47 protein-coding genes and 1 other RNA gene are annotated in these 54,756 nt (G+C 71.0%); 18 read left to right on the top strand and 30 right to left on the bottom strand.

Annotated features, from left to right (window positions below):
* The first annotated feature begins 76 nt into the window (after window positions 1–76).
* From rnpB to ACNFOC_RS08740, 3 genes are all read left to right on the top strand, one after another.
* Window positions 77–492: RNase P RNA component class A (gene rnpB, locus ACNFOC_RS08750), an RNA gene on the top strand.
* A gap of 1,085 nt (window positions 493–1,577) precedes the next feature.
* Window positions 1,578–1,952 (top strand): hypothetical protein, encoded by a 375-nt coding sequence (locus ACNFOC_RS08745; RefSeq protein ID WP_416958396.1) that lies wholly within the window; start codon window positions 1,578–1,580, stop codon window positions 1,950–1,952.
* A 28-nt stretch (window positions 1,953–1,980) separates the two neighbouring features.
* A complete protein-coding gene (locus ACNFOC_RS08740; RefSeq protein ID WP_416958394.1) occupies window positions 1,981–2,823 on the top strand; it encodes a hypothetical protein in 843 nt (280 codons plus the stop codon).
* A gap of 443 nt (window positions 2,824–3,266) precedes the next feature.
* Here the strand turns inward: ACNFOC_RS08740 and ACNFOC_RS08735 are convergent, their stop codons facing one another.
* On the bottom strand, window positions 3,267–3,689 hold the full coding sequence (locus ACNFOC_RS08735) for a hypothetical protein (protein WP_416958392.1): 423 nt from the start codon (window positions 3,687–3,689) through the stop codon (window positions 3,267–3,269).
* A 304-nt stretch (window positions 3,690–3,993) separates the two neighbouring features.
* Here ACNFOC_RS08735 and ACNFOC_RS08730 point away from each other — a divergent pair, with 304 nt between their 5' ends.
* The gene (locus tag ACNFOC_RS08730) at window positions 3,994–5,370 is read left to right on the top strand and encodes a DUF3500 domain-containing protein (RefSeq protein ID WP_416958390.1); all 1,377 of its coding nucleotides are present in this window, start codon (window positions 3,994–3,996) and stop codon (window positions 5,368–5,370) included.
* Here ACNFOC_RS08730 and ACNFOC_RS08725 read toward each other — a convergent pair.
* The 3 genes from ACNFOC_RS08725 to ACNFOC_RS08715 all read right to left on the bottom strand — a co-directional run bounded on the left by ACNFOC_RS08725 (window position 5,300) and on the right by ACNFOC_RS08715 (window position 7,867).
* Entirely contained in the window at window positions 5,300–6,025 is a 726-nt protein-coding gene (locus ACNFOC_RS08725; protein ID WP_416958389.1) for an SbtR family transcriptional regulator, read from the bottom strand. The genes ACNFOC_RS08730 and ACNFOC_RS08725 overlap by 71 nt on opposite strands.
* Window positions 6,026–6,173: 148 nt before the next feature.
* Window positions 6,174–7,145: an NAD(P)-dependent alcohol dehydrogenase gene (locus tag ACNFOC_RS08720; protein WP_416958386.1), complete on the bottom strand. Its 972-nt coding sequence runs from the start codon at window positions 7,143–7,145 to the stop codon at window positions 6,174–6,176.
* Between the two features lie 95 nt (window positions 7,146–7,240).
* Window positions 7,241–7,867 carry a TetR/AcrR family transcriptional regulator gene (locus ACNFOC_RS08715; protein WP_416958384.1) on the bottom strand — a complete coding sequence of 209 codons (627 nt, stop codon included), beginning with the start codon at window positions 7,865–7,867 and terminating at the stop codon, window positions 7,241–7,243.
* Between the two features lie 90 nt (window positions 7,868–7,957).
* Between ACNFOC_RS08715 and ACNFOC_RS08710 the strand changes: the two genes are divergently transcribed.
* Both ACNFOC_RS08710 and ACNFOC_RS08705 read left to right on the top strand, forming a co-directional pair.
* Window positions 7,958–8,623, top strand: a complete 666-nt coding sequence (locus tag ACNFOC_RS08710) for a class I SAM-dependent methyltransferase (protein WP_416958382.1) — start codon at window positions 7,958–7,960, stop codon at window positions 8,621–8,623.
* Between the two features lie 172 nt (window positions 8,624–8,795).
* Window positions 8,796–9,281 (top strand): hypothetical protein, encoded by a 486-nt coding sequence (locus ACNFOC_RS08705; protein ID WP_416958380.1) that lies wholly within the window; start codon window positions 8,796–8,798, stop codon window positions 9,279–9,281.
* Between the two features lie 1,181 nt (window positions 9,282–10,462).
* On the opposite strand, the gene ACNFOC_RS08700 is transcribed toward ACNFOC_RS08705, so the two are convergent.
* The 7 genes from ACNFOC_RS08700 to ACNFOC_RS08670 form a co-directional block, all read right to left on the bottom strand.
* Window positions 10,463–11,209 carry a DUF1775 domain-containing protein gene (locus tag ACNFOC_RS08700; RefSeq protein WP_416958378.1) on the bottom strand — a complete coding sequence of 249 codons (747 nt, stop codon included), beginning with the start codon at window positions 11,207–11,209 and terminating at the stop codon, window positions 10,463–10,465.
* Window positions 11,210–11,253: 44 nt separating this feature from the next.
* Complete coding sequence (locus ACNFOC_RS08695) at window positions 11,254–11,907, bottom strand: hypothetical protein (RefSeq protein ID WP_416958376.1); 654 nt, start codon at window positions 11,905–11,907, stop codon at window positions 11,254–11,256.
* Window positions 11,908–12,546: 639 nt separating this feature from the next.
* Window positions 12,547–13,623 carry an ABC transporter substrate-binding protein gene (locus ACNFOC_RS08690; RefSeq protein ID WP_416958374.1) on the bottom strand — a complete coding sequence of 359 codons (1,077 nt, stop codon included), beginning with the start codon at window positions 13,621–13,623 and terminating at the stop codon, window positions 12,547–12,549.
* Between the two features lie 454 nt (window positions 13,624–14,077).
* The gene (locus ACNFOC_RS08685; protein ID WP_416958372.1) at window positions 14,078–14,983 is read right to left on the bottom strand and encodes a bifunctional 5,10-methylenetetrahydrofolate dehydrogenase/5,10-methenyltetrahydrofolate cyclohydrolase; all 906 of its coding nucleotides are present in this window, start codon (window positions 14,981–14,983) and stop codon (window positions 14,078–14,080) included.
* Between the two features lie 80 nt (window positions 14,984–15,063).
* Window positions 15,064–15,972, bottom strand: coding sequence for a formyltetrahydrofolate deformylase (gene purU / locus ACNFOC_RS08680; RefSeq protein ID WP_416958370.1), 909 nt, complete (start codon window positions 15,970–15,972; stop codon window positions 15,064–15,066).
* Window positions 15,969–16,841: a methylenetetrahydrofolate reductase gene (locus tag ACNFOC_RS08675; RefSeq protein ID WP_416958368.1), complete on the bottom strand. Its 873-nt coding sequence runs from the start codon at window positions 16,839–16,841 to the stop codon at window positions 15,969–15,971. Before ACNFOC_RS08675 ends, purU begins: the two co-directional genes overlap by 4 nt.
* Before the next feature lie 70 nt (window positions 16,842–16,911).
* The gene (locus ACNFOC_RS08670) at window positions 16,912–18,297 is read right to left on the bottom strand and encodes an aminomethyl transferase family protein (protein WP_416958366.1); all 1,386 of its coding nucleotides are present in this window, start codon (window positions 18,295–18,297) and stop codon (window positions 16,912–16,914) included.
* 329 nt (window positions 18,298–18,626) lie between these two features.
* Here ACNFOC_RS08670 and ACNFOC_RS08665 point away from each other — a divergent pair, with 329 nt between their 5' ends.
* Both ACNFOC_RS08665 and ACNFOC_RS08660 read left to right on the top strand, forming a co-directional pair.
* The gene (locus ACNFOC_RS08665; RefSeq protein WP_416958364.1) at window positions 18,627–19,934 is read left to right on the top strand and encodes a PucR family transcriptional regulator; all 1,308 of its coding nucleotides are present in this window, start codon (window positions 18,627–18,629) and stop codon (window positions 19,932–19,934) included.
* Entirely contained in the window at window positions 19,931–20,821 is an 891-nt protein-coding gene (locus ACNFOC_RS08660; RefSeq protein ID WP_416958362.1) for a methylenetetrahydrofolate reductase, read from the top strand. Before ACNFOC_RS08665 ends, ACNFOC_RS08660 begins: the two co-directional genes overlap by 4 nt.
* Before the next feature lie 59 nt (window positions 20,822–20,880).
* Here ACNFOC_RS08660 and ACNFOC_RS08655 read toward each other — a convergent pair whose 3' ends face one another.
* From ACNFOC_RS08655 to ACNFOC_RS08590, 14 genes are all read right to left on the bottom strand, one after another.
* Complete coding sequence (locus tag ACNFOC_RS08655; RefSeq protein ID WP_416958360.1) at window positions 20,881–21,744, bottom strand: ABC transporter permease; 864 nt, start codon at window positions 21,742–21,744, stop codon at window positions 20,881–20,883.
* Window positions 21,745–21,787: 43 nt separating this feature from the next.
* Entirely contained in the window at window positions 21,788–22,885 is a 1,098-nt protein-coding gene (locus ACNFOC_RS08650; RefSeq protein ID WP_416958358.1) for an ABC transporter substrate-binding protein, read from the bottom strand.
* Between the two features lie 13 nt (window positions 22,886–22,898).
* Window positions 22,899–24,491: a carboxylesterase/lipase family protein gene (locus ACNFOC_RS08645; RefSeq protein WP_416958356.1), complete on the bottom strand. Its 1,593-nt coding sequence runs from the start codon at window positions 24,489–24,491 to the stop codon at window positions 22,899–22,901.
* Between the two features lie 89 nt (window positions 24,492–24,580).
* Window positions 24,581–25,288: a GntR family transcriptional regulator gene (locus tag ACNFOC_RS08640; RefSeq protein WP_416958354.1), complete on the bottom strand. Its 708-nt coding sequence runs from the start codon at window positions 25,286–25,288 to the stop codon at window positions 24,581–24,583.
* 100 nt (window positions 25,289–25,388) lie between these two features.
* On the bottom strand, window positions 25,389–26,243 hold the full coding sequence (locus ACNFOC_RS08635; protein WP_416958352.1) for an amidohydrolase family protein: 855 nt from the start codon (window positions 26,241–26,243) through the stop codon (window positions 25,389–25,391).
* Between the two features lie 36 nt (window positions 26,244–26,279).
* A complete protein-coding gene (locus tag ACNFOC_RS08630) occupies window positions 26,280–27,263 on the bottom strand; it encodes an ABC transporter substrate-binding protein (RefSeq protein WP_416958350.1) in 984 nt (327 codons plus the stop codon).
* 39 nt (window positions 27,264–27,302) lie between these two features.
* The gene (locus ACNFOC_RS08625; RefSeq protein WP_416958348.1) at window positions 27,303–28,181 is read right to left on the bottom strand and encodes a hypothetical protein; all 879 of its coding nucleotides are present in this window, start codon (window positions 28,179–28,181) and stop codon (window positions 27,303–27,305) included.
* A complete protein-coding gene (locus ACNFOC_RS08620; RefSeq protein ID WP_416958346.1) occupies window positions 28,178–29,350 on the bottom strand; it encodes a DUF3500 domain-containing protein in 1,173 nt (390 codons plus the stop codon). Before ACNFOC_RS08620 ends, ACNFOC_RS08625 begins: the two co-directional genes overlap by 4 nt.
* A 94-nt stretch (window positions 29,351–29,444) precedes the next feature.
* Window positions 29,445–30,356 carry a substrate-binding domain-containing protein gene (locus tag ACNFOC_RS08615; protein WP_416958344.1) on the bottom strand — a complete coding sequence of 304 codons (912 nt, stop codon included), beginning with the start codon at window positions 30,354–30,356 and terminating at the stop codon, window positions 29,445–29,447.
* A gap of 5 nt (window positions 30,357–30,361) precedes the next feature.
* Window positions 30,362–32,014: a thiamine pyrophosphate-binding protein gene (locus ACNFOC_RS08610; protein WP_416958342.1), complete on the bottom strand. Its 1,653-nt coding sequence runs from the start codon at window positions 32,012–32,014 to the stop codon at window positions 30,362–30,364.
* Window positions 32,011–33,081, bottom strand: a complete 1,071-nt coding sequence (locus ACNFOC_RS08605; protein ID WP_416958399.1) for an amidohydrolase family protein — start codon at window positions 33,079–33,081, stop codon at window positions 32,011–32,013. Before ACNFOC_RS08605 ends, ACNFOC_RS08610 begins: the two co-directional genes overlap by 4 nt.
* A 63-nt stretch (window positions 33,082–33,144) precedes the next feature.
* Complete coding sequence (locus tag ACNFOC_RS08600) at window positions 33,145–34,005, bottom strand: HpcH/HpaI aldolase family protein (protein ID WP_416958340.1); 861 nt, start codon at window positions 34,003–34,005, stop codon at window positions 33,145–33,147.
* Window positions 34,002–34,742, bottom strand: a complete 741-nt coding sequence (locus ACNFOC_RS08595) for an SRPBCC domain-containing protein (protein WP_416958339.1) — start codon at window positions 34,740–34,742, stop codon at window positions 34,002–34,004. Before ACNFOC_RS08595 ends, ACNFOC_RS08600 begins: the two co-directional genes overlap by 4 nt.
* Before the next feature lie 163 nt (window positions 34,743–34,905).
* Window positions 34,906–35,700, bottom strand: coding sequence for an ABC transporter ATP-binding protein (locus tag ACNFOC_RS08590; RefSeq protein WP_416958337.1), 795 nt, complete (start codon window positions 35,698–35,700; stop codon window positions 34,906–34,908).
* A gap of 617 nt (window positions 35,701–36,317) precedes the next feature.
* Here ACNFOC_RS08590 and ACNFOC_RS08585 point away from each other — a divergent pair.
* Window positions 36,318–37,133, top strand: coding sequence for an SAM-dependent methyltransferase (locus ACNFOC_RS08585; RefSeq protein WP_416958335.1), 816 nt, complete (start codon window positions 36,318–36,320; stop codon window positions 37,131–37,133).
* Between the two features lie 145 nt (window positions 37,134–37,278).
* Window positions 37,279–37,818 carry an AMIN-like domain-containing (lipo)protein gene (locus ACNFOC_RS08580; RefSeq protein WP_416958333.1) on the top strand — a complete coding sequence of 180 codons (540 nt, stop codon included), beginning with the start codon at window positions 37,279–37,281 and terminating at the stop codon, window positions 37,816–37,818.
* Between the two features lie 99 nt (window positions 37,819–37,917).
* Here the strand turns inward: ACNFOC_RS08580 and ACNFOC_RS08575 are convergent, their stop codons facing one another.
* The 5 genes from ACNFOC_RS08575 to ACNFOC_RS08555 form a co-directional block, all read right to left on the bottom strand.
* A complete protein-coding gene (locus tag ACNFOC_RS08575; RefSeq protein WP_416958331.1) occupies window positions 37,918–39,054 on the bottom strand; it encodes a C40 family peptidase in 1,137 nt (378 codons plus the stop codon).
* A 123-nt stretch (window positions 39,055–39,177) separates the two neighbouring features.
* Window positions 39,178–39,714: an RNA polymerase sigma factor gene (locus ACNFOC_RS08570; protein ID WP_416958329.1), complete on the bottom strand. Its 537-nt coding sequence runs from the start codon at window positions 39,712–39,714 to the stop codon at window positions 39,178–39,180.
* A 109-nt stretch (window positions 39,715–39,823) separates the two neighbouring features.
* Complete coding sequence (locus tag ACNFOC_RS08565; protein ID WP_416958327.1) at window positions 39,824–40,489, bottom strand: M15 family metallopeptidase; 666 nt, start codon at window positions 40,487–40,489, stop codon at window positions 39,824–39,826.
* Window positions 40,490–40,625: 136 nt separating this feature from the next.
* Entirely contained in the window at window positions 40,626–41,462 is an 837-nt protein-coding gene (locus ACNFOC_RS08560; protein WP_416958325.1) for a leucine-rich repeat domain-containing protein, read from the bottom strand.
* A gap of 112 nt (window positions 41,463–41,574) precedes the next feature.
* A complete protein-coding gene (locus ACNFOC_RS08555; RefSeq protein ID WP_416958323.1) occupies window positions 41,575–44,676 on the bottom strand; it encodes an AfsR/SARP family transcriptional regulator in 3,102 nt (1,033 codons plus the stop codon).
* A gap of 413 nt (window positions 44,677–45,089) precedes the next feature.
* Between ACNFOC_RS08555 and ACNFOC_RS08550 the strand changes: the two genes are divergently transcribed.
* The 8 genes from ACNFOC_RS08550 to ACNFOC_RS08515 form a co-directional block, all read left to right on the top strand.
* Window positions 45,090–45,977: a hypothetical protein gene (locus ACNFOC_RS08550; protein ID WP_416958321.1), complete on the top strand. Its 888-nt coding sequence runs from the start codon at window positions 45,090–45,092 to the stop codon at window positions 45,975–45,977.
* A 121-nt stretch (window positions 45,978–46,098) separates the two neighbouring features.
* Window positions 46,099–46,554, top strand: a complete 456-nt coding sequence (locus tag ACNFOC_RS08545; protein WP_416958319.1) for a hypothetical protein — start codon at window positions 46,099–46,101, stop codon at window positions 46,552–46,554.
* A gap of 407 nt (window positions 46,555–46,961) precedes the next feature.
* Entirely contained in the window at window positions 46,962–48,317 is a 1,356-nt protein-coding gene (locus ACNFOC_RS08540; protein WP_416958317.1) for a class I SAM-dependent methyltransferase, read from the top strand.
* On the top strand, window positions 48,314–49,504 hold the full coding sequence (locus ACNFOC_RS08535) for an FAD-dependent oxidoreductase (protein ID WP_416958316.1): 1,191 nt from the start codon (window positions 48,314–48,316) through the stop codon (window positions 49,502–49,504). The genes ACNFOC_RS08540 and ACNFOC_RS08535 overlap by 4 nt, the downstream gene beginning before the upstream one ends.
* A complete protein-coding gene (locus tag ACNFOC_RS08530; protein WP_416958315.1) occupies window positions 49,494–50,747 on the top strand; it encodes an NAD(P)/FAD-dependent oxidoreductase in 1,254 nt (417 codons plus the stop codon). Before ACNFOC_RS08535 ends, ACNFOC_RS08530 begins: the two co-directional genes overlap by 11 nt.
* The gene (locus tag ACNFOC_RS08525; protein WP_416958313.1) at window positions 50,741–51,463 is read left to right on the top strand and encodes a DUF1365 domain-containing protein; all 723 of its coding nucleotides are present in this window, start codon (window positions 50,741–50,743) and stop codon (window positions 51,461–51,463) included. The genes ACNFOC_RS08530 and ACNFOC_RS08525 overlap by 7 nt, the downstream gene beginning before the upstream one ends.
* On the top strand, window positions 51,460–52,665 hold the full coding sequence (locus tag ACNFOC_RS08520; RefSeq protein WP_416958312.1) for a class I SAM-dependent methyltransferase: 1,206 nt from the start codon (window positions 51,460–51,462) through the stop codon (window positions 52,663–52,665). Before ACNFOC_RS08525 ends, ACNFOC_RS08520 begins: the two co-directional genes overlap by 4 nt.
* A gap of 334 nt (window positions 52,666–52,999) precedes the next feature.
* Window positions 53,000–54,756: helix-turn-helix domain-containing protein (locus ACNFOC_RS08515; protein WP_416958309.1), on the top strand; the 1,757-nt coding region annotated here is incomplete at its 3' end.

Below are 54,756 nucleotides of genomic sequence, written 5' to 3'. Positions count from 1 at the left end.
GATCCGACGGGGGCGGCGGGTCTGGCCGTCGGTCCGAGGGGCGGCGCCCGCCCGGTAGCATGGTCGACACGGCAGACGAGCCGGGCGGACGGCCGCGTGGAGTGCCCCTAGGGGGACTTCCCGAGGAACGTCCGGGCTCCACAGGGCAGGGTGATGGCTAACGGCCACCCGGGGTGACCCGCGGGACAGTGCCACAGAAAACAGACCGCCTGGCGCTTCGGCGCCGGGTAAGGGTGAAACGGTGGTGTAAGAGACCACCAGTGCCCAGGGTGACCTGGGCAGCTAGGTAAACCCCACCCGGAGCAAGGTCAAAAGGAGCCGCCTCTTCGTAAGAAGGGTGGCTCTGCGCGGACGTTCGAGGGCTGCCCGCCCGAGTCCGCGGGTAGACCGCACGAGGCCGGTGGCAACACCGGTCCTAGATGGATGGCCGTCGCCGGGAGGATCGTGAGGTCCTCCCGGACACAGAACCCGGCGTACGGCCCGGCTCGTCTGCCGCTGGGGCTCTGACCTGGTCTTATGGGCCGGTCGGAGCCCTTTCCTGTGTCTGGGGGCTTCCCGCTTCTACCTGGGAGTTCCCGGGAGTTTCCGTGGAAGTGTGCACGCGTTGTGCACTGGGATGGCGTTCCGGCGGTGGGTCTGATGAGTGATGTCACCGACTCCCGGGAGGGAACGACGAGGAGCCGAGGCGTCGATCTCGATGCGTGGATCCGTCCTCTGTGTGCCCTGGTGGTTGCCGGGGTCGCGGCCTACGCCTCGTATGTTCATCAGCGGGAGTTCGCGTTGCAGGGTGGGGCGGCCACGGTCGGTCTGCTGAAGCCTTCTGGGACCCACACTCGCAGTGCCCGAGGCGCGGTGTGGTCCGCGTTCCTTCTGGGCATCGCGGTCTCCCTCGCGGCGAACGTTGCGGCGGGAGGGCGAAAGGGGCAGGCGAAGAGCGAGCAACTGCACGATGACGACGACCCGTTGGTGGTGCGGGCTCGGCTGCTTGATGCCCGGCATCGAGAGCTTCACCAGCGCCCCGCGTCGGGCGGAACTCTGCGGAAGGAGTTGCGAGTCGGAGCCAGGCGATCGCGGCAGCTGGCGGCTCTGGTGCGGCGTAGCCGCACCTACGGGACGGCCACCGAGGCACCCAGGCCTGATCGAACACAGGGAACTCACCAGGAGGTCCTTGGCCGTGTGATGGCGAGGGGTCTGACCGCTTGCGCTGGTCAGAGGGAGCCCAGTCTCGTCGCCACCAGAGTCGACCAGCGACACAGACGCGCTTGATGCGGACGAGTGGGGCGGGCTCCTTCGACGGCAGGATTGTGACGAGTGGGACGGAGCCGTGGCACCGCCCTTGGCACGAGTGGAAAGTTGCCCTGCGGCTCCAGCCGGGATGCAGGTGTGTGCGGGGCGCGTCGTGTGCGAGCTGTGAACCGGCTATGGCACGCTCGGTAGATCCTTCGCAGGCGCCGCTTCGGCAGACACCGCGAAGCCTCAGAACTCCCAAGGCACGAAGGTCGGCACTTCTCCGGCCAGCCCCTGCCGGAAGGTTTTGTCGCCCCGTTCAGCAGGTCAAGGTCGCCATCAAGGAGTACGTGCGCGGGCGAACGTCGAAGTACTGGGAGATCACCTTCTACGGCAGCCGCTGGACGGGGTCGTCCCAGTTCCACATGGACTACTTCTACGAGTGCGGTGTCAACATCCCCAACGCCTCGGACGAGACCTGTTCGACGTGGAAGAGCGACGGGGCGCAGGGGCACGGTTCCGGTGTCGCCGTGAACAAGCAGCAGATCGTGAAGAACTTCGGCCGACACGACCACGAGGCTGTGCCACGGTACCGGCGACGGCAGTTGAGCCAGTGTACGGCGGAGGACGGAGACAGTGAACTGGACCGAGCTGCGGGACCTGCTGACCCGCTCGCCCAAACCCCCCGTAGTGGGCCTTCACACCTCGATCCAGCCCCGGCGTGACAACGGACACGGCTGGCCTCCCGCCAGCGTGGTCCGTACCTCCACACGCTTCGCCTACCGTCCTCCCCACGACTGGTTTCTCGACCACGGCAACGGAGACATCTCCCTCGACGTGCGCGAACCGGATGAGGGCCCCCGAGCGGAGGACGCGCCGCACGGGCTGGCATTCGGTGCGCAGTTCCCGTGGGACCTCGCCCCCGAGCCGGCCCGCCTGATCACTCCCGTGCCCGGCCCGGCATTGACAGAGGCGACGAGCCAGGGCGATCCGACGGCGGTACGCCACGACGGACGGGATGCCTGGGCTGTCACTCTGACAACGTCTTCCGTCCCTCACCCCCTGTACGTAGTCGTCGACGCCCGGACCGGCATCCTTCTGGCGGCCGAAGTCAAAGAGGCCGGATACCGGGAAGAGCTGTCGGAGCTGGAGTTTCCCGGAGAGCTGCCGGACAGCCGCTTCCAGTGGAGCGATGCCATGGCAGAGGTGGAAGAAGCCCACCAGCGTCGACGCGACGAGCTCGCCGCGCACTACGGTGAGGAGGCGCTGCCCGTTCCGGCCTTCTGGCCCGGCGGCCGTGGGCACTTCGAACCGCACGTGTTCGACGGTGACCTCGCCACCGGCGTGCTCGCGATCGACCTGTACAACGACGGAGCACCGCAAGCGACGCCCGTCATGGCGGTGCTCATCAGGCAACAGCTGGACACCGCGCCCCTCGAGCCCGGCTGGGTCGCGGACCCGCAAGCCTTCGTGCACCGCTGGCAGGACGGCAACTGGCAGTGGACGCTGGCCTTGTGGGGACAACCGCTGTCCCCCGAGCAACTGAAGCGCGTCAAGGGCTCCATGCCCGAGAACGGCGACGCTACAGGTTGCTGACCGTACGGAATCGCCGGTGCGATGACCCGGGCCGTTACCCGCCGCGCCTGCCTATCTGCTTGGCGTGGATCGACTACAGCGGTGAACTGTCCCTCGCCGAAGGCACATTGATCGCACGTGTGCTCTATGTGCGGTGTGGGAGTTGCGGGCGATGTCCTGACGCTGAAATGACGCTCGTGACGCTTGTTCTGATGGGGTGTCGGGCGCCTTGTCGGGCAGGCCAGACCCTGCCACGGTGGCGAGCATCGATGGGGCGTCGAGGGCAAGCGGTGCTGAGTGCGGACCAATTGGGTCCGGGTGGCCAGACCTTCCGGCATCCGCAGCCGGTCCAGTAGGAGTACGTGATGTCGTACTTGCCGTCGTCTGACGCGCGGGGCCCTCCGGAAGGCACGGAAAAGGGTGCCGCATTTCCTTCCGGAGAGGCGCACGGGGCGGGTTCGGTCCTACGAGGTGGCGTCTGCGTTCACCTGGGTCACTCTTGCCCCGGCGATCCCCAGTGCCTCGACGATTCGCTCGGCGGCGGACGCGGAGAAGAGGCCGCTGGTCACGCTCAGGCCGAATCGAGGCGTGGGAGGATGCTCCACCTCGCGGAGCAGGAGGAGCGCCTCCCCCTCTGTCGGAGAGAAGGCGAAGCAGAGCCACTCCGCGAGGCTGTCGCAGGCGGTCTCCGCCCCGCCCCACCGCTCCTCCAGCGCCGCACGGTCGATATCGACCTCAGCGAGCCATCTGATGTCGCGCGAACTGACATCCCTTTCGGGGATCCGCATCAACGCTGTCGGGTGTGGCTCTCTCGGGTTCATCTTCACCGTGTCTCTGTGGTGGTGATCGGAAGCGTACCCAGGTCTCTTGTCGGCCTCGGGCTTCACGCTGGTGATGAGCCTCGCGCGCGGTGTGGACTGCCGTCGCTCTGCCGCGCTGCCCCACTCCCGCACACTTTCGGCGCCTATGGATCCGCTGGGAATCACGCGGCGACACACCCCAGGTTCGCCTCAGGTTCGTCGACCGTCTCGGCATCTGTCCGTGTCTATCCGCAGGTCCAAGGCCCTTGTCGGAACCTGTGCGGCACAGCTTCTGACACTCGTTGCACAGGTCTCGCACGTACCTTCCCTTGGCGAGAGCGCAGGCCGCCACCTGTCGTGAGGCCGGACGAGACCAACAGAGGAGCACTCCGTGACCGAACCACGCCCTGACCACGAGAACCACGAGGGTCAGCATGTCCACGGACACCGTCGTCATGAGCCGGGGTCACCCGCATTCGCGTCGCGACGCCGGTTCATGACGCGGGCGTTCGCCGCGGCGGGAGTCGCCGCGTTCGGCACGATGGTCGCGGTGTCCCGGTCGGACGCGTCGTCGGACGAGTCGTTGGCCGCGTCGGCGGCCACGGAGTCGGCCTCCGCCTCCGCCTCTCCCTCGCCCGCGCCGAGCGGTGGCGCCGGCGGGGGCGGCGGCGGTGCCCCGGGCGTCAAGGACGCGTTCGTGGGCGTGACCACGGACGGCACCGTGATCGACGACCTCTACCGCATCCACCGGACCGGCGTGTCCACCAGGGGAAGCGTGGCCGCGGCCAAGAAGTGGCTCGCCTCCCTCACGGCCGCGCAGCGCGAGGCCGTGGCCTTCCCCGTCCAGACGTCCGACTACACGCAGGACCAGTGGCGCCTGTGGACGAATGTGGACGGCGACCGGGACGCGGGCCTGAGTCTCCAGGACATGACGACGGCCCAGCGTGCCAAGGCGATGGCGATCCTGAAGGCGGGCCTGAGTGCCCGAGGGCTCGAGAACGCCGACAAGGTGCGTCATCTCAACCTCTACGGAGGGCAGTTGGTCGGCGAGACCGATCAGTTCAACGACGAGCTGTACTGGCTCACCATCATGGGAACGCCGTCGGACACGGAGCCGTGGGGCTGGCAGTTCGAGGGCCATCACCTGGTGATCAACTACTTCGTTCTCGGTGACCAGGTCGTCATGACCCCGACCTTCATGGGGACCGAGCCCCGCGTCGCCGACTACGGCATCGACAGCGAGTACGAGGGTCTGAAGAGTTTCGAGGACGAGCTCGCCGCCGGCTACGACCTCGTGCGCTCGCTGAGCACGGCCCAGCAGAAGGTCGCGATCACCACGACCGCCACCAGCGACCGGGACCTGACGGCGGGCGCGTACTCGGACAACGCGGTCATGCCGTACGAGGGCATCAAGGGCGCCAACCTGACCCCCGTGCAACTGGCGAAGCTGTGGAGGATCGTCGAGCTGTTCGTCGGGAACATCGACGAGGGCCATGCCAGGGTCAAGATGGCCGAGGTCAGGAAGCACAAGGACGAGACCTACTTCTCCTGGCACGGCGCGACCGACGACGACGTACCGATGTACTACCGCGTCCAGAGCCCCGTCCTGCTCATCGAGCTCGACTCGCAGGACCTCGGGCCCATCGGAAAGGCGGCGGGTTGGGATGCCGGGATGACTCAGCGGCACATCCACGCCATCATCCGCACCCCCAACGGCAACGACTACGGCAAGGATCTCCTCGCCCTGCACCTGGCCCTCGACCACTGAGCCGGTTCAGCCGCCGGTGACTGTCACGCGGTCCGCCGCCCACGCCCCGACGTCGGTGTGGGCGGCGAGGAGACGGGGCAGGGCCGGCACGCCGAAGGCCCCGCCGGTGCCGCCCCCCGGCGTGCTGGCCCTGCCCCTCCGCGGGCTTCGGCCGGCTGTCGAGCAGCTCGTCGTCCGTCATCGCCGACGTGTGTGCCGTAGGCGACGGCTCCAGTCCGAAGCCCACCATCAGCACCTCCGCGTAGCGGCGCCAGGCGTCCGGAGCGACGTCGTGTGTGCGGTCGGCGACCGCGCCGATCATGTACAGGAAGGCGTAGACGTCGGCGCTGGCGAAGTCCTCGCGGACCGCGCCCGCACGTACCGCTCGTTCGGCGAGGCCGTCCACGAGGCGGCCGAGCTGGTCGCGGGTGCGGGCGACGGGGCCGGTGTCGACGCTCGCGTTGGCCAGGATGACCTCCAGGGCGCGGTCCTCGGACCGCCACCGCGCCGCCGCCAGCAGGTAGTGCCGTAGGGCCTGGGCCGGGTCGGGCAGTTTCGCTGCTGTGGCGGCCAGGTCGAGGAACACCGTGAAGCGTTCCGTGAACAGGGCGTCCACCAGGGACTGGAGAAAGGCGGCCCCGGTGTCACTGAACCACTCACCATTCTTGACGCCCACGCCTTCCGGTCCTCCCGCCGTGTCCGGGCCGAACTGCACGACGGGTGGAAACTCCGGCCCACCGACCCGAACCGTGTCCCCCAGGGTCTCGACAGGCCCGGCAACGCCGTGCTGATCGTCTCCCGCTTGTCGGGGGCAACCGAGTTGTTCAGACGGTGACGACCAGTTTGCCCCGGGGATGTCCCGACTCCAGGTGCCGTACCGCTGTGGCGGCCTCGGCCAGCGGATAGGTGCGGTCGAGGACAGGCTTGATCGCGCCGGCCTCGGTGAGTTCCGTGAGCCTCAGCAGGTCCTGCTGACGGATGGCCGCGATCACCGGGCGGAGTGTCTGCCCCACGAAGACGGACAGCAGCAGGCCGCGCACCCACCGGTCCGTGCCGCCGAACACGGGGCCGCCGTCCTCGCCACCGACGAAGACGGCGGTGCCGCGCGGGGTGAGGACGCGGCGCAGGCGGGAGAGGGGGCGGTTGCCGGCGGCGTCGAGGACGAAGTCGTAGCGGACGGGCCGGTCGGTGATGTCCTCCCGTGTGTAGTCGATGACGTCGTCGGCGCCGAGGGAGCGGACGAGGCCGGTTCCGGTGGGTCCGCAGACGCCGGTGACGCGGGCGCCGTAGTGGACGGCGAGTTGGACGGCGTACGTGCCCACTCCGCCGGAGGCGCCGATGACCAGGACCTCCTGGCCGGGGCCCGGACGCGCCTTGTCCAGTCCCTGAAGCGCGGTCACGGCGGAGACGGGGAGGGCTGCGGCCTGCTCGAAGGTGAGGCCCGTCGGCTTGGGGGCGAGCTGTTCGGCCTTGCCGCACGTGTACTCGGCGAAGGAGCCCTCGCACTGGCCGAACACCTCGTCCCCGGGCTTCAGGGACGCCACCCGCGCTCCGACCGTCTCCACGACCCCGGCGGCGTCCCATCCCCGCACGCGATGGGTGGGCCTGCGCAGACCGATCTGCGGAGTGAGGCGGGCGAAGTAGGGCCGCCCGGTCATGAGGTGCCAGACGCTGGGGTCCACGCCGGCCGCGCGCACGCGGACGAGTACCTCGTCGTCGCGGGGGACCGGCGGGTCGATGTCGCTCAGGTGCAGCCGGTCGGCGGATCCGTACGCGTCCTGGACGATGGCCTTCATCGGGACTCTCCTTGACCGCCGTTGCGTCGGGGCTGCTCGTCTGTGGATCGTCCCCACGGACCGCGCCGTTGGCCAGAGCCCGATGGGGCAGCCGGTCAGGAACCGGTCAGCGTGTCCAGTGTCATGGCCACCAACTGGCCCTCCAGAGCCTGCTGTTCCGGCATGAAGGCCGTTCGGAAGGTGCGGGCGTGCAGCAGGGACATCAGCCACCAGGCCGCCGCGTCCGGGTCGAGATCCCGGCGCAGGGCGCCCTCCCGCTGCCCCTCGCGGACCAGCTCCGCGAAGGTGCCGGCGAAGCGCTGGTGCGCGGCCCCCACCGCGTCACGCAACTCGGGCTCGCCGCTGAGCGTGAACGCGTCCGCGAAGAGGAAGCCCAGCGATCCCCTGGAGTGGAAGCGGACCATGTGCTCCGGTTCCAGGAAGCCGGAGAGCAGGTCGGTCACGGACCGGCCGGCCTCCACCGCCTCGGTGAGCCTCGCACAAACGTGGGAGACAGCCCGGTCCAGGACCGCCTGGTACAGCGCGGACTTGGTGCCGAAGTTCTGGAAGACCACCGGTTCGCTGACGCCGACGCGGGCGGCCACGGCGGAGACCTTGGTGCGCTGGTAGCCGGTGTCGGCGAACAGTTCTGTGGCGGCGGTCAGGATCGACTCCCGGCGCTCGGCAGGGGTCATGCGCACCCGTCCGGTGCTGCGCCGTGTCCGCTTCGTCGACTCGCTCACACCCGCATGGTACGGCCTCTTGCCACCCTTACTTAGTCGTGACTAATCTACGAACACGGACTTAGTCATGACTAAGTAAGGGGCTCGATCGTGAAGAATCTCGGACAGCTTCTCCAGCACGGACACCCGCATCCGGACACCGAGGGCCTGACCATCGCCCACGCCCGGGGCTACGAACTGTGCGGCGCGATCTGCTTCGGCGGCATGCGCCCGCACGCGTACGGCCGTCTGGCGCGCCTGAGCGGAGCCCGGCCCGGTGACCGGGTCCTGGACGTGGGCTGCGGCACGGGCTACCTCACCCGGCGCATGGCCAGGGCAGTCGGCCCCACCGGCTCCGTGCTGGGCGTCGACCCGTCCGCCGAGGTCATCGAGTACGCCCGCGACAGGACACGCGAGGCGCACTGCTCGTACGGGACCGGCGTCGCCGAGGCGCTGACCGTGTCCGACGCCTCCTTCGATGTCGTCGTCACCAGCCTCGCCGTCCACCACCTGCCCGAGGATGTGCGCCCGGCCGCGCTCCGCGAGATGTACCGGGTGCTGCGCCCCGGCGGGCGACTCCTGGTCGCCGACTTCCGGCCGCCGCGCACCCGGGCCGTACGACTCCTGGTCACCGCGAGCGCCGGACACGTCATGGCCGACTACCGCGTGGACCTCCTCGACGGACTCGTCACGGAGGCCGGCTTCGAGGTGCGGGGCCGCGGAGACGTTCGTCCCTGGTTGCGATACGTGCAAGGCGCGCGCCCGGATCGGCCGTAGTCCGGTCCGGCTGTAGTCCGGTCCGGCCGTAGCGACTGCGTGTCATCGACGGTCGGTGGCGGACGCGGTGGTGACACGGGCGCGGCCGGCGCCCCATGGTGGCCGGGCCGTGGGGGTTTCGGTGGATGCGTCCGGTGTGCGCCGTCGTGGTCGAGGGCCACGGGTGGTGCCGGTGGCGGTTGCCCGCGCGGGGCTGTTCTCCGTGCTCGGGACCGCGGTCGCCGGCACTGTCCATCACCTGGCCTTCGACTCCAGCCCCTCGCGGCTGGTACGGGGCCTCGCCGTCTGTCTGCTCTTCGGCGTCGCGTTGCCCGGCGCGGGACAGGACAAGCCGCTGGTACGGCAGTTGATTCTCGCGGCCGGTGCACAGCTGGTCGTGGGCTACTGGTTCGTACGGTCCGACGACGCGATCTCCGTGCCGGCGCACGCGGTGTGGCCGTCCTCCGTGCACGCGGGCCGGCCTGCGGTGATCGCGCATGTGCTGCTGACAGTGCTGTGTGCGGTGCTGCTGCGGGGTGTGGACACCTGCCGTCGGCGCGTGCTCTACGTCGCGGGGCGCGAGGGGGAGAAGCTGCGTGAGCTGATGCGCCGGCTGCTCGCTCCCATCGGTGCTTCCGTCGGTCTGACCGTGGCCGTCCGCGCCGGGTGGCGCACCTAGGCGGGACCGACGCCCGGCGTTCCGTTCCGGGTCCTCCTCGCGGACACGGTCGTCCTGCGTGGTCCGCCCTTTTCCTCCCGGCCGCCGCTCGCGCGGCGGCTCTCGGCGTGCATCTGAAGGCGCGCGGCCTGAGTGCCAAAGTGTTCGGTTCGCCGAGGAACTGGTGCCCGAGGTGGAGCAGGTCCGGGTCCTCGGGGTCGACCGGCAGGCCGACGCCTTCCATCTCAAGCTCGCCTCGGGCGAGGAACTGCGGGCGGCGGCCGTGGTGGTGGCCAGCGGTACGGACGGCGTCGCGCACGTCCCCGAGCCGCTCGCCGGGCGTGAGGTGGTCGTGGTGGGTGCCGGATGGTCGGCACAGGAGAGCGCCGCGCTGCTGCACGAGGCCGGTGCGCGGGTCCAACTGCTGGTGCGGGCACAGAGGTTGGTGTTCGGCGCGGGGCCGACTCCGCCCCCGTACTGGCAGCCCGACACCCCGCTCGGGCGTTCCTGGGGGCTGTACGGTGTCGTCCACCAGGCCGCCGCCTTCCGCTTCCTGCCCGCTGCCACGCGGCTGCGGCTGGTCAAGCGGGTGCTCGGTCCGTTCGGGTCGTGGTGGCTCAAGCCGCGCCTCGACGGAGTCGTACCCGTGCGGCTGGGAGAGCGGATCGCCGGCGCGCGACGGCAGGACGACGGCATCCTGCTCACCACGGGGGGACGGCGAGGCCGCACCCACGAGGTCGCGGCGGAGCACGTGCTGGCCGCGACCGGTTACCAGGTCCGCCTGGACGGGCTGGACTTCCCGGCCCCCGAACTGCGCGCCGGAATCACCCGCACCGCCGGCTTCCCGCAGCTCGACGCGGGGCTCCAGTCCTCCGTGTCCGGCCTCTGCTTCACCGGCATCCAAGCGGCGGCCACCTACGGGCCCCTGATGCGGTTCACCTGTGGCACCGCGTTCGCCGCTCCCCGCCTCGCGACGGCCGTCGTGGCGTACCGGGCGAGGCGACAGCGGAGGCCCGCACGGAAAGAGCCCTGGTCTGCGAGTGCGGTCACAGGCTCTCGCAGGCGAGGACAGCGCGGGCGCAGGGAGTTCCGAGGTGCGCGGTTGCCCGAAGGAGATTCCTGCTCGCTTTCGGGGCCAGGGCCTCTCCACCCCGGACGCCGGGGTGGAGAGGCGCACGGCTCATCGAGGGTTCAGCTCTGGCTTACTCCTGCACCGCACCCCGTCGTCGTACGACGAACACGGCGATCGCGGCCACGGCGAGGAGCGCCCCGACGATGCCGATCCAGGCTCCGGCGGACAGCCCGCCGTCGTCGTCCTTCTCGGTGTCGGAGGCGGCGGCCTCCGTGGACGGCGAGGCGGTGGCCTCCTCGGCAGGCGTCGTCGGCGTCGGCGACGCGGACTCGCTGGGGGAGGGGGAGGAAGCCGGCTTGGCGCCCGGTGCGGCGGCCTTGAGCTTGAGGACCGGGGCAGGGTTCTCGCCGCTCTCGTCCAGCTCGATCCAGCGGTCGGTGTGCCCGTCGCCGTAGGTCTGGAGCGTCTTGAAGGCCAGCTCCTTGGCGTCGGGGAGCTGCTTGACGACGACGGAGTACTCGGCGTTGACACCGGTCTTCACGGCCGGGCCCTTGACGGTGTAGCCGTCGGCGGAGGCGGTGAACTTCCAGCCCGTGGGGCCTTCGCCGTACGTCACGGCGGCCGGGTCGATGCCCGAGGGGAGGACCACCCGGATCTCGGTGATCCCGGCGGTGCTGGACTCCGACTCGGCGTCGAAACTGATCTCGACGTTCTCGGCGAGAGCCTGAGCCTTGTCCGACTCGACCTCCACGTGGGCGAAGGCCGGGCCGGCGGTCAGAAGAACGGCGGTGGCAGTCGCCGCGGTCACCAGGGTCAGGCGACGGAGGGTGCTGTGCTGCTTCGTGGCACGGAACATGGGTGCGGTGTCTCCAGGCATGGGGAAAGCGTCGGGCGGCTCTGTGAACTGCCGCTCCGGCATGGTCAGTTGGCGAGAACGAGCCCTGCCTGGGGAGGGCCCCGCCGTACCACCACGTCCATGAGGACCGCCCCGAGGAGCGGCGGCCGGTCCAGCCATGCGAGGGCCACGGCTCCCCGCATGCCGGACCCGGCCTGAATCTGCCGCTCACCCAGCAGCGAGCGCGCCACGGCGATCCGCGCCCGCACCAGGTCGACGGCCGTCGTCAGCCCGCGTGCGACCGACCAGCAGACGGCGTCCGCGCGGTGCAGCAGTACGGCGACCAGGAGGGCCACGAGCACATGCGCCACCGTCATCGCCGTCGAGGCGTGCAGCCGTTCGTGCCAGGCGCTGTGGGCGTCGGCCGGGTGACGCAGGTGCGAGGGCATGGCCATCGTCGGTGAACCATCGGCGTGTTCCGCCAACAGCCACAGGTGCAGTCCACCCTGCGCGGCACCGCACGTCGCCACCACCGCGGTCAGCGAACGGGGACGCCGTGCCCCGGCGAGGCCGACGGCGAAGAACACCGCCGCCGCTGTCGCGCTCTGCCGCCACGGCACCGGGCCGTCGTCGACCAGGTGATGGGCGCTGACCCCCAACACCGTCCCGACGACCGCGAACACCGCCGCCCGGAGGGCGGGCAGGGGCGCGTGGTGCGTCGTCGTACGGAGCGGGTTCATGGCCTGCCCATCATCAGGCATGGCCCGGGGCGGCCGGAGGCCGGATCCCTAAAGAGGCGGCTCGTCCGGATTCCCGCCCGCCGAACTCGAAGGACCCGTTGCGGAGTGTCTGCAGCATTTCGCCCAGGGAGACCCGTCCCACAGCTTCGACGACGTTCCCTACGAGTTGCGTGGCGGCGTCCCCGTCCTGCCGGACGCGATTGCGTCGCTTGCCTGTCGCCTGGAACAAACCATGTAACTCGTCGACCACACCCTGCTCATCGGCAGCCGGCTGTGCGCCGAGTACGACCCCGCGGCCACGCCGCTGGTCGTGCACCGACACCGCGAACACGGCGTGGACGCGTGAGGTCACGGTGGCGAGTGCTGCGAACGGCGCCGACGGTAGGCAGCGGCGGACCTGTGCAGGACCGGCACAGCACGTGTGGGCACCTCCTGCTCCGGCCCCAGCCTCCACACCATCGTGGTTGCTTTCGGGGAGGGGCGTCGCAAGAGCCCTGCCTGAACTTTCGATGTTCACGGCGATGGCCGTGAACACGTGTTGCTGGTGCCGGACTCGGACCCGGTCCTGCCCGCGACGTTGCCGGCGGCGGCGACCGCGGTCCGTTCCTTCCCGCCCTGTTCCGGCTCGCCCCCACCGTTCTACGGGAGGTACTTGTCGGTCCAGTTGTCGGAGGTCACCTTGGCCGTCCCCGGCAGTGTGCCCAGCGAGTTGATGAACGCCAGGGTGGTGTTCCAGCCCGCCGTTCTCATCGCGCCGTCGGCCGGCCAGTCGACCAACGGCAGGCTCGACCTGATCACGTTCGCCGGCACGCCCGGCAGTGCCTTCCGCGCCACGCTCTGCACCGTGGGCGAGCCGAGGTGGGCGTTCATGTACGCGGTCGCCTGCTGCACCGCGGTGACGAACTTCTTGGCGGTGGCGGCGTGCCCGCTCAGATAGCTGTTGCGGGCCACCACCAGAATGCTGTACCCGATCTTCGCGTTGGACCAGGCCGGGACCTTGGTCGCGTCGGCGACCACCACGCCGTCTCCGGAGTCCTGGATCTCCAGCGGGGTCGGCTCGGACGTGGTGAACCAGTCGATCTCGTTGCTCTTCAAGGCGGTCTTGTCGGCGGCCGCGCTCAGCAGCGAGACCCATTTCACCTTGTCCGGGTCGACGCCGTACTCCTTGAGGAAGAGGCCCGCCTCGGCCTTGGTATTGGCGGAACTGGAGCCGCCGGTGGATCCGGCCAGCGCCTTGGCGACCTCCGCGGCAGGCGTGTCGGCGGTCAGGTCGTGCTTCTTGGCGAACCTGGTGCTGACGATGAGCCCCAGCGGGTTGCCGCCGCCGTCGGTGGAGATCGCGGTCTCCGGAAGGTTCTTGGCGACGGCGGAAAGGAAGTCAGTGGGGCTGTCGTTGAGGAACTGCACCGAGCCCGACTGGAGTGCCGAGGTGTCGGTCGCGGCGGTCAGGGTCACGAACTTGACCTTCAGGCCCTGTTTGGCGAAGTAGCCGTTGGCTTCGGCCACGCGCATCGGTATGTCGAAGATGTTGCCACCGACGCCCACGGTGATCGTGCCGCCCGAGCCCGAGCCCGAGCCCGAGCCCGAGTCGGCGCCGCCGCACGCGGTCAGCAGCGTGGCGCCGAGCGCGGCCGCGCTCACCACCACCAGGGCCCGGGTGCCGGGGGAGGTGCGGAACGTGCGCGGAGCGCGGACGTGCGGGGTGCGATACGTCATCAGATCTCCTGTCATCATGCCTGTCGGGTGTCGGACACGAACTCGGTCTCGGAGCTGTGCGACGCACGCTGCGCACGGGTACGTCGGTCGGGTGGCGGTCTGCGCGCACTTGGTGTCTCCGGTCGCCCTCCCTTCCCGTATGCCATCCGGCGCACGGCGAACGCGGCCTCCGGGGGCGCCGGACTCGCCGAGGTTCTTGCCCGCGATGGAGCGGACGTCGGTCTGCGTGACCTTGACGCAGGTCTCGTCGTAGCCGGCCCGACTCGCCGACCGCGCGAGCGGCATGGTGCACGCCCCGGAAGACGGTGACCGAGCCGGCGGGGGTACGCGTGTCCCTGCCGCCGCGAACAGTGTCGTCGGGCATGTCCTGCGTCCCGCCCTCTCCATGGCCTCCATGGTCTCCATGGCTGTCTCTCTTTCGGGTGTGGCGGGTTCCGGTGGAGGGACGGGCCCGTCACACCGGCACCCCACACCGGTCGGTCGGGCCGGGACGGGGTCTCGTTCGGGTGTCCCCTTCGGCGGCGCGCAGGGTGTTGGCCAGGAGCATGGCGATGGTCATGGGGCCGACCCCGCCGGGGACGGGGGTGATCCGCCCGGCGATACCGCGGAGTTCGGCGGTGCGGGCGTCGCCGTGGAGGCCGGTGGGCGTGCGGTGGATGCCGACGTCGATGACGGTGGTGCCGGGGCTGATGTGCTCGGGGCCGATGAGGCCGCGTACACCGGTGGCGACCACGACGATGTCGGCGGGGCGGGCGATGGCGGCCAGGTCGGTGGTGAACTCGTGGGCGACGGTGACCGTGGCCCCACGATGCAGCAGAAGCTGGGCGAGAGGACGGCCGACGAGCTCTCCCCAGCCGACGATCGCGACGCGCGCTCCCTTGAGTTGGATGCCCTCGGCGTCGAGGAGTCGGACGATTCCGCTGGGGGTGCAGGGACGCAGTCCGCGTTCGCCGCGTGCGAGCAGGCCGGCACTGGCGGTGGTGAGGCCGTCGACGTCCTTGGTGACCGGGATGCGATCGATGAGAGGAGCTGCCGTCAGCTGTGGCGGCAGCGGAAACTGGAGGAGGATGCCGGACACGGCGGGATCGGCGGCCAGTTCGTCGATGACGGCGGCGACCTCTTCCTGAAGTGCGCTCGCGGCGAGGTGGCGGTGCAGGTCGCGCATGCCGGCCGCACGGACGGCGCGGCGTTTGGCGGCGACGTACACGGTGCTCGCCGGATCGTCACCGACCAGGATCGTGGCCAGGCCCGGCACGATGCCGGTGGCGGCCAGGCGCGTGACGTCTTCGGCGACCCGGGCCCGGATGGCACGGGCGATCTTCGTGCCGTTGATGGTGATCGTGGTGATCGTGATGGTCATGGTGCCGAACCGCTTTCTGTCGGCGAGCGATTCACCCGGTGCCAGGAACCGGACCTCGCCCTGTCGCGGTGGGGTGGCCCTCAGGTGAAGACGATGGTGTGGTTGCCGTCCCTGATGACGCGGTCCTCGGCGTGCCAGAGCACCGCCCGGGAGAGCACCGCGCGCTCGACGTCCGCGCCGCGGCGGGCGAGGTCCGAGGCGGTGTCGGCGTGGGTGACGCGCACGACGTCCTGCTCGATGATCGGGCCCTCGTCGAGGTCGGGGGTGACGTAGTGGGCGGTGGCCCCGACGAGTTTGACGCCACGTTCCTTGGCCTTGGCGTAGGGGCCGGCGCCGATGAAGGCCGGCAGGAAGGAGTGGTGGATGTTGATGATGGGCACACCGACCTGCTCGATGAGGTCGGCGGAGAGGATCTGCATGTAGCGCGCGAGGACGACGAAATCGACGTTGCCCTTGAGCAGCCGGAGGTGTTCCGCCTCGGCGGCCGACTTGTCGGGGCCCATGGACGGGACATGGAAGAAGGGGATGCCGAAACCGCGTACGTCCTCGGCGGTGTCGGGATGGTTGGAGACGACCATGGCGATACTGACCGGGAGTTGGCTCTGCCGGTGGCGCCACAGCAGGTCGAGCAGGCAGTGGTCGGACTTCGAGGCGAAGATGGCGACCCGTTTGGGTACCGACATGTCGCGCAGCGTGTAGGTCAGGCCGTATGTGCTGGCCAGTTCGTCCAGGGCGGATCTGATGCCGGGGAGGGCGGCCCGGAGCCCGTCCAGTCCGAAGACGGCGCGCTGGTAGAACGTGCCGTCCCGCGGGTTGTCGGAGTACTGGTCCAGGGACACGATGTTGGCGCCGCGCTCGCCGAGCCGGGAGGTGATCGCGGCGACGATGCCGGTGGCGTCGGCTCCCTTGACGATCAGTGAGGCCTGCTGGGCGGGCGCCTCGGCCGCCGTCGTCCGCCGGGCGGGGGGCGCGGCCTTGGCGGTGGTCATGCGAGGGCTTCCTTCCGGAATCCGGTGACCCACTCGGAGGTCGCCCGCAGCCCGCCGAACGTGTAGAAATGCACCTTCACCTCGCCGTGGCGGCCCGGCTCGTAGCCGTCGGCCAGGGCGCGGAGGAACCGGTCGGGTCCGGCCGTTCCCATCAGACCGGTGAGCGACAGACCGTACTTCTTGGCGACGGAAGCGCCGGCGCCGACCCCGAACCGGGCGGCGTAGGACATCAGGCGCCGCACCCCGGCCGGGCCCGGCACGCCGATGCGGACGGGGAGCGTGATGCCGCGCTCGCGCACCGCCTCGATCCAGGCGAGGACGGGGTCGACGTCGAACGCGAACTGGGTGGTGATGCCGCCGCTCAGCCCCCGCTCGGCGAGTTCGGAGTCCTTGAGACCCAGGGCGGACCACAGCACGCCACCGGGGATGGCGGGATGGCCCTCCGGGTAGCCGCTGATGCCGACGTGGTGAACGCCGTACCGCTGGAGCAGTCCGGTCCTGATGAGCGACAAGGAATCGTCGTAGGGGCCTTCGGGCCGGTGGGGGTCGCCCCCGACGACGAACACGTTGTCGCAGGTGCCGTCCGACCGGAGACCGGCGAGGAAGTCCTCGAACTGCCGCTGGGAGCCGAGCCGGCGGGCCGATATGTGCGGCACGGGGACGAAACCGAGGCGCTTGACCGCGCGCGCGGCCGCCAGCCGCATGGTGAGGTCCTCGTTGCCGAGGAAGGTGACGTTGATCCGGGTCCCCCGCGGGATGGCGGTGGCGGCCTCCTCCAGTCTGGCCACGTCCTTGCCGGTCATCTCCAGGGAGAAGTCCTCCAGCAGCGGTGTACTCACCGCCGCGGGCGCCGTGCTGCCCACATTCATGATGCTCCTTGTGAACGCGTGGAGTCGCGCAGGAAGGGAAGTCGCCCTCCACGCCGACGAGTTGGTGACCTCAGGCCTGCGGGGCGGTGCGGTACTTCGTCCGGGCGAAGCGGTCGAGCGGTGCGGACTCGACCGTCGCGCGGATCTCGATCTGCTCATGGGGCTCGACGGTGGGCTTCGCCGAGCGTGGGCTCTCCCCCCACAGCACCCGGACCTCGGTTCCCGGCCGGGCGATCTCCTCGTCGACGACGGCCAGCGAGACCACGGCCTGATCACGCACGACGTAGCCGCAGTCCATCGAGACCCCCGCCCGGCGGCCTCCCGACAGCACCGAGTCCAGCTGGAACTGTCCGTACCGCGCCTTGGGAAGGCTGAAGTACTTGTACGTCGGTCCGGGTGTCCAGAGCGACGAGAACACCCGGGCGACGTCGTCGGCGTTCCACACGAGCGTGACCTTGTGCCGGTGCGGTTCCCCGGCACGGGCACGCAGCGCGTCGCGGCCCACGAAGTCGTGGTCGAACTTGACGAGCCGTCCGTAGCCGAGGTCGTGGGGCGTGACGTAGTAGTCGGTGATGTCCGGCGAGTTCAGACTTCCGCCCAGCGAACCCGCGCTGGTGGCCGGCAGCCACTCCCGGTACGCCGCGAGGTTGTCGTCGGTGAAGATCGCGGGCATCGGGCCGGGGATCCAGCCGGACTCCAGGTTGGCGGTGGAGTAGGCGACGGCGCCGACCTGCTTGATGCCGAACTCCTCGCCCGACCGCCGGATCGCCTCGTAGATCTCCGCTCCCTCCTCCCACGGGCCGAACAGCTCGAAGCCGACCTGCCCGGCCATCCCGTGCCGAAGGGCCCGGACCTGCCTGCCGGCGATCGTCAGCGTGGTCATGCCGAAGAACTTCACGTCGGGTATCGGCTGCCCGGTCAGCTTCTCCACCAGCGGGCCGGCCGAAGGGCCCTGGACCTCGAACCGGTAGAGCTTCGGCGGACGTCCCGCACGCTGGACCGACTGCGGGTCACGCTCGACGGTCACGTCCCAGTCGCCGCCGCGCGCGTTGAACTCGACCCAGTCGATCACCGTGCGCCGGCCGACGAGGTCGACCGAGGTGTCGTCGAGACCGAACAGGACCGCGTCACCGATGTAGAACCCGTCGTGGTTGACGGCCACGAACTGCTTCGCCCTGTCCTTGCCGAATCCGGCGAAGCTGTTCACGCCGAGGTGCTCCAGCAGCCGGACGGTGTCCGGACCCTCGATGAACAGGTCGACCATGTGGTGGGACTGATCCAGCAGCGCGCACGAGTCGTGCCACGCGAGGGCCTCCTCACGCCAGTTGGTGAACTCGCCGGGGACGAAACCCAAGCCGTGCGAGAACGCCCTGATCGGCTGGTTGCGGATGAGGTCGACGGCGTTGCCGACGCGATCGATCGCTGCTTGGAGACTCTCGGGTGTCGCCTTGTCCACGGTGCGCCTTCCGTCCTGCGAATGAGCCGGGTCCGACCGGATCCCGGCGGAGAGCCACGCTTTTGGCCTGGTGAAACGCTCGCAGAGCGGGGGCGGCCCGCGCACGGTCGCCGACCCCAAAGAGACGCGGCCGATGCTTGTGGCCGGGCACAGTGCCGCGGCCGCCCCGTTGGCGGAAAGTGGTGTCACGAAGCCGGCGAACACCGCGCCGGTGCGGTGGGAGCAGGCGGAAACGGCCTGCGCGGGGCCTTCGCGGGCCCGGCATCGATCGTAGGGTGGCCTGGCCGCCGCGGTTCTGAGAGGGAGGCGTTCGCCACGATCACTGCCGGTTGTACGTCGCCCGTCCCCGGGCCGCGCACCCGATGACCGCCCCGCGCGACGAGTTCGCCGACCTCCGTCACGTCATGGCTCTGTGCGGTGAACTCTCCAGCCTGGCGACGACCGACTGCGACCTCGAACAGATCGTGACCGTCGTGGCCGAACGCGCCGGTGTGTGGGCTGCGGTGGTCGACGATTCGCTCTCGGTGCTCGCGCTGTGCGCGGGCGCGTCCGGCCGTGCCGGTGAGGAGCAGCTCACGAGAGTGCTCGACACCGACCCCGAGGCCGTCTCACAACTGGTCGCCGCGGCGGCGCACATGCGCCGCGCCCTCTCCCTGCCCGCTTCGGGCGCCTCGGCGGTGTCGCTCGTGGTGGCGCCCATCCTCGTCGGCGACGACTCGGTGGCCCATCTGGTGACCGCCGGTCACGACGTCGACGAGACCGGCGAGGACGCCCGGATCATGGTGACGGAGCACGCGGCCATGGTCTGCGCGGTGGTCCTCGGCCGCCGTCGGGTCGTCGCGATCGCCGCCGGCCGCGCGCGCCGGGAACTCTTCGACGCGCTGGTGTTCGTCGGTGACCGCACCGAGGCCGACGTCAAGGGATGGGCCCGGCACCTCGGTATCGAACCGGACGAGCGGCATCGGGTGCTCGTGGCGGCGCCGTACTCGCCCACCGGTGCGCCCGCTCCGGCGGCGACCGACGTGGTCGAGCACATGATCACCACGCGCTGCCCGGCCGCGACGGTCGTGAACCGCGACGCCGAGGTGGTCGCGCTCGTCCCCGGTCACGACGACGCCCCACTCGCCCGTCAGCTCATCGCGCTGGCCCGGCTGTGCCGCGAGGTCGTGACGGCACGCTTTCCCGGGGTACGGCTCGTCGCCGGGCTGGGTGACCCGCACACCGGAGCGGTACAGATCAGCACGGCGTACGCGGAGGCCCGGCGTGCCGTCGACGTCGGCCGGCTGATGACAGGGCTGTCCGATGTGACCGTGTTCGCCGAACTCGGCGTGCACCGACTGCTGGCCCACGTGCACGACCCCGGCGAACTGGCCGGGTTCGCCCGCGACATGCTGGGGGATCTCATCGACCACGACCAAGCGAACGGCACCGACTACTGCGCGACGCTGACCGCCTACTTCCGTCAGAATGGAAGCCTGCGCCGCGCGGCCGCCCTGCTGCACACCCACCCGAACACGGTGGCCTACCGCATCCACCGGGCCGAGAAGATCACCGGCCTCGACCTCGGCGCCTACTCCGACCGGCTGGCGGCTCAGGTGGCACTGGAGATCGTCAACGGACTGGGAGGCAACGCGTGAGGGACGTTGTGGCCGCGCGAGGTGTCCCCCTGCTGGGTGCGTACGTCGTGCCGCAGGCGGGCGATCGGGACTCCGCCGCCGGTGCCGCCGCCGCTGTCCGCGCGGCCGGCGCCGATCTCGTCGTCACCGCGACCTCCGGGCCCGAACGGCCGCGCTACACCAGCACCAACCAGTCGATCGACCTCGCGGCGGCGTGCCAGAACCGTGCCGGGACACCCGCCCTCGCGACGGTGACCACCTGGAGCCGGACCGTGATGGCGTTGCAGGCGCACCTCCTCGGCGGGCACGCCCGCGGAGTCACCCGGCTGATCTGCGGGAACGGAAGCCCGCCACCCGTCGGCGACCGGTCGAAGACCGACGGTCGGTGGGCGGTCGACGCCGTCGGGCTGATCGAGCTCCTGCGGGGACTGAACGAGGGCACGGACCGCTACGGCCTGCGGCTGGAATCGGCCACGAACTTCGACATCGGGGTCCGGATCAGGGCGGCGCCTGTACTCTCGGCCGCCGCCCGCACCCGGACCCGCCGCAAGATCGACGCCGGAGCGCATTTCATCGTCACGAGCCCGGTCTACACACAGAACGCCCTGGACACGTTGCTGGAGGTGATCGACGGCGATGTACCGGTGCTCGCCACCGTGCACCCCTTGCGCTCCCTCGCCGAGGCGGAACTCCTCCGTCACGAACTCCCGGACGGCTGCGTTCCCGCCGGGCTGATCGAGCGCCTTGAGCGTGCCGGTGACGGGGCAGCCGAGGAAGGGGAGCGGATCGCGGTGGAACTCGCCGCCCAGTTCGCGAACCGCACGCAGGGCGTCATCCTGTCCCGGGCCGACCGTCCGGAACTCGTGTCGCGTGTGCGGGCCGCGCTGGTCCGCCCGGTCGTCGGCTGACGCTGCCGGGCGCGCCGCCGACCGCCCGCCGGACCGTCCGCCTGCTCGCCGCCGCTCGCTCAGGTGGTCTTGCGGCCCGATCGTCGGTCGCCCAGGCCGAGGCGCTTGAGGGCGAGTGTGTCCAGTGCGGTGAGTATTCCGTTGAGGATGAGCGTCATCGCCACCAGCACGATCAGGCCCGCGAACTCGGTCGGGGCGTCGAGGTTAGTGGCGGCGGTGAACAGCTCGTGGCCGATGCCGTCGGTCGAGGCGATGAACTCACCGCCGATGACACCGAGGATGGCCAGCGGCCCGCCCGTCTTCAGCGCCGCGAAGAACGGCGCGGCCAGCGTGGGAAGGGTCACGTAGCTGAGCACGTGGTGCCGGCGCCCGCCCATCACCTGGACGATCTCCACGAGTTCGCGTTCGCGCAGCCGTAGGCCCAGGTAGATGTTGTAGAAGACCACGAAGGACACACCCGCCGCCGCGATCGTGATCTTCGACATGGGGCCGATGCCGAAGAACAGCAGGAAGAGCGGCGCGAGCGCGATCTTGGGGATGCCGTTGACGGCCGCGATCAGCGGCTCGAACACCCGGCCCGCGAGCGGGACCGAGCCGAGCACCAGGCCCATCACGGTGCCTATCGCCACGCCGATCCCGAACCCGGCCACGATCTCGAACGACGTCGTCTTGATGTCGGTCCACCCGGTCGACGAGCCGAGCAGCTTCCACAGGGCGTGCGACACGTCGGTCGGCTTGCTCACGGCGTACTCCGGCAGGACGGGTCCGCTCATCACCTGCCAGAGGACCAGGCAGAGCGCGATCACCGCGAGGCGCAGCACCACCACCAGGGCGGTCCCCCGCCACGCACTGTTCCTGACGCCTCCTGCTCGGTCCACCTTGACCTCGGTCTTGCTCTCCGCGCTACTGGTGGCAGTCGCCATTGTCTGCTCCTTCTGGTTCGCCGGTGCGGCACGCCCGGCGGTCTTACGGCAGGTACTTGTTGGTCCAGTCGTCGGTGGTGACCTCGGCGCCCTTGGGAAGCGTTCCCAGGCTGTCGAGGAAGGTCATGGTCTTCTTCCAGCCGGCGGCGTCCATCGAGCCGTCCGTGGGCCATTCGACCTGCTGGAGACTGCTCTGCACCACGGCGTCCGGCACGCCGGTGAGCGACTTCTGCGCCGCCTTCAGCACCGTGGTGTCGTCGCTGTCCTTCAGGTGCGTGTTCATGTACGCCGTCGCCTGCTGAACCGCCGTGGCGAACTTCTTGACGATGTCGGGGTGTTGGCCGGCGTAGCTCTTCTGTGCCACCACGAGCTGTCCGTAGCCGGCCTCTTCGGCACCCCACTCGGGGACCTTGACCGGGTCGGCGACCACGATGCCGTCGCCTTCGGCCTGGATCTGTAGCGGGATCGGTTCGGAGGTGACGAACCAGTCGATCTGGCCGGTGTTGAGAGCGGCCTTGTCCGCGGCCGGGCTCGGCAGCGACACCCACTTCACCTTCTTGTCGGGGTCGACGCCGTACTTGTCGAGGAAGATGCCGGCCTCGGCCTTGGTGTTGGCCGAGCTGGCGCCGCCGGTCGAGTCCGCCAGCGCCTTGGCCACCTGCGCGGCGGGGGTCTTCGCGGTCAGGCCGTGGGCCTTGGCGAACTTCTTGCTGACGATCAGGCCGAGCGGGTTGCCCAGGCCGTCGGAGGAGACGGCGACCTGCGGAAGCTTCTTGGCGAGGGCGGACACGAACCCGGTGGGGCTGCTGTCGAAGAACTGCACCGAACCCGACTGGAGCGCCGAGGGGCCGGTCGCCGCGGTCAGTGTCACGAACTTCATCTTCAGACCCTGCTTGCGGAAGTAGCCGTTGGCGTCGGCCACTTGCAGCGGTGTGTCGAAGATGCTGCCGCCGCCGCCGACCGTGATCTGGGTGAGCCCGTCCGAGGTCGTGGTGGTGGAGTTGCCGCCACAGGCGGTGAGCAGAGCCGGGCCGAGCACCGCGGCCGAGGCCAGGGCGAGGAGCCGGCGGCTCCTGCCGGGCCTCGCTCGCAGTCGCGGTCCTCTGCGGAACGGGGAGGTGGCCGAGTTGTCGTATGTCATGAGGGGTCTCCTGTCACCAAGCGGGCTGCGTACGGAAAAAGCGTTGCCAGAAGTCGAACCGGGGCGGGTCCGCCACCGGGATCGGGCCGAAACGGTCACCGACCTCCATGACCGACGGCGTGTCCTGTGCCCATGCGGGCCAGTGCGGCAGGCCGGGGCCGTTGGGATCACCGGTCGCCGCGAAGTTGGCCCAGTAGCCGCTCATCGTCTCCGCGACGGCGTGGTCCTCGTCGGTCCACTCGGCGCGGCCCGGGTGGAGGTTGCCCCACACGAAGTCGATCTCGGAGCCGTGGGAGGCACGGCGGGTGTCGTGTCCCGCGGGGGAGGCGTAGGTCCAGAAGTACGTGTAGACGGGACGGCTCGCCCGCGCGGACCAGTCCTTCGCCCACAGCCAGGTGGAGATCCGGGCGTTGTCGCGCACCGCGGCGCAGTGGGCGTGTGCCGCTTCGTCGTCGGTGCGGGCCGGGTAGAGCCGGAGGAACTCCTCGGCCATCGGGCCGAACTTGATGCGGGACGCGGAGACGAAGTCCGCCAGCGTCAGATGGACCGGCGGGGCACCCGGCCGCCAGGTCCTCCGGCCCGCCGCCCGGTACTCCGCGAAGGCCGTGGCGGGAACCGCCCCGCTCTCGTCGAGGTTGTTCCCGGCCAGGTACCCGACCTTGTTCTGAAGGCCTTTGGTGTACGTCTCCGCGTAGCCGCTCGGCAGCACCCGGCCGCCGACGGCCGGGCGGAACAGCGGTGGCTTCGCCGGACCGCCCGTCTCCACGGCGTGGTCGACCACGGAGGCGTTCCCGTCGACCAGCCGCTGCCAGGGCAGCGACCGCAGCCGCTCGAGGGTGCGCGCCCCGCGCTCCGCCGCGTAGCGGGTGCCGGCGGCCTCGGCGTCGGCCAGGGTCCTGTAGGACGTCCCCAGATAGCGCAGTTCGGGGTCGCGGAAGTGGCGGGCGTGGCTCTGCGCGACAGCCCGGTGGAAGAGGCCCTCCGCCAGCGGTGACATGCTCAGGAAGTTCACCGATCCGGCGCCGGCCGACTGCCCGGAGACCGTGACCCGGTCCGGGTCGCCGCCGAAGTGCGCGATGTTGTGCTGGACCCACTTCAGTACCGCGATCTGGTCGAGCAGCCCGTAGTTGCCGGAGGCGTGGTGCCCGGACTCCTCGCTGAGTTCGGGTGTGGCCAGGAAACCGAAGGCGCCCAGGCGGTAGTTGAAGGTCACCACCACGACGCCCAAGCGGGCCAGTGCCTCGCCGTCGTATCGCGGGGTGGCGCCCGTACCGACGCGGAAACCGCCGCCGTGGATCCACACGAGCACCGGGCGCGGCTGCCCGTCCGCGGAGTCCGCTCCGGTCCAGACGTTGAGGCGCAGACAGTCCTCGCTCATCGGCAGGCCGCTGCCGTACAGCTCGGACCCCGGCACCTGCGGGCACATCGGGCCGAAGCGGTCGGCCTTGTACACCCCGGTCCAGGGCACCGGAGGGCGGGGCGGTCTCCAGCGGAGATCCCCGACCGGAGGCGCCGCGTAGGGGATGCCGCGGAAGACGGTGACCGACCTGTCCCGTCCCGGGATGCCCGCTACCAGGCCCGCTTCGGTCTTCACCGGCTGGTGCATGGTCTCTCCTTCTGGTCGGTGACGGACGGTTCGCCGGTCGGCCCGGCTGGGCGTCGCGGGCGCGTGGGCAGTTCCACGGCAGCGGGCCCCTATGCGTCCGCCGCCGTTGCGGAGGTGCGCTTCTGTTGCGCCTGGAGCAACAGCGCGTGCCGGGCGGAGGCGACGTGGTGGAGCATGGCGGCGACGGCCGCCGGCGGGTTGCGGGTGATGATGGCCAGGAGGATGGTCTGGTGCTCCTCCAGCGACCCGGCCCGTGGGTGCGGTGCGGAGAGGTTGCGGTACTGGCGCATCACCAGGGGGTACAGCAGCGTGTCGTACGCCCGTGCCAGGGTCTGCTGGTGCGCGGCCTCCTTCACCTGCTGGTGGAAGCGCCGGTTGCCCCGGGAGTAGCCCGTCGCGTCGCCCCGGGACTGGCAGTCCTCCATCGTCTCCAGCGTGGCGCGGAGTTGGGTGATCTCCTCCTCGGTGGCGCGTTCGGCGGCTTTGCCCGCCAGGGCGGACTCCAGCGTCTCGCGGGCCTCCAGGATGTCCGCGGCCTCCTCGACCGAGAAGCTGCGGGTGCGGACGCCCCGGTTGACCTCGCTGGTCACGTAGCCCTCCTGGGTCAGCCGGACCAGCACCGCCCGCATGGTGCTGCGCGAGACGTTGAACATCCTGGTCAGGTCGGCCTCGGTGAGCCGGGCGCCGGGCTCGACGCTGCCCGACAGCAGCAGCGAGCGCAGTCCGTCGTAGGCCTGGCTCTGGCGGGTCGGAGACATCCGCCCCGCGTCTTCGTCGAAGCCGTTGGAATCCATCATGATCACCCTGTGGGTCTGCTCGGAGAGGACGACTGCCGGCGGGAGGACGGCCGATGCGTGGCCGGGCCCTGACGACAGCGGAACGACTGCGGTCGAACGCTCACGCGCGGACGAGCCCCGGATACAGCCGCCGGGCCGTACCCGCGAAGATCTCCCGCCGGTCCCGCTCCGGCAGCCCGGCGAGCAACTCCTCGGCGAGGGCCAGGAGTTCGGGCAGGGACTGCTCGGCCGCCGGCAGGTTCGACCCCCAGGCGATCCGCCCCGCGCCGAACGCCTCGACGACCGGTCCGAGGAAGTCACCTGCCTGCTCGCCGGCGTCCCGCAGCCGTTCGAGGTTGCGGTGGGTGAGCTTGAGGTGCAGGCCCGGGTGTACGGCGAGTTCCGCGACCTCGGAGCCGGCGCGCGCGGGCGAGGCGGCGATGTCGGGGTAGCCGATGTGGTCCAGGAGCACCTTCACGCCCGGGAACCGCCCCAGCAGTTCCACCAGTTGCCCGGTCGCCGGTCCGAGGCGCATCTGGAGGCAGACCGGCAGGTCCAGTTCCGCGGCCTGCTCCCAGAAGGGGAACGTCTCCGGTGCGACGAACCACTCGCCCTGCGTGGGCACGGTGCTGCCGCTGGTGAACAGCCGCACCCCGGCCAGGCCGCCGTCGCCGACCGCCGCCTTGAGCGAGGCGGCGGCGTCCGGGCGCAGCGGATCGACGGTGCCGACGGCCACGAAGCGCTCCGGCCGCTGCCGGGAGCTGTCGAGGACGTACGAGTTGTCGTAGCCGTAGTTCGTGGTGGCCTGGACCAGGACGGCCTGGTCGATGCCGGTCTCGTCCATGCGGGCGACCATGCCCTCGGCGGTCACGGGCCGGGTCGCGGCCCACTCCGACTGCTTCCCCCCGATCGGTGCCTTGGGGTAGCGGGTCGGGTCCTCGGAGATGATGTGGCAGTGCGCGTCGACGACGTCCACGGGGTGGTCCCTTCTGTGTGGTGGGTACGGGCCGGCTCAGGCGTCCGGGTAGTCGCCCGCGGCGAACAGCGAGCGCAGGTCGGTGGAGAAACCGGGGTCGAGCAGTCCCTGGTCCTTGGCGAACCGCACCATCGCGTTCAGGCTGGGCTCGTTGGCCGCGATGCCGTAGGGCACGGGATCGCCTCCGATCCGCTGTCCCTGGCGGGCCAGCCGGGGCACCGCCGACCACCCGGGGTGCGCGGCGAGATGCCTGCGCTTGCTCTCCGCGAACGCCGCGTAGAGCCTGGTCGCCAGGCCGGGATCGGCGTCCACGAGTTCGGAGCGCAGCGCGATCAGTGAGTGCAGCGGGTAGACGCCGGTGCGCAGGTAGTGGTCCACGGCGAGGGTCCCGGCCTCGGGGAACAGCGGGTAGGGGCCTTCGTCGGCGGCGGGCTCGGGCTCGGTGGCCGCCGACCAGCCGGCCCGGGGTGCGCCCGCGCGCCCCGTCCCGGCGTTGCCGGTCAGCGCGGCGTCGATCTCCCCGGCGCGCAGCAGCTCGCCCAACGAACGGCCGTCGGTGACCCGCTCGACGTTGGCGGGAACGCGGCCCTCGATGTGGTCGTCGTCGTCCACCACCCAGGTGATCTTGTCGATGTCGACGCCGTACTCCTCACGCAGCACACCGCGCACCCACACGCCGGTGCTCACCGAGTAGGCGCGCACACCGACCCGGCGTCCTTCCAGGTCCCGGGGCACACGGATGCCGGAGTCCGCGGCGCACTGCACGTCGCCGTGGTGGAAGCGCCGGTTGAGGAACACCGGCACCGCGGTCAGCGCGATCCCTTCCTGACGTGCCATCAGATACGACACCGGGGCCAGTTCGCACACGTCGAACTCCAGGTCCCGGATCATCCGCCGGTAGGCGCCGATGACCGGCCTGACCTCCACCGGCTCGACGGCGTAGCCGTCCACCCCGACGTCGCCGTCCAGCAGCGGCTGCGCGTGCGGATAGTCGCCGAGCACCACCGTGAGCTTGTTCATGCGTTGTCTCTCCTCGTCTGTGTGTGGGGTGCGGCAGGCTCAGCCGCCGAGGCGGGCCGGCGGTACGCCGAGCGCCGTGCAGGTCCGCTCGACGAGTTCGTCGTAGTCCACCGCGCGCGGGATCACGTCCTGTTCCAGGGCGTAGGAGGCCGCCTTGGTGAACGCGGCGCGCAGTCCCTCGAAGCCCACCGGGTGCAGGGCGACCGGGCCGCCCTCCTCCTTGGCGGCGAGCACCGACCGCATCGCGTCGTACGCGGCGAGCACGGCGGCGGGATGCTCAGCGGCGGCGGCCTCGGACACGCCGACCACGTGGTTGACCGGGATGAACCCCTGGTCCTTCGACCACTGTTCGGCGACCTGGCGGGCGTTGTCGACGGCCGTGCGGACACGGTCGTCGGCAGGCAGCTCGTTGCCCATGATCCCGAAGTCGATCCGGCCGTCGAGGAAGTCCGCCGGCAGCTTGGTCCCCGCCGGCGCCCGCTGCACCCAGGACGGGTCCTCGGCGCCCTCGACGTGATGCCCCTCGTACGTCGTCCACTCCGCCTTGCGCAGGTCGACGCCGTACTGCTCGGTGAGGAACCCGCGCATCCACACACCGGTGGTCTGGCTCCAGGCGCGGACTCCGACGCTGTGCCCCTCGACATCGCCGACCGACAGCCTGCCCAGGGTCACCAGTGTCTGGTGCTGATGGCGTCCGAGGGTGGTGACCGGCAGCAGCAGCACCGGCTTGCCGTAGGCGAGGGCCTGGAGAACGGTCACGATCGCCAGTTCGCACAGGTCGACGTCCGACGCGTTCACAAAGCCGCGGGAGGCCTTGTGCACCGGCTTGATGTCGACCCGCTCCGGCTCCGCACCCGCCTCGCGGGCCGCCGACAGCGCGGCTGCCGCGAGATCGTCACGGCCGAGCACCAACTTCATTTTTCGCTCCTCTTGCTTACGGACCTGTGGTGCCGCTCGTGGTGCCGGCGCAGCAGGTCCATGCCGAAGTCGTTGCCGTTGGGGGTGCGGACGACGGTGTGGATGTGCCGGCGCGAGGGGTAGTCGTTGTCGAAGAGGACACCGGCCATGTGCTCGAACTCGACGAGGATCACCGGGCTGTGGAAGCGGTAGTAGAAGGTGCCGTCCGGGTCCCCGATCCACGCGAAGTGGGTGTCCCCCTCGTGGGCCCGCACCTCGTCCATGCGCACCCGGGCGTGCCGGTCGCCGGCCCGGTTCACGTACAGCCCGAGGAGCCTGAGCGCGGTCTCCCGCTGGCCCGGGGACATCCCGCTCAGCGGCAGCCCCTGGTAGCTCAGCTCGTGGTTGTCCCGGAACGCTCCGACGAACAGCTCCTGCGGCAGCGTGTCCGCGATGACGGCCCGCTCCCGCTGCCCCCCGTCGAACTGGGTGAACAGCTCGTGGCCGAGCGCCTCCTCGCCCCGGAAGGCCACGGTCCCGGCGTACTTCCCGGACCCGGCGATCACCGGCTCGGCGCCCAGGAAGGAGGGGGTGAGGACCATCTGGTCCCCGACGAACACGCAGTTGATGTTGACGTGGTGCCCGTCGAGCTGCCAGCCCCACGGGCCGCCGCTCGAAGGTTCGCCGTAGAGGGAGAACCAGTACAGCCACTCGTTGAGGCCGTGCGTGTTGTCGCTCAGCTCGCCGATGGTGAGGTTGAGGCGCATCAGGTCGACCATCTGGCGGTAGCCGTCCGCGCTGAGGCTCTCCCGGACGACGGCCAGGGCCCGCTCGCGCCCCGCGTCGTCGAAGTCCTCCAGCAGCAGGCCGTGGCGCAGGAAGTACCGGGCGCCGTTGTTCCAGTGGCGCCAGCTCACGTCGTCCATCGGGAACCGGCCCTCGGCGAGCTGCTTCTCCGTCAGTCCCGCCAGGTATTCCTCCGCCGCCCGGTACACCTCGCGGACGTCCGCGCCGGTGTCGCGCAGCGGGAACAGTCCCGCCTGGACGCCGTCCGGCGTGGCCACTCCGCGGAAGGGCTCGTGTGCCGCCTTCACCCGCCAGGCGACCTTGTCGAGCAGGTCGGGTGTCCAGATCTCGGGCTTACGGGTGGGCGGGTTGCCCCGCTTGCGCAGCCCTACCGGCTCTCGCATCGCCGCTCCTCCTCTCGCTGTTTCCTTGGTTCCGTCACGCGTGTGTTCCTTCACGGGGGCACCGCCACGCGGCGCGCCCCCGCCGGTCGTCTCCTCACCTGTCGAGGAAGGCCGTTCGCTCCTCGATCGCCGCGACGTCCACCGGCTCGCCGATGAGGCCCTGCTCCAGGGCGTACCGTCCGGCGATCTCCAGGCAGGCGGTCAGCGCGTCGCTCCACCCGGCCGTGACCGCGCGCCCGGCGGGGGAGTCGTCGCGCTCGCCCGCGGTGTCCGTGATCGTCCGCTTCAGGGCCCGGTAGAAGGCGCGTACGGCGTCCGGGGTATCGCGCAGTACGTCGTCGCGCACCACCAGCAGGTGGTTCGCCGGGATCGTCCCGTGCCGCTGAGCCCACGCCAGCCCGGCGTTCTCGGCGTCCGGGACGAGCGGGACCAGGCCGGCGCCCTGCCCGCCGATCGCCTTCGGACCGAGGACGGCCGCGCTGACGTCGTGGGAGCGCAGCAGGTCCGCGACCCGCTCGGCCCCGGACCGCTCCACGTACGGGGGGTTGACGTACTGGGCGACATGGACGTCCTCGGTGGTCACCCAGGTGACGTCGGAGGACTTGACGCCGTATTCCTCCTGGAGCCAGCCGCGCACCCACAGACCGGTGGTCTGGCCGTACGCACGGACGCCGACGCGGCGGCCGACGAGGTCCCCGGGGCCGAGTTCCGGGCCCTCGGGCAGCCGGGTCAGCGAACGGTGGTGGGTGCTGCCCACCAGCACCACCGGCAGCAGGGTCACCGGGATGCCGGCGTCCCGTGCCTGGAGGTAGGTGGCCATCGGCATCTCGCAGATGTCGTAGGCCAGGTCGCGGACCATCCGGGCGAAGGCCGGGGGCAGTGGGGTGGACTCCGGGTACCGGCAGTCGACTCCGTCCACGGGGACGGTTCCGTCCTTCAGCGGGCGGGTGTGCGGGTGGCTGCCCAGCATCACGGTCAGCGGTGTCTTCGGGTGTGTCTCGCTCATGTCGCTCACACGTCCTCTCCGTACTGGATGCGGCGGTAGGGCGTGCTCAGCACCTCGCGGGTGATGCGGACGTCGATCACCGTGGGCCGGGGGGTTCGCACGTACTCGGCCAGCGCGTCGCGCAGTTCCTGCGCGGTGCGGACCGTGGCGCCGCCACCGCCCAACGCCTGGGCCACCGCGCCCAGTTCGGGCGTGGAGATGGTCGCCAGCTCCGGGTCCAGGCCCTTCGCCTTCGCCTTGTGGTACTCGGCGCCGAGGCCCTGGTCGTTCATCACCACGACCAGCAGGGGGATGTCGTACCGGCACGCCGTCTCGAACTCGGACAGGTGCATGAGGAAGCTCGCGTCGCCCTCCACCACGAAGCCGGGCCTGTTGCCCTGCGCGACCAGCTGGCCCATGGCGATCAGCGGGGCCTGGCCGATGGCGCCGAACATGCCGTAGTTGGAGAGCACGTCACGGGACCGCTGGAAGAGCATCGTGCCGAAGTCGGTCTGGTGGCCGCTGCCCAGCACCAGCCCCATCTCGCCCGGGAGTTCGTGGTCGAGGATCCAGATCGCCTCGCGCGGGTCGAGCCGTCCGGGCTCGTTCACGTACTCCGGCTGCCGGAACCGGCCGGTCAGGTGCTCATGGACCTGGTCGGTGTGGAAGCCCGTCAGCCGGACGGACCGTTCCTGAAGGACCCGGGTCAGCTCGCCGAGGGCGGTGACCGCGTCGGCCTGGAGATAGCAGTCCGCGACCTTGCCGTTGCCCATCACCAGGTGCGGGGCGGTGTCGATGTGGATGTACTTCGCCTCGGGATAGAGGTAGCCGCTCTCGATGGTGTAGTGGTTCAGGCTGGCGCCCACCGCGATCACGCAGTCGGCCTCCTGGAGCAGTTCCATCGACACCTTGTCGCCGAACAGGCCCGACAGGCCGACGTGGAAGTCGGTGCGGTCGCACAGCCAGTTCTTGGCCTGGAGCGTGGTGGCCAGCAGGGCGCCGGTCCGCTCCTGGAGAGCGAGGATCTGTTCGCCGGAGTCCGCCCTGCGCGCTCCCCGCCCCGCGATGATCACCACGCGCTTGGCGTCCTGGATCAGGTCGCAGGCGGCCTGGACCCTGGACGGGTCCGGCACCAGCCGGGTCTTCTCGATCAAGGCGGTGGACGGGACGTAGTCCTCGTCGTAGTCGTCGAGTTCGGCCACCTGGACGTCGAACGGGGCGCTGATCATGACCGGTTTGGACTCGGTCCGCGCCAGGTAGAAGGCCTGCCGCACGGTCTCCTGGGCGTTCTCGGGCCGGGTGACGTGGATGAACTCGCACTCGATCGCGGCGGCGAAGCGCCGCTGGTCCAGGTACTGGGTGGCGCCCTCGTCGCCCAGCGGGGTCTCACCGCAGAAGGCGACCAGGGGAGTGCCCGCCCGGCTCGCCACGATCATCGAGGTGGCCAGCTGGGAGACGCCGGGACCGCTGGTCGTGGTGACCACGCCGGGCCGCCCCGCGCCGCGGGCCCAGCCGTCCGCCATGCCGAGGCCCGAGCCCTCGTGCCGCACCTCGTACAGGCGCACCCCGCGGTCGGCGAGGGCGGCCATCCAGTGCATGTTGGCGTCGCCCATCATGCCGAAGACATCGGTGGTGCCTTCCCGCACGAACGCCTCGGCCAGTGCTTCGTAGACCTTCACTTCTGGGACTCCTTCACGTTCGCCGCGGCCGTCGCCCGTGCCTTCAGGACACCGTCGAGCCGGGAGAAGACACGCAGCGCGTTGCCTCCGTAGACCGCCTGCCGATCGGCGTCGCTCAGGCTGTCGATGGAGTCGAGGGTGTATTTGGTGTCGTCGAACCGCCGCCCGGTCTCCGGGTCCACGCTGCGGACGGCGCCGATCATCTCCGAGGCGAACAGCACGTTCCGCGCGGGGATGACGTCCAGCAGCAGTTCCATGCCGCGCTTGTGATACACGCAGGTGTCGAAGGAGACGTTGCGGAGGATCGACTCCTCCAGCGGCGGCCGGCCGCGGTCCAGCATCATTCCGCGGTAGCGGCCCCAGTGGTACGGGACGGCGCCGCCGCCGTGCGGCAGGATCAGCCTCAGCGTCGGGAAGTCCTTGAACAGGTCCGACTCGCACAGCTGCATGAACGCCGCGGTGTCGCCGGCGAGGTAGTGGGCGCAGGTGCCCTGCATCGCGGGGTTCCTCGACATCGCGACGTGGACCATCGCGGGGACGTCCAGCTCGACCATCTTCTCGTAGAGGGGGTAGTAGACCCGGTCCGTCAGCGGCGGGGCCTGGTAGTACCCGTCCGACGGGTCGGGGTTGAGCAGACAGCCGACGAAGCCCAACTCCTCGACGCAGCGCTCCAGTTCGGCGACGGAGTTGGCCACGGAGGCGGGCAGGGCGTCGCCCGGGGACTGCGGGAGCTGGCACACCCCCACGAACCGCCCGGGGAAGAGGCCGCACACCCGGGCGATCAGGTCGTTGCTGACCCGCGACCAGTCGAGGCTGGTCCGCTCGTCGCCGTAGTGGTGGGCCATCTTGCCCGCGCCCGGCGAGAAGATCGTCACGTCGGTGCCACGCTCGGTCTGCAACTTCAGCTGGCCGTTCCCGATGGCGGTGGCGATCTCGTCGTCGGTGATGCGGAGTTCGGCCGGCGAGACCCGCGCGCCCGATTCCTCGAACGCCCGGATCTGCTTCTCCCGCCATCTGCCCAGCGCGGGGGGCGCCGTGGTGAAGTGGCCGTGGCAGTCGATGATCATGAGTTGCTCCGAGACTCGCGTGGGGGTGGTCACGTGGTGTACGGCCGTGCCGGGACGCGTCCGTCAGCCGCGGCCGGTCAGTTCCCGGGCCTTGTCCAGGCCGGGGTGGGTGCGCACCGGCGCCGACATCAGGAACCGGTAGCCGTCGTCGATCACCTGCTTGACGTTGCCGGCCGTGACATGGGGGTGGCCCACGGCGACCCCGCGTTCGGCGCAGATGTCGAGGATCCGCCGCTTGCACTCCAGGACCCGCGGGTGCTCGTACTGACGGGGAACGCCCAGTTCCTGGCTCATGTCGCCCTCGCCGATCAGGATCAGCCCGATCCCCGGCACCTGGTCGAGCATGTCCGGCAGGTTCCTGATGCCGAGCTGGTCCTCGATCATCAGGCCCACGAGGATCTCCCCGTCCGGGGCGAGCGGCCACACGTCGGCCCTGGCGTAGTACTCGATGTTCGAGATGCCCCAGAAGCGGGTCGCCGCGTGCGGGCCGTCCCCGCGCAGCCCGGCGGGCTCGTACAGCGGAGCGTCGGGCAGTCGCGGGTAACGGCAGGCGGCGACGGCGTTACGGGCCTCCTCGACCGTGGCGATGTGCGGCCACACGATGCCGAACGCACCGAGGTCGAGCGCCTGCTTGGCATGCCACTGCGCCTTCTCCGCGCCGTTGGCGGGGATGCGCACCAGCGGGGTGACGGCCGGCGCGAGGCTGTCCGCCTCGAAGATCTGACGCCGGCTCAGCAGGTACTGGAAGCTGTCCCGGAGCGCGTTGACGTCCCAGGGCTTGTGCTCCATCTCGAACACCACCGCGTCGTACGCCGAGTTGCTCAGCTCGATCGCGGACGCCGGGTCGGCCGCCGAGAAGGTCGCGAAGACGTGCTGTCCCGCGTCCAGAGCGCCGATCACCTTGTTGAGCCTGGACGTTGTCATCGCCGACCTCCCTGACCGAGTGCTTCACCGGACGTGTCCGCCGAGGGGCGCGGGGCCTGCGGCGGCTGCCCCTGACGTCGCCTGGACCGTCGGCCCGTCCACCACGCGCGCAGGCGGGCGAGCAGGCCGGCCGGCGGCCGGGGCGCGGCCGGGCGTCCATCGGCGGGGGCCGCCGCGTGTGGTCCGGGGGCGGCCGAGGCGCGCGGTTCGGTGGACGTCGTCGTGACCGACGCGGCGGAGGCCGCGGCAGGCGGCTCGGTGGCGGCTGCCGTGAGCGGCTCGGAGGGTCCTGCGCACAGCTGGACCAGTTGCCCGGTGAACTCCTTCGTCATCCGGGAGACCACCATCCCCGCACCCGACTCGATCAGCTTGGCGAGCTTGCCGTTGAGCCGGATCTCGCCGTCGCAGAAGACACGGGAGGTGCCGGGGATCTCTCCCTCGACGACCCGGAAGGTCGCGTCGGCACTGAAGCGGGTGGCTCCCTGCCCGTCCGCGCCGCGGGCGGTGAGACGGCCCTCACGTGCGGGTTCGTCCAGGTCCAGGGCGACCCGGGCGGCGAACTTGACCCGGATACCGCCGAACCTGATGGCCAGGGTCCCGTCGAAGGACCCGTCGTCGTGCGACGGTCCGAGTTCCGCGCCGCCGATGCAGGACACGACGGCCGAGGGATCGGAGATGACCTCCCAGACACGGTGGGGCGGACTCGGTACGGCGATCTCTTCCGTGATCGATATCAAAACTGTGAACCTTACTCGGCGGCAGGCATGACGTCATGGCGAGGAAAAGGGCACGACGGCTCGGCGCCATGACGGCTTGGCGGCTTTGGGGAGCGGATCCCCGGGCGTCGGACTCGGGAGCCCGCTTGAGCGGCGCGCTCCGGTGGCGGTCGGCTCGGCCGTGTTACGCGGCGGACTTCCGCTCGGCGGAGAACAGTCCCCAGAGGTCGTTGTAGAGCTCCGAGAATTCGGGGGACTTGACGAGCGAGCCGATCTGGCGGGGACGTTCGAAGGGGACGGGGAGGACACGGCGGATCGTGCCGGGTCCCTTCGACATCACGACGACCTCGTCGGCCAGGTAGATGGCCTCGTTGAGGTCGTGCGTGACGAAGACGAGGGTCCCGTTCTGCTCGCGCCAGATGTTGAGCAGTTCCTGCTGGAGTTCGAGCCGGGTGATGGCGTCCAGCGGCCCGAACGGTTCGTCCATCAGCACGATGGACGGGTTGTAGATCAGGGCACGGGCGATCGCGCAGCGCTTCTGCATACCGCCGGACAACTCACGGGGGAAGTGGTCCTCGAAACCGTCCAGGCCGACCAGCTTGACCCAGGCGGCGACCCGCTCCTCGCGTTCCTCCTTGGGAACCTTGCGGAACTTCAGCGCCAGGCCGATGTTGCCCCTGACACTCAGCCAGGGCAGCAGGTGGGAATGCTGCGTCACGTAGGCGGCATCGGAGTTGACGCCGGTGACCTTCTCGCCGGCGTAGTGGACCTCTCCCTGAGTGGGAGTGAGCAGTCCGGCGGCCAGGTTGAGGATGGTGCTCTTCCCGCACCCGCTGGGTCCGATCACGGCGACGACCTTGCCGCGGTCGACCGTGAACGAGACGTCCTCGATCGCTGGTTGGTGGGTACCGGGGAACTGCAGGGTGACGTCCTTGAGGCGGAGTGCCTCCGGGTGGACGGTGCGCTGACTGGTCGACATATCTGTCTCCTCGGCCTCCTCCTCGCGAAGAGACGGAGTGGGGCCGTGCGCTTGAGCCTGGAGCGGCGGTGGTGTGTGACGGTGCGGTGGCCTGCTGACGGTGGTGCCACCGATGCGGTCGAGGGAGCGCCGGGCTCGGCTGAATCCCTCTGCCGATATGACCTCGGTGACGCTGTCCGTCTTCGAGATTGTCCGACAAGCGGTAATGGGAACGTAACATCACGGGCCAGCGACCACAAGAATCCTGCTGAAAAACATCGCTCTCGCCTGGTCCGCGAGCTGCTCCTCGAAAGATTGTTGGACAATGCTCATGCGGGTGTCGCCAAGCTGGCTCTGCTGCGGGTGGCCCGAATCGGCTGCCGCGCCGCGTGACGGGTCCCCGGCCGAGGGCTCCGGTACGGCTCCGGGCCTGGCGGCTTCGGGTGGTGACGGTGGCATCCCGTGCTCGCGGCCCGCACGGTCGCGGGCGACGGCGTCCATGAGGCGGCGGACGTTGGCCGGCGCATCAGTCGGAAGACATGGACCAGAAGACATGAACTGGTGTGTTGGAGAAGGGAGTTGAGTCGTAGGATGTGCCGCCAATGATCCCCGCCCCGGCTGAAGGACGCACACGACTCATGAGCGACCCCGTGCCGGCGTCCGAGCCGGTGGAGCAGCAGAAGATCGACACGTCGGTGCCGCACTCCGCTCGTATCTGGAACTACTGGCTCGGCGGCAAGGACAACTACCCCGCCGACAAGGCCGCCGGTGACGCGTACACCGAGGTGTTTCCCGGGATCGTCACCATCGCTCGCTCCAGCCGTGGCTTCCTGCGTCGCACCATCGCGTATCTCGTTTCCGAGGCGGGCATCCGGCAGTTCCTGGACGTCGGTGCCGGCCTTCCGACCGCGCAGAACACCCACCAGGTCGCCCAGGGGCTCTCTCCCGAGGCGCGGATCGTCTACGTCGACAACGATCCGATGGTGCTCGCGCACGCCCGGGCCCTGCTGTCCTCCACCGCGGAGGGTGCGACCGCCTTCATCGAGGCCGACGTGACGGATCCGGACCGCATTCTTGAAGTCGCCGCCGAGACGCTGGACTTCGGCCGGCCCACCGCGCTCATCCTCAGCAACATCCTGGGCCACGTCGCCGACCACGATCAGGCCCGCTCCATCGTCACCCGGCTGATGGAAGCCCTGCCCTCGGGCAGTTACCTCTCCGTCAACGACGGGTCGCGCGGCATCGACCCTGTCTTCGAGCAGGCCCAGGACGCCTACAACAACAGCGGCGCCGTTCCGTACAACCTGCGCGCCATCGACGAGATCACCGCGTTCTTCGACGGCCTGGAGCTGGTCGAGCCCGGTGTCGTCCCGGTGACCCAGTGGCGTCCGGAGCCCGGTCCGGGTGTCCCGGAGGTCATCGCCGAGCACGGTGGACTCGCGCGTAAGCCGTGACGACCGCGTAAGCCGTGACGGCAGGACAGGAAGAACAGCAGGACAGGAAGAACCGCAGGACAGGAAGAACCGCAGGAAGCGCACAACCTTCCGGAAAGCCACCGGTCTAAAGGACACACACCTACGCGAACTACCGGGGGTAGTCATGCGACGGATAGGTACTGCGCTGGCCGCGACAATGCTGGCGGGCGGCGGCCTGCTGGCCGGCACGGTTCCGGCGGTGGCCGCGCCGACGGCCGTGGACTGTGCCGTGACGTGGGGAAGCCTGGACAAGACCGGTGACGCCGTCGCCTCCAGGCGGCTGACCGACGTGCGGACCGGACGGCACGAGTGCTTCGACCGCCTGGTCTTCGACGCCCAGGGCACGGCGGCCGCCCCGATCGGCTACACGGTCCGCTACGTCGACGTACTGCATCAGGACCCGAGCGACATCGTGGTTCCGATCAAGGGCGGAGCCATTCTGGAGATCTCGCTGTTCTCCTCGCGCTACGACCCGGCGACCGGACAGCCCTACCCGTCGCTTCCGTCCGTCGACGTCACCGGGTACCGGACCTTCCGCGAGTTCAAGGTCACAGGCGGCTCCGAGGGATACACCCAGGCCGGCCTGGGCGTCCGTGCCCGGCTGCCGTTCCAGGTCTTCCAGACGGCCAACCATCTCGTGGTGGACGTGGCTCACACCTGGTGACCACCCCGTACGGCCCGGCTCGTCTGCCGCTCCTCGTCTCCGGCCGTCGGCCGCCGCATACCCCTTGAGGCGTACGGCGGCCCGCGGCCTCGGCTCCGCTCAGCAGGTCGGGGCGTCCAGCCAGGCCGGGCCCTTGATGTAGATGTTGGTCATCCACGAACCGTCCGTCAGCTTGGACCAGGCGTCGTTGGTGTAGCCCTCGGCCGTGACCTCCTGGGCGTGGGCCTGGCACACGACGTTGACCGTGGTGGGCTGGGCGAAGTAGTCGACCACGCCGGCGTTGACGTTCGGCTGGCTGTGGGTGCGTACGCCGGTGCCCCAGGTCTGGAAGGCCTTGCTGCCCCCTGAGGGCGGCGGGGTGCTGCTGCCGCCGCAGTCCGGGATGCCGGGCAGCGAGGCCGGGCCCTTGATGTAGATGTTGGTCATCCAGGAACCGTCGGCCAGCTTGGACCAGATGTCGTTGGTGTAGCCCTCGGCGGTGACGGTCTCGGCGTGCTCCTGGCACTGGACGGACACCTGGGTCGGACCGGCGAAGGTGTCCACCACGGCACCGCGCACGCTGGGAATGTCGCGGGTGCGCACCCCCGTGCCCCAGGTCTCGAAGACCGTACCGCCGTTCGCGGGCGGGGGAGTTGGGGTGCCCGAGCCGTTGATCCGGATCGCGCCCGCGTAGTCGCCGCCGGTGCGGACGGGGGCGACCCGGATGTGGGTGCCCGACTCGTACGCCTCGACCATCTGCCCGTTGCCCAGGTACATGGCGACGTGGTGGACGTGTCCGCTGCCCCAGAACATCAGGTCGCCCGGCAGCAGCGGGGCGGTGCCCTGCCCGGCGGAGAAGCGGGCCGAGGCCTGCGAGCTGTTGAACTGGTCGTTCGCCGTGCCGTTGAGCAGGTCCTTGCCGGTGGCCTGGTAGTAGGCGTAGCGCGTCAGGCCGGAGCAGTCGAAGCCCTTGCGCTCGTTGTCGTGGAGGCTGTCGGGGTCCGAGCCGTCGTAGTAGCCGTAGCTGGCGCCCGGCGTTGCCGCGTGGCCGCCGCCCCAGCTATACCAGACGCCGATCTGCGAACACGCGGCGTTCACCGCGGCCTGCGCGGTGGCCGAGGCGCCCGGTGCGAGGACACCGCAGGTGGCGTCCTGCGCGGCGGCGTGGGCCGGGGCGGAGACGAACGCGGACAGGGCGAGGACCGAGGCCCCAAGGAGCGCGCCGCTGGTCCGGCGGCGCGTGCTGCTTGTGTTCAAGGAAGTCTTCCTTCGACTATTCGTACGGTTCGTATGGCTTGTACGGGTGGCGTCGCCGGCGGGCCGGGGACGGCGGTGAGGTCGTGCGTGCCGCTCCCCACCCCCGTGGGGGAGCGGCACGGGCTAGTTGCCGAGCGCGTCGCGCATCTTGGCCAGGCCGCGCATCCGGTTGCGCTGGACCGTTCCGCGGTGGGCGCCGAGCCGTTCACCCGCGGTGTCGTGGCTGAGGCCCTCCAGGTCGACGAGGATCACCGCCGCGGCCTCCTTCTCGGAGAGCACGCGCAGCAGTGCCAGCGTGGTCTGGGACGCCTCGTAGGAGGCCAGCCCGCCGTCCCAGCCCGATTCGGGCAGCCGGTCGGTGGACTGCTCGCGTCGGGAGGGGTGCTGCCACGCGTCGCGCAGCAGGTTCAGGGCGACGGTGCAGGTGTAGGCGTACGGGTGCTGCTGCCGCGTCAGGCTCTGGGCGCGGGCGCGTCGGGAGAGCCGTAGATAGGTCTCCTGGAGCAGGTCGTCGGCGTCGTGCGGGTTGCCGGTCAGCGCCAGCAGCCTGCGGCGCAGGCGAGGCATGTCGGCGGCGAAGGACGCGTCGAAGTCCTTCGGACTCATCCGGTCGCCGTCCTCGCGCTGCGGTGGCGGGACGGCGCAGGTTCTGGTCTCCATGCTGTTTCCCCCTGGGTCGTGAACTCGGTCGTGAACTCGGCCCGGCCGTGAACTCGGTCGTGAACTCGGCCGTACGGTGCGGTCGTTGGGTGTCCCGGTCGGTGGCTGGTCAGGCCGTCGGGCCGGGTCGGGCGGCGGGGCCGTAGCGGGCGGCCGGTGCCCGGCGCAGCAGCGCCCAGTACCGGTCGCCGTACGACCAGTGCCACCATTCGGTCGGGTAGTTGACGAAGCCGGTCGCGCCGAGGGCCCAGCTCATGAGGGCCCGGTTGGCGCGTGCCTCGGCGCTGATGTCGGGCGCCTGGGTGCGGCAGGCGCCCGCGCTCTCCTCGGGGGTCGCGTTGACCTCCGTGCCCAGCGGGAGTTCCCGGCCGTCCTGGTCGCACAGCGTCAGGTCTACGGCCCCGCCGCTGACGTGCGGTGCGACCTCCGGCGGGGAGATGTACGCGCTCGCCAGTTCGCGGATCCGTTCCGGCGACGCGTCCGGGTGGGCCCGGCGCATGGTCTGCGCGTACGCCTCGAAGTACCGGCGCTGTAGATCGGGCGGCCGGTACCCCTCCACCACCAGGAACCGGACCCCGGCCGGCAGCAGCCGCTGGGCTCGCGTCAGCCGCCGTAGCGCACCGGCCCTGAGGTGGGCGTAGGCGCCGGCGTCGTCGGCCTGTCGGTGGTCGATCCGCAGGTTGTCCGTTCCGCGGAGGTCGACCAGGGGTTCCCCGCAGTCGTCCTCCGCGACCGCGGCGACCCGGGCGTCCGAGAGCGTGATGATCTCTGTCACGTGCATCAGCATCGCGGAACCCGCTGCAAGTGCTCTGCAAGTTGCCTGTAGGCGGTCCCACCAGGGCTTCTGCGGCCTTCGTGCAGAGGGTTCATCCCGGTGTCGCACGTGGGGCGGAACCGGGGGACGGGGTCGGTCAGGCCCCAGGAGGCCCAGCCGCCACCTGTTCGATCGTGCCGCCCCGGTGAGGCGTTGGGATGTGGCCCTTCGCCCCTGGGGGGAGAGTGTCGAGGCACGCCTGGGAGCAGGCGTTGACCAGGGTCGGCAGAACATCGGTGGCCACCACCAGGGAGAGCCACGCCTGGTGCGGGCCGGTCGCCGGGACGGGCCCGGCGCAGACACCGCAGGTGCGGGCCGCGGTGGCGCCCCAGCGCGCGGGATCCAGGGCGTCGAGGTCCAGGCCGTCGAGGTCCAGGGCGTCGAGGTCCACGACCGTGTCGCCGGGCGGGAGGAGTCGCGGGAACGGCGGGCGGTACTTGTGGTTGCCGTAGATCGAGCGCGTGCTCACCGTGCTGTTCACCAGCCGACCGCACCGCGCGATCTCGTACGGGAACCAGTGCAGCCGTCGCGAGGTGTAGGGACTGAACTCCTCCAGGCTCGTCATGTCGCCGATCTCCGGAGGTATCCGGACCAGGTTGCTTCCGTACAGCACGAGGGTCCGCACCGCCGTCAGCCGTCCGATCGACGCCGGCAGCGTCACGATCTGCCGCCGCTCCTCGGGGCTCAGCTCTGGCAGCGGGCGGAACTCCTCCCGCCCGTCGGCCGCCGCCTCCTCGATCAGCTCCAGCAGCCGGAGCCAGCCCGGCGCCCCGGTGTCCTGGAGCTCGGCGTGGAAGGAGGCCGTCGCGCCGGGCGGGCTCACCCGGACCTGACTGAAGCAGTGGCAGCGGTCCTGCGGCACCCCTGGCCGGGCGTCCATCGCCTCGGGAAAGCGGTTCGGGAAGACCTGCGCGGGCAGTTGCTCGTCCGTCATGGCGCAACGATAGGGACGCGGCGCCCGGTACGGCACCGTCCGGTGTCCCCGGCACAGTCCCGTGTCCACGCACCGGCCGGTGACCCCGGCCGGTGATGTGACCGCGTACGGACTACCCGGCGCCCGCCGTCGGCTCCTGTGCCTCGCGGCAGCCCAACTCCCGGAAGACGCCGAGTGCTTCGGCCCTGGCCGCCCGCGCCGCCGCAGCGTCGCCGTGTGCCTCCCGTACGTCGGCCAGGTCCCGGAGTGTGCGGGCCCGCCACAGGGGCAGCCGCAGGATCTCCCATGTCGACAGTGCCCGCTCCAGCGGCTCACGCGCGCCGTCCGGATCGCCGGCGGCCAGGTGCCACTCGCCCAGCGTGCGCAGGACGAGCGCCTCGCCGAAGCGGTCCTGGCGCTCGCGGGCCACGGTCAGGCACCGGCCGAGCCGCGCCCGTGCCTCGTCGAGGCGGCCGAGCCTCAACTCCGTCTTGGCCAGCGACTGTTCGGTGTACATCACGCCGAAGGTGTCCCGCAGCCCCGCGAAGATCCGCAGCGCCTCGTGCAACTGCCGCTCGGCGTCCGCGAGCGCGCCCTCGGCCCGGTGGCACAGGGCCAGCGACCGCAGGGTCAGCGCCTCGCCGTGCCGGTCGCCCTCCGCGCGGTACAGCTCCAGCGCCCGCGTCAGAGCCTCCCGGGCCTGCGCGTCGCGCCCCTGTTCCCGGTGCACGTATCCGATGCCGTACAGCACCCGGGCCCGGGCACCCGGCCCGGCGGACTCCCCGTACCGCTCCAGCGCCGCGTCCAACAGCTCCAACGCCTCGGCGTACCCGGCCTGTTCGCGGCGGGCCGTCCCCATCCCGGCGAGCGCGAGCGCCACCCCCTCGGGCACATCGCCACGCGCCTCGAACAGGCGCAGGGCCTTGCCGAAGTAGGTGTACGACTCCTCGAACTCATCCTGCTCATAACGCAGTTGGCCGAGCCCCGCGAGCAGCCACGCCTCTCCCTCGCCGTCCCCGCCACGGTGTACGGCGGCCATGGCCGCGGCATGCGAGCGGGACCAGGCGTCGAACTGGTTGTACAGGGCGGCCGAGCTCGCGATCAGCGCACCGGCCAGATCGCGGGCGGCGCGGACCATGCCGTGGTCGGCGCAGTACTCAACTGCCGCGAGCAGACAGGCCTGTTCGGCGGCGAACCAGGACGTCGGCCACTCCAGCAGCTCCTCCTCGGTCTCCGAGTCGAGGGGCCGTACGGCGGCCGGTTCGGGGAAGCGCCGGGCGGCTCCGCCCGGGCCGAGGGCGGCCGCCTTCTCGGCGAGACCCAGCCAGGAGGCCACCAGCCGCAGCACGGCCGCCGTACGCTCCTCGGGGCTCTCCTCGGACAGACAGCGCTCGCGGGCGTGTTCGCGGGCCAGGTCATGGATGCGGTACCGGCTGCGTCCCGTCTCGTCGACGCCGATCACGTCGATGAAGTGGCAGTCCACCAGCCGCTCCACCGCCTCCTCGGCCTCCTCCGTGCCGATGTCCAGCAGCGGGGCCGCGATCCAGGCCGCGAAGTCCGGCAGGTCGAGCAGGGCCAGCCGGCGCAGCGCCCGGCGCTCGGGCGGGTCCAGGTCGGCGTAACCGAGCTCCAGGCTGGTGCGCAACTCCAGGTCCCCGGCGCGCAGTTCGCTCAGCCGGCGGCGTTCGTCGCGCAGCCGGTCGGCGAGCCGGCCGGGCGCCCAGTGCGGGCGGGCCGCCAGCCGGGCGCCCGCGATGCGCACGGCCAGCGGCAGCCGTCCGCACAGCGAGACGATCTCCGCGGCCCGCTCCGGCTCGGCCCTCGTGCGGTCCGGTCCGGCGACGCGGCGCAGCAGTTCGAGCGCCTCCGCCTGGCCGGGCACGGCCAGGTCCAGGTGGGCGGAGCCCTCCAGCGCCACCAGCCGGCGCCGGCTCGTGACGAGGACGGCGCAGCCCGGACCGGGGGGCAGCAGGGGCCGTACGTGCGCCTCGCCCGCCGCGTTGTCCAGGATCAGCAGGACGCGCCGGTGCCCGATCTGGGTACGGTACAGCCCCGTCAGCTCCTCGACCGAGGTCGGCAGGGTCTCGGGGTCGGCGCCCATGGCGCGCAGCAGCCGGGCGAGGGCGTCGGCGGGTTGCAGCGGCGCGGTGTCGGCCGCCCGCAGGTCCACGAACAGGCGGCCGTCCGGGAAGAGTTCGGACGTCCGGTGGCCGACGTGCACGGCGAGCGCGGTCTTGCCCGTGCCGGACCGCCCGGAGATCACCCCGATCGGCGGAGCGGTACGGCCCGCCTCCTCGACCCTGCCCACCAGCGAGGCGGCCCAGTCGATCTGCTTGTTGCGGCCCACGAAGTCGGCGATGTCCGGCGGGAGATGGGACGGTGCCTGCCACGCCCGGGGGTCGGGCGTGCCGCGACTGCCGCCCGGCGGCGACTTCGGGGGCGCCGCGGGTGCCGGCCTGTTCCTGTCCGGGCGGGCGGTGTCCGACAGCTGAGTGTCGTTGGTCAGTACCGCCTGGTGCAGTGCCCGCAACTCCGGGCCGGGATCGATGCCCAGCTCCTCGCGCAGGATCGCGCGGCCCTCCCTGTATGTGCGCAGGGCGTCGGAGACGCGGCCGGTGCGGACCAGCGCGGTCATCAGCTGGCCGCGCGGCCGTTCCCGCAGCGGGTGGGCGGCGACGTGCGCGAGCAGCGGGGCGATCGTCCGGTCCGCGCGGCCCAGATCGAGGTGCAGTCCGAAGGACTCCTCCTGGGCGACGAGCCGCAGTTCGGCCAGCCGGGCCGCCTCGATCCGGGCGAACGACTGGCCCAGTCCTTCCAGCGCCTCCTGGCCGCGCCACAGCGCCAGCGCCTCGGGCAGCAGGTCGGCGGCCTCCTCCAGGCGGCCCGCCGCGGCGGCGGCCCGGCCCGAGGCGAGCAGGTCCTCGAACCGGCGGGCGTCGATCTGGGACGGTTCGAGGTCGGCGACATAGCCCGGCGGTCGCGTCCGGACCACGGCGTCCTGCGTGACCTGGGCCAGTGCCCGGCGTACGGCGGAGACATGGGTGGCCACCAGGGCGCCCGCGGTGGCCGGCGCCTCCTCGTCCCAGACGCAGTCCACGAGCCGCTCGGTGGAGAGGACCTCACCGAGGTGGACGACCAGTGCCGACAGGACCGCGAGGGGTCTGACACCGCCGAGCGGGGCCCGCCGGTCGCCGGCCCACACCTCCACCGGACCGAGCAGCCGCACTTCGAACATCGTTCCCCGATCGCCGCACCACCCGCCCGATGGAGCAGGGCAAAGATAGCGGCGAACATGCCAAGGACATAGCGAAGGCACAGCAACGGCCGGACCGCCGTGACCGGATTCGATCGACTCGGCGGACCGGTGGTCCTCACCTGCGACGTCAGGGCAGGTGACGTCTGCTGTGCGCGCCCCTGTCAGGGGCCGGTGCTCCTCCCTCCTCTCGCCGGTTGGCCGGTTTTCGACGATCGGCGAAACCGGTCGGCGAGGCCGGTCGCGCGCAGGGGAGACGGTTCTCCGGCCGCCCTCGTATGACCGCCGGAGAAAGAAGAAAACCTTGTGGTCCAGGGGCATACGGACGGGGCCCGTGGGGCGTCAACGGCTCGAAAGCAACACGCCCGTTCGACCAGAGCCCCGGGAGCCGCCCCATGCACCGCTGGACCTTGGCCCTGCTGACCGCCGGTCTGCTGGCGACGACGGCCACCGGATGCGCGGGCACCACGACCACCCCCGGGGCGACCGCGAGCGGCACACCCCGGGCCGCGGGCAGCACGGCGGAGACGCTACGGCTCGCGGAGCAGCTCCTCATCAAGAAGTGCATGGAGAAGGAGGGACACAAGTACTGGGTCGAACCGGCCGGCCCCGACGACGTCTCGATCCGGTTCCCCTACGTCGTGGACGACCCGGCATGGGCCAGGTCCCACGGCTACGGGACCGACCTGCGGCGGGAGCGGGAGGGCCAGGTCCGGAGTGATCCCAACCAGCAGTACTTCCGCTCCGTGCCGGCCAAGGCCAGGGCCGTCCTGGTGAGCGACCTCAACGGGGCGCGGCCGCAGGGACTTTCGGCCCGGCTCCCGAACGGCCTTCAGGTCACCCACAGCGACCAGGGCTGCGAGGCCACCGCCGAACGGCAGCTGTACGGGGATCTCCAGGCCTGGTTCCGGGCCACCCGGGTGACCGACAGCCTGGCCGGCATGCGCGTCGGCCTCGTGACGGACGACAAGCGCTACCAGGCGGCCGTCAAGCCGTGGGCGCGCTGCATGCGCGAGCGGACGTACACCTACGCGGACCCCGCCCGGGCCCGTGCCGCGGCCACCCAGCCGGAGAGTCCTTGGCCGCATGCGGAGGAAGTACGACTGGCTTCGGCCGAGGCTGCCTGCGCCGTCTCCAGCGGTCTGTCGTCCGTGGCGGAGTCCCTGGACGCCGAATACCGGGACCGACTGCGCCGAAGCCACCCCCGGGAGACGGCCGATCTCGCGCGCCTCAAGCGCGAGGCACTGCCCCGCGCCCGCGCGATCGTCGCGCAGGGCGACTGAACCCGCCGCGCCTCCCCCTCCCTTCTCTCTCCCCACACACAGACCACCACGGCCGTCGAGCCGTGGGTGCATCACCCCACCGTGGGCGTATCACCCCACTCACAACGAAACGAGGGAAACCATGTCCGTCAAGCGTCTCCTCACCGTCGCGGCCTCGGCCGCCGCCGTCGCCGCGCTCTTCTCCCCGGTCTCCAGCGCCAGCGCGCTGGACGCGGGCTCCCAGAAGACCGCGACGGCGCAACTCGCCGGGGACGGCTACCTCCACGTCTACACCCAGCCCTACGGCGGCGGCCGGGAGTGCAAGTGGACCGGCAACTCCGACAACTGGGGCACCTGCCGCAACCTGACCTCCGACATCTGGAACAACGGCTACGCGGGCGGCTTCGACGCCGTCGACCTGTACACCGCCCCCAACGCCGGCGGCGCGCACGCCTGCATCAGCCAGGGCGACCGCTGGTGGGACACCACGACCGGCAACTACAAGTTCACCTACGGCGCGGGCCTGGACCAGTTCGGCAAGAGCGTCAACAACAACATCTCCTCGCACCGCTGGGTGGACTACTGCAGCCAGGGCTGAGGACCTGACGGGCTCGCCCCGGTACCCCTGCGCAGGGGTACCGGGGCGAGTTGCGTGAGCGCCGTCGTCTTCGGGGCGACGCCGAACACGGCGACGGACGGCCTGCCGGGATCCCCTTCCTCCAACAACGCGTCGAGCGTGCGGAGTTCGGCCGCGCGTCCGGCGAAGTCGCGGGTGACGGGAGGGAGTTGCCGCGGCTTGGGGGAGCCCGGACGGGCGGCTCTCGACGGTGCGCTCCCGCTGTTCGCCCGTCTCCACGCGCCTGGTCCGGGCGGGCGCGGCGTTCACAGTAGTCCAGTGTTCTCCAGCCCTGGGAGTACTACGGCACAACTCGTGGTCCGGTTACGGCCAGCACCTCAAACTCCCCCTTGACCGGCCGGTGTTCGACCCAGTGCCTGAGGAGAACCGTGACGGAAGCAGGATCCACACCCGCTCTGCGGGAGACCACGACGAAAGGCACGGCGGGACGTGTCGCCGCGCTGTCCCGCACCCTGTTCGGAGCCGAACTGCCGGTGGGCCTGCGCGTCTGGGACGGCAGCAGCGCTGGCCCGCAGGACGGCCCGGTGCTGGTGCTCCGCACTCCCAGAGCCGTCCGGCATCTGCTGCGCAGTCCCGGCGAGATGGGGCTGTCCCGTGCCTACGTCACCGGCGAGATCGACGTCGAGGGCGACCTGCGGCAGGCCCTGCGGGCGTGCTTCGACTACGTCCGTACGGTCCGGGGGAAAGGTGTCCGCAACCCCGGCGCGCTGCGGTCGCTGCTGTCGCTCGGCGTACGGCTGGGCGCCCTCGGCCTCCCGCCGAAGCCACCGGCCGAGGAGGCCGGACTCACCGGACGGGTCCACACCCCGCTGCGGGACCGGGCCGCGATCGCCCACCACTACGACCTGGGCAACGAGTTCTACCGGACCATTCTCGACGAGACCATGACGTACTCCTGCGGTCTGTGGACCTCCGACGCTCCCGAGTACCGTCCCGAGGACGCCCAGCGCGACAAGCTCGACCTCATCTGCCGCAAGCTCGACCTGCGTCCGGGCTCACGTCTGCTGGACGTCGGCTGCGGCTGGGGCTCGCTGGTCGTCCACGCCGCCGAACGGCACGCGGCGCGGACGACCGGGATCACCAACTCGTCCCGTCAGCACGAGCACATCACCGCCCGGCTCGCCGAACGGGGCCTCGCGAACGAGGTCGAGGTAAGGCTTCAGGACTACCGGCAGGGCGCGGGGGACTCCTACGACGCCGTGTCGTCCGTCGAGATGGGCGAGCACGTGGGCGCGGAGAACTACCCCGAGTACTGCGCGATGCTCCACCGCTCGCTGCGGCCGGGCGGCCGGCTCCTTCTCCAGCAGATGTCCCGCGGCCGGGCGAGGCCGGGCGGCGGCGCGTTCATCGAGTCCTACATCGCGCCCGACATGACCATGCGTCCGCTGCCGCAGACCCTGGCACACCTGGAGAGGGCCGGGTTCGAGATCCGGGACGTCCTGTCCCTGCGTGAGCACTACGTCAGCACGATCGACGCCTGGTCGGAGCGGCTGGAGACCTCCTGGGAGGAGATCGTCCACCGGTTCGGCGCGCGCCGGGCGCGGATCTGGCGGCTGTACCTCGCCGGTGCCTCCCTCGCCTTCGAGGGGAACCGGATGAGCGTCCACCAGATCCTCGCGGTACGGACCCGACCGGACGGCGGCAGCGGATTCCCGTCCGTCGCGGACCCGTCCGGGGTGAACTGGGCACCGTCCGCAGCCGTAGGACCGGAGGCGGCCGCGTGAGGATCTGCGTCATCGGCTCCGGTATCGCCGGCCTGACCACGGCGTTCGCCCTGTGCGACCATCCGGATGCCGAACTCACCGTCTACGAACAGGACATCCACTTCGGCGGCCGGGCCGACGTGGGCCCCGGGGGCGAGCACTGCCCCCGCTTCTTCATGGACGACTACCGTCACCTCCTGCGGATCCTCGGCATGATCAAGGGCCCCGACGGCAGAACCGTCCACGAGAGCCTTCGCCGCGTCCGCCGGTTCGCGCACACGGAGAGCACCGGCTGGGTGGAGATCTCCCACCTGTACCGCGCGCTGGCGAAGGAGGTCCCGCTGCGCGAGAAGCTGAAGAGCCTGTGGGCGTGGCGTCCCTCGCCCCTGCTCGCGGAGAAGCATTTCCGGGGGCGTGGAGACAACCGGTACGGATCGGCGCGCAACTACTCGGTGATGTCGCTGGCCCGCATGGCGGCGAACCTGTTCCGCGCCAAGACCGCCTTCGTGCTCCCCGGGGCCACCGACGAGTACCTGGTGGACCCCTGGGTGGCTCACCTGCGGGAACGGCGGGTCACGCTGACGGCGGACCGCCGGGTGTCACGCATCGAGCCGTCCGGCGGGACCGTCCGGGTCCACACCCGTGCGGGAGCCGAGGAGTTCGACGCGGTCGTGGTCACGGCCTTCGTCCCCGACATGGTGGCGCTCCTCGACGCGTCCCGGATCGACCACGCCGTCAGCGAGGCCGGCCACACCCACTGCGTCGCGTTCACCGTCGACCTCGACACCCGCGAACCGGTCCTGCGGGAGCCCGGCCCCGTCATGTACTCCCGCGACGGGATCAACATCCTGGTGCAGCCCGAGGCCGGCCGGTGCGTCGTGCTGTGCACGCTCAGCCCCCGCACCGACGAGGAGTACGTGCTGGAGAAGGTCCGCCGGCACCTGGACCTACGGCATCCCGTCCGGCGGGTGCGCACGAGACCGAACCAGCGCCCCGGCGAGGCCATCCTCGCGGGCGACTACCTGAGACGGGACCGGATCCTGCGGCGGCCGGCCCCCACCGTGTACTTCGCGGGGTCGGCGATCCACAACAGCTATCCGATCGACTCGGCCGAAGGGGCGGCCCGGACGGGGCTGGCGGCCGCGGCACTGATCCGCCGGGACTTCGGCCTGCGGACCGGACACGAGGGGAGCGTCCATGGGGCCTGAGAGGATCGCGGTGATCGGCGGTGGCATCGCCGGTCTGACCGCCGCGTACCTGCTGCGCCACCGCTACGACGTGGTGCTGTTCGAGGCCGCTCCCCGGCTCGGGGGGCACGCCGACACGCACGACGTGACCACACCCGACGGCGCGGTCGTGCCGCTCGACACCGGATTCCTGGTGCACAACCTCCGCAACTACCCGCAGCTGCTGCGGCTGTTCGCCGAACTGGACGTCCCGACCCAGGACAGCGAGATGTCGATGAGCATCCGCTGCCGCGGCTGCGGTCTCCAGTACGCCGGCGGCAGACGCGGGCTGGGCCTGGTCCCGGGGCCGGGAACGGCCGGCCGGGCCTACCTCCACCTGCTCTCCGAGATACCCCGGTTCCATCGCGAGGCCCGCCGACTGCTGGCGTCCGGGGACACCGGTCCGACCCTGGGCGGATTCCTGGAACGGCACCGGTTCACCCGCTACTTCGCCGACCACTTCGCCCTGCCGCTGGTCTCGGCGGTCTGGTCCGCGTCGGCGGAGACCAGCACCGCCTTTCCGGCCGTCCCGCTCTTCACCTTCCTGCATCACCACGGCCTGCTCAGCGTGCGGGCGATGCCCCGGTGGCGCACCGTCTCCGGGGGATCCCGCACCTACGTCGAGCGGATCGCCGCGCGACTGCCCGAGGTGCGGACCGGCACGCCGGTCCGGGGGATCACCCGGCATTCCGACGGCGCGGAGGTCACCGACGCCGCCGGCACGACCCACGCGTTCGCCCGGGTCGTCGTCGCCACCCACGCCGACCAGGCCCTGGCACTGCTCACCGACGCCACGACGCCCGAGAAGCAGGTCCTCGGCGCGTTCGGCTACTCGCGCAACGAGACCTGGCTGCACACGGACGCCTCCGTCCTGCCGTTGAGACCGCGGACCCACGCGTCCTGGAACCTCCTCAAACAGGACTGCCGCGGTGGCGGCTCCGTCCTGGTGAGCTACCACCTCAACCGGTTGATGCGACTCAGCGAACCGCTCGACTACCTCGTGACGCTCAACGGCTCCACGGAGGTCGACGAGTCCGCGGTCCTCGTCAAGCGGGTCTACGAGCACCCGGTCCTCACCCTCGACACGCTCGCCGCCCAGCGCAGGCTCTCCCGGCTCGACAGCCCGGTCGTGGTGTACGCGGGCGCCTACCACGGCTGGGGCTTCCACGAGGACGGCTGCCTGGCGGGCGTGCGCGCGGCCGCGGCGCTGGGGGCCCGATGGTGAGCGCCGCCCTGTACGCCGGGCGGCTCACCCACGTGCGCCTCACGCCGCTGCGGCGCGTCTTCCGGCACCGCCTCTACCTGTGGCTGGTCGACCTCGACGACCTGCCCGCCCACCCGTGGTGGCTGCGGCCGTTCACCCGGATCCTGCCGTCCGACCACTTCGGGGACCCGGACCGTCCGCTGCGCGCCAATGTCGACGCCTGGCTGCGCGGCCGGGGCATCGACCTCACCGGGGGACGCGTCCTCATGCTGACCTCCGCCCGGGTGCTCGGGTACGTCTTCAACCCGCTGACCGTCTACTGGTGTCTCACCCCGGCGGGCGACGCCGCCTGCGTGATCGCCGAGGTCCACAACACCTACGGGGAGCGGCACTGCTACCTCCTGCGGACCTCACCGTCCGGACACGCCCGCACGGCCAAGAGCTTCTACGTCTCCCCGTTCCTGGAGGTGGCCGGGGAGTACCGGATGCGCGTGCCCGTCCCCCGGGAACGGCTCGCGCTGACCGTCGCGCTCGTCCAGGACGACCGGACGGTCTTCACCGCCTCCCTCACCGGCCGCCACCGCGGGGCCGGGCCCGGCGACGTCCTCCGGGCCGTCCTCACCCACCCGTTGCTGCCGCAGCGGATCAGTCTCGGCATCCGCTTCCACGCCATCGTGCTCTGGCTGCGCCGTCTGCCGGTCCTCCCTCGTCGACCCGCCGGAAGGACACCCCGATGACCATGACCATGGGCGAGGCCCCGCCCCTGCTCACCGACTCCCCGAGCGCCCCGGTGCGGGCGCGGATGGTGGAGGGACTGTTCCGCCGGGCGATGCGTTCCCTCCCCGTACGAGTGGCCTTTCCAGGCGGGGAGCGCCTCGGGCGCGGCGGCCCGGACTCGCCGGTGATGAGGATCGTCCGCCCGGCGGCGTTCTTCTCCCGCCTCGCCGTCGTCGGCCCCGTCGGGTTCGGGGAGTCCTACATGGCGGGTGACTGGACGAGCACCGATCCGGCGGGCCTGCTGACGCCGGTCGCGGCCCGCCTGACCCGCCCCGCCCGCCGGTCCGCGACCGCGTTCCGGCGGTGGGCCGACCAGAGCCGTCCGGACGCGGAACGCAACACCCTGGAGGGGGCCCGCTCCAACATCAGGCGCCACTACGACCTGTCCAACGAGTTCTTCGGGCTCTTCCTCGACCCGTCCATGACCTACTCGTGCGCACTGTTCGGCCCCGGCGACGACCTGCACGCCGCGCAGATCCGCAAGATCGACCGCATCCTCGACCTGGCCGGCGTCGGTCCGGGAACGCGGATGCTGGAGATCGGGACCGGCTGGGGCGCGCTGGCCGTCCGGGCGGGACTGCGGGGAGCCGAGGTGACCACGCTGACCATCTCCCCACGCCAGCGCGACCTCGCCCGCGGCCGGATCGCCGAGGCGGGCGTGACCGACCGGGTGACCGTCCTCCTGCGGGACTACCGGGAGGCCGAGGGCGAGTACGACGCGATCGTCTCCGTCGAGATGCTGGAGGCGGTGGGGGCCGAGTACTGGCCGGTCTACTTCGCCGCCCTCGACCGCCTCCTGGCGCCCGGCGGCCGTATCGCGCTCCAGACGATCACCATGCCCCACGACCGGATGCTCGCGACGAAGGACGTCCGCACCTGGATCCAGAAGTACGTCTTCCCCGGAGGCCAGATCCCCTCGCTCCGTGCCGTGGAGGAAGCGCTCGGCCCGACCTCGCTCCGCGTCGACGGGCGCCACCGGATGGGCGACCACTACGCGCGGACCCTCGCCCTGTGGCGCTCGCGCTTCCTCGCCCACGACGAAGTCGCCGCCTTCGGGTTCGCCCCGGCCTTCCCGCGGCTGTGGGAGTTCTACCTGGCGTACTCGGAGGCCGGCTTCCGATCCGGCTACCTCGACCTCTGGCAACTCCGGCTCACCCGCTGAACGGGCCGTGCCCGGCGGGATCGCGGGCCCGGAGCGCCCCCCGCGCGCCCCGGACCGTAGACCCCCATTCCCCCGTCGTCGTTCAGCTCCTCGATGCCTGGGCGGAACCAGGGCCGGATGTGCTGCGGTCGAGTGCCCCCGGCATATCGACCGCAGCACGCGCCTCGGGTTCGTCCGAAGGCATGATCAGTGCGCCCGTTCCCCCATGGGGCGCGCCCCCGTGCCCGTAGGCTCCGGCACAGACAGCTTCCCCGGTCGGCGGGCCGTTCAGGAGGCGTCGGGTGTTGCCAGCGGGTATTTGGCAACACCGTTCGGGCGGTGTGTTGTTGGGGGGATGGTCATCGAGCACGACGGATTCGGCGCCGAGTTACGCCGGCGCCGCATCGCGGCCGGTATGTCGCTGAGTGAGCTGGCAGGCAAGGTCTACTGCAGCCGCAGCTTCCTGAGCCGCGTGGAGAACGGGCGCCGCAGGGCGTCCCTGGAGTTGGCCCAGCTGTGCGACGAGGTGCTGGGTGCCAAGGGAGCGCTGGTCGGGCTGGCGCCGCTGCCCGGCTCCGACGCCGTACCGAAGGCGGTCCGGGGTGTGGCGGGTGAGCGGGTGCCCGGGACGGTCGCTCCGCCGGAGAAGGCCGGGCGTCCGACCGCCCCGCCGGACCGCGCCGAGTTCCGGCGGCTGCTGAGGCGCGGTGACCTCAGCCATACCGCGGGCGAGATGCGCGAGGCCGAACGGCACTACACCGCCGCCTACCGCAGCGCCGAGGGAGACCCGCGGGCGCAGGCCGAGGCCGTGATCAGGATGGCCCGGCGCTGGTCCGATCCCGGGCAGGCCGACCGCGAACTGTTGCAGTCGATCCGGGGCTGTCTGGCCGCGCTGGACGGCGACGGCGGCGCGGAGGCCGCGGGTCTGCGGCTACGACTCGAAGCGCACCTCGCGAAGAAGATGGCCCTGGCGGTCAGCCAGGACACCGCGGCGGGACTGGCGGGACCCGCCGAGGGAGCGAGGCTCGCCGAGGACACCCTGCGCCGATTACCCGACGACGGCGACGACGAGGTGCGCTGCGAGGTCCTCACCGAGTGCCGCTGGGCACGCTACGACTTCCTGCCGGCCCCCGAGTCGTTGACGCTCTCCGAGCGGCTGCGCGAAGCCGCGGCCCGGCACGACTCGCCCTACTTCCGCGGTGAGGCCCTGATGGCCGTCGCCGTCGACCAGCTCCGCAGCGGCAGGATCTTCAGCGCCCTCGCCACCGCGAACCAGTACCGCAAGCACGCCGCGGACACCCACAGCGCCCTCGCCCGCTGGCAGCGGCACACCCTCGACGCCCTGTTCGACCTGTGGCACGGCCGGTTCGACGCCGCCGCCGAGTGGATCTTCGTGGAGTCCCTGAAGTTCATCGAACTGCTCCGCGCCGACTACGCCGTCCCCGCGGACAACCTCACCCAGACCCGCCTCGGCCAGGCCTACTGGCTGCTGCGACAACAGGGCCGGCTGGCCGAGCTGTTCACCTCCGACCTGGCCGGCGACGTCGAGCGCCACGCCTACTTCCCGGTCTGGCGGGCCGGTCTGGCCCTCGCCCTGTGCGAGACCGGGCAGTACGCCGAGGGCGCGGACCTGCTGCTCGGCTGCGTCGCCGACGTCGACCGCTTCCCGCCGTCGGGCTGGGCCGTACCCGCGCTCGTCCTGCTGGCGGAGGTCTGCGCGGCGCTGGACCTGGAGGGCGGATTCGACACGGAGCTGGCGCAGGTGCTGCCCGTGCTCCGCGCCCGCCTCGCACCGCACGACGGCGAGCAGATCGCCCTGGGCGGCTGGCCCAGCGTCCTCGTCGGCCCGACCGCCCGCGCCCACGGCGTCCTCGCCCTGGCCGCGGGCGAACCGGAGACCGCCCTCGACCACTTCCGCCAGGCGGCCGTCCCGGCCCGCTCCTCGCAGCCGGAACTGGCCCGCCTCCGCCTGGCCCAGGCCCGCGCCATGCGCCGCGTGGGCGGCCCGGGGAGCGAGCCGAACGCGGTACGGCTGCTGCGGGAGGCCTCGCGAGGGGCGGAGACGTATGGGATGACGTGGCTGGGGGCGCAGTGCGAGGGGTTGCTGGGGGC

The sequence above is a fragment of the Streptomyces colwelliae genome (assembly GCF_048158785.1).
In the GTDB taxonomy this organism is placed as follows: Bacteria; Actinomycetota; Actinomycetes; order Streptomycetales; family Streptomycetaceae; genus Streptomyces.
This window is presented reverse-complemented; position numbering and strand designations above follow the sequence as displayed.

What these genes read in the sequence shown, in the direction of transcription:
- ACNFOC_RS08525 (WP_416958313.1), top strand. Translation starts at nt 50,741, where the DNA reads ATGGTGAGCGCCGCCCTGTACGCCGGGCGGCTCACCCACGTGCGCCTC.
- ACNFOC_RS08530 (WP_416958315.1), top strand. Translation starts at nt 49,494, where the DNA reads ATGGGGCCTGAGAGGATCGCGGTGATCGGCGGTGGCATCGCCGGTCTG.
- ACNFOC_RS08625 (WP_416958348.1), bottom strand. Translation starts at nt 28,181, where the DNA reads ATGAAGTTGGTGCTCGGCCGTGACGATCTCGCGGCAGCCGCGCTGTCG.
- ACNFOC_RS08520 (WP_416958312.1), top strand. Translation starts at nt 51,460, where the DNA reads ATGACCATGACCATGGGCGAGGCCCCGCCCCTGCTCACCGACTCCCCG.
- ACNFOC_RS08720 (WP_416958386.1), bottom strand. Translation starts at nt 7,145, where the DNA reads ATGAAGGCCATCGTCCAGGACGCGTACGGATCCGCCGACCGGCTGCAC.
- ACNFOC_RS08590 (WP_416958337.1), bottom strand. Translation starts at nt 35,700, where the DNA reads ATGTCGACCAGTCAGCGCACCGTCCACCCGGAGGCACTCCGCCTCAAG.
- ACNFOC_RS08655 (WP_416958360.1), bottom strand. Translation starts at nt 21,744, where the DNA reads ATGGCGACTGCCACCAGTAGCGCGGAGAGCAAGACCGAGGTCAAGGTG.
- ACNFOC_RS08675 (WP_416958368.1), bottom strand. Translation starts at nt 16,841, where the DNA reads ATGAATGTGGGCAGCACGGCGCCCGCGGCGGTGAGTACACCGCTGCTG.
- ACNFOC_RS08640 (WP_416958354.1), bottom strand. Translation starts at nt 25,288, where the DNA reads ATGATGGATTCCAACGGCTTCGACGAAGACGCGGGGCGGATGTCTCCG.
- ACNFOC_RS08645 (WP_416958356.1), bottom strand. Translation starts at nt 24,491, where the DNA reads ATGCACCAGCCGGTGAAGACCGAAGCGGGCCTGGTAGCGGGCATCCCG.
- ACNFOC_RS08620 (WP_416958346.1), bottom strand. Translation starts at nt 29,350, where the DNA reads ATGCGAGAGCCGGTAGGGCTGCGCAAGCGGGGCAACCCGCCCACCCGT.
- ACNFOC_RS08600 (WP_416958340.1), bottom strand. Translation starts at nt 34,005, where the DNA reads ATGACAACGTCCAGGCTCAACAAGGTGATCGGCGCTCTGGACGCGGGA.
- ACNFOC_RS08560 (WP_416958325.1), bottom strand. Translation starts at nt 41,462, where the DNA reads ATGACGGACGAGCAACTGCCCGCGCAGGTCTTCCCGAACCGCTTTCCC.
- ACNFOC_RS08615 (WP_416958344.1), bottom strand. Translation starts at nt 30,356, where the DNA reads ATGAGCGAGACACACCCGAAGACACCGCTGACCGTGATGCTGGGCAGC.
- ACNFOC_RS08630 (WP_416958350.1), bottom strand. Translation starts at nt 27,263, where the DNA reads ATGAACAAGCTCACGGTGGTGCTCGGCGACTATCCGCACGCGCAGCCG.
- ACNFOC_RS08605 (WP_416958399.1), bottom strand. Translation starts at nt 33,081, where the DNA reads ATGATCATCGACTGCCACGGCCACTTCACCACGGCGCCCCCCGCGCTG.
- ACNFOC_RS08700 (WP_416958378.1), bottom strand. Translation starts at nt 11,209, where the DNA reads ATGCCTGGAGACACCGCACCCATGTTCCGTGCCACGAAGCAGCACAGC.
- ACNFOC_RS08550 (WP_416958321.1), top strand. Translation starts at nt 45,090, where the DNA reads ATGCACCGCTGGACCTTGGCCCTGCTGACCGCCGGTCTGCTGGCGACG.
- ACNFOC_RS08695 (WP_416958376.1), bottom strand. Translation starts at nt 11,907, where the DNA reads ATGAACCCGCTCCGTACGACGACGCACCACGCGCCCCTGCCCGCCCTC.
- ACNFOC_RS08685 (WP_416958372.1), bottom strand. Translation starts at nt 14,983, where the DNA reads ATGACCATCACGATCACCACGATCACCATCAACGGCACGAAGATCGCC.
- ACNFOC_RS08580 (WP_416958333.1), top strand. Translation starts at nt 37,279, where the DNA reads ATGCGACGGATAGGTACTGCGCTGGCCGCGACAATGCTGGCGGGCGGC.
- purU (WP_416958370.1), bottom strand. Translation starts at nt 15,972, where the DNA reads ATGACCACCGCCAAGGCCGCGCCCCCCGCCCGGCGGACGACGGCGGCC.
- ACNFOC_RS08650 (WP_416958358.1), bottom strand. Translation starts at nt 22,885, where the DNA reads ATGACATACGACAACTCGGCCACCTCCCCGTTCCGCAGAGGACCGCGA.
- ACNFOC_RS08585 (WP_416958335.1), top strand. Translation starts at nt 36,318, where the DNA reads ATGAGCGACCCCGTGCCGGCGTCCGAGCCGGTGGAGCAGCAGAAGATC.
- ACNFOC_RS08570 (WP_416958329.1), bottom strand. Translation starts at nt 39,714, where the DNA reads ATGGAGACCAGAACCTGCGCCGTCCCGCCACCGCAGCGCGAGGACGGC.
- ACNFOC_RS08545 (WP_416958319.1), top strand. Translation starts at nt 46,099, where the DNA reads ATGTCCGTCAAGCGTCTCCTCACCGTCGCGGCCTCGGCCGCCGCCGTC.
- ACNFOC_RS08690 (WP_416958374.1), bottom strand. Translation starts at nt 13,623, where the DNA reads ATGACGTATCGCACCCCGCACGTCCGCGCTCCGCGCACGTTCCGCACC.
- ACNFOC_RS08555 (WP_416958323.1), bottom strand. Translation starts at nt 44,676, where the DNA reads ATGTTCGAAGTGCGGCTGCTCGGTCCGGTGGAGGTGTGGGCCGGCGAC.